Origin of the sequence: Bacillus sp. FSL H7-0578, from assembly GCF_038630855.1 — a bacterium.
Classification (GTDB): Bacteria; Bacillota; Bacilli; order Bacillales; family Bacillaceae; genus Bacillus; species Bacillus safensis.
In genome coordinates this window covers 3628579-3680812 of record NZ_CP152045.1, presented here as the reverse complement: position 1 = coordinate 3680812, position 52234 = coordinate 3628579, and the positions used below count along the sequence as shown (strand labels likewise).

General features: G+C 41.7%; 48 protein-coding genes. 30 read left to right on the top strand and 18 right to left on the bottom strand.

All coding sequences use genetic code 11. The features are described 5' to 3' along the window. The first annotated feature begins 620 nt into the window (after positions 1-620). The 11 genes from rpmH to MHB41_RS18840 all read left to right on the top strand — a co-directional run bounded on the left by rpmH (position 621) and on the right by MHB41_RS18840 (position 10951). Positions 621-755 carry a 50S ribosomal protein L34 gene (rpmH, locus tag MHB41_RS18890; protein WP_073208224.1) on the top strand — a complete coding sequence of 45 codons (135 nt, stop codon included), beginning with the start codon at positions 621-623 and terminating at the stop codon, positions 753-755. Positions 756-833: 78 nt separating this feature from the next. Next, on the top strand, positions 834-1193 hold the full coding sequence (gene rnpA, locus MHB41_RS18885) for a ribonuclease P protein component (protein ID WP_024427652.1): 360 nt from the start codon (positions 834-836) through the stop codon (positions 1191-1193). Between the two features lie 158 nt (positions 1194-1351). Continuing rightward, positions 1352-2134 (top strand): YidC family membrane integrase SpoIIIJ, encoded by a 783-nt coding sequence (spoIIIJ, locus tag MHB41_RS18880; protein WP_087976621.1) that lies wholly within the window; start codon positions 1352-1354, stop codon positions 2132-2134. Further along, positions 2131-2754: an RNA-binding cell elongation regulator Jag/EloR gene (gene jag / locus MHB41_RS18875; RefSeq protein WP_034283644.1), complete on the top strand. Its 624-nt coding sequence runs from the start codon at positions 2131-2133 to the stop codon at positions 2752-2754. Before spoIIIJ ends, jag begins: the two co-directional genes overlap by 4 nt. A gap of 400 nt (positions 2755-3154) precedes the next feature. Next, positions 3155-4534: a tRNA uridine-5-carboxymethylaminomethyl(34) synthesis GTPase MnmE gene (gene mnmE, locus MHB41_RS18870; protein WP_024424070.1), complete on the top strand. Its 1380-nt coding sequence runs from the start codon at positions 3155-3157 to the stop codon at positions 4532-4534. A 17-nt stretch (positions 4535-4551) separates the two neighbouring features. Further along, the gene (gene mnmG, locus MHB41_RS18865; protein WP_046312540.1) at positions 4552-6438 is read left to right on the top strand and encodes a tRNA uridine-5-carboxymethylaminomethyl(34) synthesis enzyme MnmG; all 1887 of its coding nucleotides are present in this window, start codon (positions 4552-4554) and stop codon (positions 6436-6438) included. Between the two features lie 13 nt (positions 6439-6451). Beyond that, positions 6452-7171 carry a 16S rRNA (guanine(527)-N(7))-methyltransferase RsmG gene (rsmG, locus tag MHB41_RS18860; protein WP_046312542.1) on the top strand — a complete coding sequence of 240 codons (720 nt, stop codon included), beginning with the start codon at positions 6452-6454 and terminating at the stop codon, positions 7169-7171. A 105-nt stretch (positions 7172-7276) separates the two neighbouring features. Beyond that, a complete protein-coding gene (noc, locus tag MHB41_RS18855) occupies positions 7277-8152 on the top strand; it encodes a nucleoid occlusion protein (protein WP_024424067.1) in 876 nt (291 codons plus the stop codon). A 129-nt stretch (positions 8153-8281) separates the two neighbouring features. Continuing rightward, positions 8282-9106 (top strand): orthopoxovirus pf05708 family protein, encoded by an 825-nt coding sequence (locus MHB41_RS18850; protein WP_070326264.1) that lies wholly within the window; start codon positions 8282-8284, stop codon positions 9104-9106. A 236-nt stretch (positions 9107-9342) separates the two neighbouring features. Continuing rightward, a complete protein-coding gene (soj, locus tag MHB41_RS18845; protein WP_008360890.1) occupies positions 9343-10104 on the top strand; it encodes a sporulation initiation inhibitor protein Soj in 762 nt (253 codons plus the stop codon). Next, the gene (locus MHB41_RS18840; RefSeq protein ID WP_046312548.1) at positions 10097-10951 is read left to right on the top strand and encodes a ParB/RepB/Spo0J family partition protein; all 855 of its coding nucleotides are present in this window, start codon (positions 10097-10099) and stop codon (positions 10949-10951) included. The genes soj and MHB41_RS18840 overlap by 8 nt, the downstream gene beginning before the upstream one ends. A gap of 25 nt (positions 10952-10976) precedes the next feature. Here the strand turns inward: MHB41_RS18840 and yyaC are convergent, their stop codons facing one another. Further along, positions 10977-11603, bottom strand: a complete 627-nt coding sequence (gene yyaC / locus MHB41_RS18835) for a spore protease YyaC (RefSeq protein WP_034283638.1) — start codon at positions 11601-11603, stop codon at positions 10977-10979. A gap of 72 nt (positions 11604-11675) precedes the next feature. Here yyaC and MHB41_RS18830 point away from each other — a divergent pair, with 72 nt between their 5' ends. Then, positions 11676-12731, top strand: coding sequence for a hypothetical protein (locus MHB41_RS18830; protein WP_076840623.1), 1056 nt, complete (start codon positions 11676-11678; stop codon positions 12729-12731). 25 nt (positions 12732-12756) lie between these two features. On the opposite strand, the gene MHB41_RS18825 is transcribed toward MHB41_RS18830, so the two are convergent. After that, on the bottom strand, positions 12757-13167 hold the full coding sequence (locus MHB41_RS18825; protein ID WP_061110353.1) for a hypothetical protein: 411 nt from the start codon (positions 13165-13167) through the stop codon (positions 12757-12759). A 15-nt stretch (positions 13168-13182) separates the two neighbouring features. Continuing rightward, on the bottom strand, positions 13183-14502 hold the full coding sequence (locus MHB41_RS18820) for a hypothetical protein (RefSeq protein ID WP_061110352.1): 1320 nt from the start codon (positions 14500-14502) through the stop codon (positions 13183-13185). Positions 14503-14797: 295 nt separating this feature from the next. Between MHB41_RS18820 and MHB41_RS18815 the strand changes: the two genes are divergently transcribed. The 10 genes from MHB41_RS18815 (at position 14798) to wrbA (ending at position 22710) form a co-directional block, all read left to right on the top strand. Then, positions 14798-15004: a DUF951 domain-containing protein gene (locus MHB41_RS18815; RefSeq protein ID WP_008347561.1), complete on the top strand. Its 207-nt coding sequence runs from the start codon at positions 14798-14800 to the stop codon at positions 15002-15004. A 216-nt stretch (positions 15005-15220) separates the two neighbouring features. Further along, positions 15221-16321 (top strand): redox-regulated ATPase YchF, encoded by a 1101-nt coding sequence (ychF, locus tag MHB41_RS18810; RefSeq protein ID WP_024424059.1) that lies wholly within the window; start codon positions 15221-15223, stop codon positions 16319-16321. 108 nt (positions 16322-16429) lie between these two features. Further along, positions 16430-16717, top strand: coding sequence for a 30S ribosomal protein S6 (gene rpsF / locus MHB41_RS18805; protein ID WP_024424058.1), 288 nt, complete (start codon positions 16430-16432; stop codon positions 16715-16717). A gap of 36 nt (positions 16718-16753) precedes the next feature. Further along, a complete protein-coding gene (gene ssbA, locus MHB41_RS18800; RefSeq protein WP_007497456.1) occupies positions 16754-17296 on the top strand; it encodes a single-stranded DNA-binding protein SsbA in 543 nt (180 codons plus the stop codon). Between the two features lie 40 nt (positions 17297-17336). Continuing rightward, positions 17337-17576, top strand: coding sequence for a 30S ribosomal protein S18 (gene rpsR / locus MHB41_RS18795; protein WP_008359105.1), 240 nt, complete (start codon positions 17337-17339; stop codon positions 17574-17576). Positions 17577-17779: 203 nt separating this feature from the next. Then, positions 17780-18745: an ABC transporter ATP-binding protein gene (locus tag MHB41_RS18790; protein WP_034283633.1), complete on the top strand. Its 966-nt coding sequence runs from the start codon at positions 17780-17782 to the stop codon at positions 18743-18745. Then, complete coding sequence (opuFB, locus tag MHB41_RS18785; RefSeq protein WP_061110351.1) at positions 18738-20255, top strand: osmoprotectant update ABC transporter permease/substrate-binding subunit OpuFB; 1518 nt, start codon at positions 18738-18740, stop codon at positions 20253-20255. Before MHB41_RS18790 ends, opuFB begins: the two co-directional genes overlap by 8 nt. Positions 20256-20446: 191 nt before the next feature. Further along, positions 20447-21418 (top strand): ring-cleaving dioxygenase, encoded by a 972-nt coding sequence (locus tag MHB41_RS18780; protein WP_034667828.1) that lies wholly within the window; start codon positions 20447-20449, stop codon positions 21416-21418. Continuing rightward, positions 21415-22023, top strand: coding sequence for an alpha/beta hydrolase (locus tag MHB41_RS18775; protein WP_034622294.1), 609 nt, complete (start codon positions 21415-21417; stop codon positions 22021-22023). Before MHB41_RS18780 ends, MHB41_RS18775 begins: the two co-directional genes overlap by 4 nt. Before the next feature lie 72 nt (positions 22024-22095). Next, the gene (gene wrbA, locus MHB41_RS18770) at positions 22096-22710 is read left to right on the top strand and encodes an NAD(P)H:quinone oxidoreductase (protein WP_034283654.1); all 615 of its coding nucleotides are present in this window, start codon (positions 22096-22098) and stop codon (positions 22708-22710) included. Positions 22711-22759: 49 nt separating this feature from the next. Here wrbA and katX read toward each other — a convergent pair whose 3' ends face one another. After that, on the bottom strand, positions 22760-24349 hold the full coding sequence (gene katX, locus MHB41_RS18765; protein WP_064498946.1) for a catalase KatX: 1590 nt from the start codon (positions 24347-24349) through the stop codon (positions 22760-22762). Positions 24350-24454: 105 nt separating this feature from the next. Here katX and MHB41_RS18760 point away from each other — a divergent pair, with 105 nt between their 5' ends. The 3 genes from MHB41_RS18760 (at position 24455) to MHB41_RS18750 (ending at position 26615) form a co-directional block, all read left to right on the top strand. After that, on the top strand, positions 24455-25114 hold the full coding sequence (locus MHB41_RS18760; RefSeq protein ID WP_340899583.1) for an aspartate/glutamate racemase family protein: 660 nt from the start codon (positions 24455-24457) through the stop codon (positions 25112-25114). 148 nt (positions 25115-25262) lie between these two features. Next, positions 25263-25757 (top strand): RNA polymerase sigma factor, encoded by a 495-nt coding sequence (locus tag MHB41_RS18755; RefSeq protein WP_034283625.1) that lies wholly within the window; start codon positions 25263-25265, stop codon positions 25755-25757. Beyond that, on the top strand, positions 25758-26615 hold the full coding sequence (locus MHB41_RS18750) for a DUF3298 and DUF4163 domain-containing protein (protein WP_034283623.1): 858 nt from the start codon (positions 25758-25760) through the stop codon (positions 26613-26615). Positions 26616-26669: 54 nt separating this feature from the next. Here the strand turns inward: MHB41_RS18750 and MHB41_RS18745 are convergent, their stop codons facing one another. Beyond that, on the bottom strand, positions 26670-27596 hold the full coding sequence (locus MHB41_RS18745; protein ID WP_061110349.1) for a manganese-dependent inorganic pyrophosphatase: 927 nt from the start codon (positions 27594-27596) through the stop codon (positions 26670-26672). 303 nt (positions 27597-27899) lie between these two features. On the opposite strand from MHB41_RS18745, the gene MHB41_RS18740 reads away from it, so the two are divergent. From MHB41_RS18740 to rplI, 3 genes are read left to right on the top strand one after another with little or no spacing between them, the layout of a single operon-like run. Further along, complete coding sequence (locus tag MHB41_RS18740; RefSeq protein WP_217008622.1) at positions 27900-28838, top strand: YybS family protein; 939 nt, start codon at positions 27900-27902, stop codon at positions 28836-28838. A 30-nt stretch (positions 28839-28868) separates the two neighbouring features. After that, positions 28869-30848, top strand: a complete 1980-nt coding sequence (locus MHB41_RS18735; RefSeq protein WP_041118447.1) for a DHH family phosphoesterase — start codon at positions 28869-28871, stop codon at positions 30846-30848. Beyond that, positions 30845-31294, top strand: coding sequence for a 50S ribosomal protein L9 (gene rplI / locus MHB41_RS18730; RefSeq protein WP_008359128.1), 450 nt, complete (start codon positions 30845-30847; stop codon positions 31292-31294). The genes MHB41_RS18735 and rplI overlap by 4 nt, the downstream gene beginning before the upstream one ends. 40 nt (positions 31295-31334) lie before the next feature. Here rplI and MHB41_RS18725 read toward each other — a convergent pair whose 3' ends face one another. The 12 genes from MHB41_RS18725 to MHB41_RS18670 form a co-directional block, all read right to left on the bottom strand. Then, on the bottom strand, positions 31335-32549 hold the full coding sequence (locus tag MHB41_RS18725; protein WP_034283619.1) for an MFS transporter: 1215 nt from the start codon (positions 32547-32549) through the stop codon (positions 31335-31337). Positions 32550-32571: 22 nt separating this feature from the next. Continuing rightward, positions 32572-32718 carry a YycC family protein gene (locus MHB41_RS18720; RefSeq protein WP_064498621.1) on the bottom strand — a complete coding sequence of 49 codons (147 nt, stop codon included), beginning with the start codon at positions 32716-32718 and terminating at the stop codon, positions 32572-32574. Between the two features lie 72 nt (positions 32719-32790). Continuing rightward, a complete protein-coding gene (locus MHB41_RS18715; RefSeq protein WP_034283617.1) occupies positions 32791-33525 on the bottom strand; it encodes an alpha/beta hydrolase-fold protein in 735 nt (244 codons plus the stop codon). Positions 33526-33619: 94 nt separating this feature from the next. Further along, positions 33620-34585: an iron-hydroxamate ABC transporter substrate-binding protein gene (locus MHB41_RS18710; protein WP_340899587.1), complete on the bottom strand. Its 966-nt coding sequence runs from the start codon at positions 34583-34585 to the stop codon at positions 33620-33622. Positions 34586-34683: 98 nt separating this feature from the next. Continuing rightward, complete coding sequence (locus tag MHB41_RS18705) at positions 34684-36309, bottom strand: helix-turn-helix domain-containing protein (protein WP_254001524.1); 1626 nt, start codon at positions 36307-36309, stop codon at positions 34684-34686. 123 nt (positions 36310-36432) lie between these two features. Beyond that, positions 36433-36660: an MbtH family protein gene (locus tag MHB41_RS18700; protein ID WP_025093680.1), complete on the bottom strand. Its 228-nt coding sequence runs from the start codon at positions 36658-36660 to the stop codon at positions 36433-36435. Positions 36661-36680: 20 nt separating this feature from the next. Then, positions 36681-43829 (bottom strand): non-ribosomal peptide synthetase, encoded by a 7149-nt coding sequence (locus MHB41_RS18695; protein ID WP_061110345.1) that lies wholly within the window; start codon positions 43827-43829, stop codon positions 36681-36683. 15 nt (positions 43830-43844) lie between these two features. Then, positions 43845-44753 carry an isochorismatase family protein gene (locus MHB41_RS18690; RefSeq protein WP_061110344.1) on the bottom strand — a complete coding sequence of 303 codons (909 nt, stop codon included), beginning with the start codon at positions 44751-44753 and terminating at the stop codon, positions 43845-43847. Positions 44754-44771: 18 nt separating this feature from the next. Beyond that, positions 44772-46391 (bottom strand): (2,3-dihydroxybenzoyl)adenylate synthase, encoded by a 1620-nt coding sequence (locus MHB41_RS18685; protein ID WP_217008624.1) that lies wholly within the window; start codon positions 46389-46391, stop codon positions 44772-44774. A gap of 27 nt (positions 46392-46418) precedes the next feature. Further along, entirely contained in the window at positions 46419-47597 is a 1179-nt protein-coding gene (gene dhbC, locus MHB41_RS18680; RefSeq protein WP_217008625.1) for an isochorismate synthase DhbC, read from the bottom strand. Between the two features lie 26 nt (positions 47598-47623). Continuing rightward, positions 47624-48409 (bottom strand): 2,3-dihydro-2,3-dihydroxybenzoate dehydrogenase, encoded by a 786-nt coding sequence (locus MHB41_RS18675; protein ID WP_217008626.1) that lies wholly within the window; start codon positions 48407-48409, stop codon positions 47624-47626. 4 nt (positions 48410-48413) lie between these two features. Next, on the bottom strand, positions 48414-49298 hold the full coding sequence (locus MHB41_RS18670; RefSeq protein ID WP_034283606.1) for an alpha/beta hydrolase-fold protein: 885 nt from the start codon (positions 49296-49298) through the stop codon (positions 48414-48416). Between the two features lie 534 nt (positions 49299-49832). Here MHB41_RS18670 and MHB41_RS18665 point away from each other — a divergent pair. Further along, entirely contained in the window at positions 49833-50051 is a 219-nt protein-coding gene (locus MHB41_RS18665; RefSeq protein ID WP_034283605.1) for a hypothetical protein, read from the top strand. Between the two features lie 161 nt (positions 50052-50212). On the opposite strand, the gene MHB41_RS18660 is transcribed toward MHB41_RS18665, so the two are convergent. Beyond that, a complete protein-coding gene (locus MHB41_RS18660) occupies positions 50213-51070 on the bottom strand; it encodes a hypothetical protein (protein ID WP_217008627.1) in 858 nt (285 codons plus the stop codon). Positions 51071-51179: 109 nt separating this feature from the next. Here MHB41_RS18660 and MHB41_RS18655 point away from each other — a divergent pair, with 109 nt between their 5' ends. After that, positions 51180-52133, top strand: a complete 954-nt coding sequence (locus MHB41_RS18655; RefSeq protein WP_217008628.1) for a DUF4885 family protein — start codon at positions 51180-51182, stop codon at positions 52131-52133. Positions 52134-52234: the final 101 nt, after the last annotated feature.

Sequence of the window (52234 nt, the reverse complement as noted above, 5' to 3'; positions counted from 1 at the left end):
AAGGCTTCTCCCCCCTCCTTTTCTTTTTAAAATGACCAGTATCAAACTGTTATAGAACACGAAAAAGAGCAAATGGTCATCACCATTCGTGCACATACATTGTTGAAAACAATTAATATAGTAGAAAAACGTCTTTTCGACAAATTACACAAGCTGTGGATAAACAATTCAACAGGCTGTGTAATAACTTTCCACAGGTTATCCACAAATTGTGGATAATATAAAAGGGCCAGATAAGTAATTAAGAGTTAAAACACAAATATAATATCAAAATAAACAAGATGGTGCAATGGGTGTCACAAACTTATCCACACACTTTACATCCTGTTGAAAAATAATTATCCACATCGGTTATTTGTGTGAAAAAAATGTCGATAATGGGTGTGGATAGTCTAAATATGCCGGAAAAATATCCACATTCTTGTTTTAAAGGTCTTTTAGGAGGAAAAAGAGAATAAAATGTTGGAAACTAAAAAAGAAGGTTTCTTCGTTTGATAATTTATGTTATGCTTATAAGGTTGATAATAAGAGTTTTATCATTGATATTGACAATCGATGGGTTACACAAATATAATGAGTTAGACTGTCTTAAACAGCTATTCCTCAGGGAGGTGTCATAAATGAAAAGAACGTTTCAACCAAATAACCGTAAGCGTAGTAAAGTTCATGGCTTCCGCAGCCGTATGAGTACTAAAAACGGACGTCTAGTTTTAAAGCGACGCCGCAGCAAAGGTAGAAAAAAATTATCAGCTTAGGCCACTGAATAATGTCAGTGGTCTTTTTTACATAAAATCGTAAATGAACTGTCAGTTTTTATCGGAGTGGAAGAAAACATGAAGAAGCGAAACAGGCTAAAAAAAAATGAAGAGTTTCAAAAGGTGTTCAAAAAAGGTCAATCAATGGCAAATCGCCAATTCGTTATTTACCAGCTGGATCAGCCAAATCAAGTTGAACTGCGTCTAGGATTGTCTGTCAGTAAGAAGATTGGTAATGCAGTGATTAGAAACCGAATTAAACGTCTGATCCGTCAGGTGTTTTTAGAGGAAGGCCATAAGTTAAAGCAAGAAAAAGACTACATTGTCATTGCACGAAAACCAGCGAGTGAATTGACCTTTGAAGAAACAAAGAAGTCTCTCCAACATTTATTTAGAAAATCCGCTGTTTATCAACAACAACCGAAAAAGTCTTCGTAATAGAAACTTTCGTTGAATCAATTTTTAAAAGCGCTTCCTTCATCTAGTGAATTAAAATGAAACCACCACTTTGCAAAGAAAAAATGTTACCATACTGATTAGGTGAGTCACTTTCTTAATCAATTCCAACTTAAATAAAGTTTGAAGTAATGGGAGGAATCTTGTTGAAAAGGCGATTATTACTAATATTTAGCTTGATTGGCGTATTGGTTTTATTGGCAGGATGTACACAGATCAATGAACCAATTACATCAGATAGTAAGGGATTCTGGAATTCTTATATTGTTTACCCGCTATCTCAATTAATCACGTACATGGCAAACTTAACTGGTGAAAACTATGGTGTAGCGATTATTATTGTAACACTGTTAATTCGCTTGCTTATTTTACCATTAATGATTAAACAGTTAAGAAGTACAAAAGCGATGCAAGCATTACAGCCTGAATTGAAAAAGCTTCGTGAAAAATATAGCTCTAAAGATCAAAAAACACAGCAGCAGCTTCAGCAGGAAACAATGGCCCTTTTTCAAAAAAATGGCGTCAATCCATTAGCAGGCTGTTTCCCAATTTTAATTCAAATGCCAATCCTTATAGGTTTCTATCATGCAATTATGAGAACAGCAGAAATTAAAAAGCATACATTCTTATGGTTTGACTTAGGCAGCCCAGATCCATTGTTCCTATTACCGATTATTGCGGGTGTAGCTACTTTCATTCAGCAAAAGCTGATGATGGCTGGAAATCCTTCGGACAACCCTCAAATGGCTATCATGCTATGGGTGATGCCAATTATGATCGTTGTGTTTGCAATTAGTTTCCCAGCAGCACTTTCATTGTACTGGGTTGTAGGTAACATTTTCATGATCATTCAAACATTGGTGATTAAAACACCTCAAGTAAAAGTTGATACAAAAGAAAAAGCTGGCGGGAATAAAAAATGAAGGAAATAACTGCTGTCGGTCGCACAATCGAAGAAGCAGTAGATTCCGGACTTAAACAAATTCAGCTACTACAAGAAGAAGTAGAAATCACAATAGTAGATGAAGGAAATAAAGGATTTTTAGGATTATTTGGTAAAAGACAAGCTGTGGTCAAGTTAGTAGAAAAGATAAATGCTTTTAAATTAGCTACACAGTATTTAGATAAAATTGTTAAGTCTATTGATCCTAAAGCAAAGATTATTTCCAAACAGGAACCGAAAAACATTTCTTACCACATTGATGGAGATAAAACGTCATTAATGATTGGAAAAAGAGGCCAGACATTGTACTCTTTAGAAACGTTGGTACAGCTAGTGTTTAATCGTTATTCTGATCAGTATCATCATATAACAATTGATATTGGCGATTATAGGAAGAAACGACAAGAAGCACTTGAACAATATGCAGTCAAAACAGCAAATCGGGTTTTAAAAACGAAGAGAAAGGTTCATTTAGAACCAATGCCTTCGAATGAACGAAAAATTGTTCATGATGCGATTGCTGCATTCTCTAAAGAACTTGCAACGGCATCTGAAGATACAGGCAGCAAACGTCATGTTGTGGTGCTGTATAAAAAATAGCAGAAAGGCTAAGATTCAGCAAAGCTGGATTTTAGTCTTTTTTTATTGAAAAATTGCTTTTTATAGAGGATTCATCCTTTATTTCTAAAAAATGAGTGTGTGATATGAGTGCAAAACGCCAATTTAACAAGTAAGTATAGGGGTCAGGGCGTTTAAATTTATTGGATTTAGGTGTAAGATGTGAAGACAAGTTTCAAACGTCGTTATTCACATGTGGATAAGTTAAGTGTTAAAATAGATAAGATGCAAAGCTGTGGATAATTAGATATGGGAACTTTCACTTCGCTTTCATTTATGATATCTTTAAATTTTGGATTAAGCGTTTTTGATATAGAGATGGACAATGTCCATTTAATAGATAACAGACTGTTTATTAAGTAGAGAAAGAGGTGAATGAGTGATGGATACAATTGCAGCAATTTCTACACCGATGGGTGAAGGAGCAATTGCGATTATTCGTTTAAGCGGGCCTGATGCGGTACAGATTGCTGATCGGATGTATAAAGGTCCTAAGGAGAAAAAACTTGTATCGGTGGATTCACATACGATTCATTATGGTCATATTGTGGATTCTAGCACTGAGCAAGTAATAGAAGAGGTCATGGTGTCAGTATTAAGAGCGCCAAAAACATTTACGAGAGAAGACGTTATTGAGATTAACTGCCATGGCGGGATTGTAACGGTCAATAAAGTACTGCAGCTTGCTTTAAGAGAAGGAGCGAGATTAGCGGAGCCAGGTGAGTTTACAAAACGAGCTTTCTTAAATGGAAGAATTGATCTTTCGCAGGCTGAAGCGGTAATGGATTTAATTCGCGCAAAGACAGATCGTGCGATGAATGTAGCGATTACTCAAATGGAGGGACGCCTCTCAGGTTTGATTAAACGACTTCGCGGCGAGATATTGGAAACACTGGCCCATGTTGAAGTCAATATTGACTATCCTGAGTATGACGATGTTGAAGAAATGACGCATCGGGTTTTAGTTGAAAAGGCAACATCAGTGAAAAAGGAAATTGAGTCACTGCTAACGACTTCTCAGCAGGGGAAAATACTTCGCGAGGGCTTATCCACTGTCATTATTGGAAGACCGAATGTTGGGAAGTCTTCCTTGTTGAATAGTCTTGTACAGGAAACAAAAGCGATTGTAACGGATATTCCTGGAACAACGAGAGATGTCATTGAGGAATATGTAAATGTTAGAGGTGTACCGCTTCGATTAGTCGATACTGCGGGTATACGTGAGACGGAGGACATTGTTGAGCGTATAGGGGTTGAACGATCTAGACAGGTCTTAAAAGAAGCTGACCTGATTTTACTTGTGCTCAATTATAGCGAGGAATTGTCAGAAGAGGATATCAAACTTTTTGAGGCCGTCTCAGGCATGGATATCATCGTAATCGTGAATAAGACAGATCTTGAGCCTAAGCTTGATATTGAAAAGGTCAAGCAGTTAGCGAAGGATCGTCCGGTGGTTACTACATCATTATTACAAGAAAAAGGGATTGATGAGCTTGAAATCGCGATTCAATCACTATTCTTCACGGGTTCAATTGAAAGTGGAGATTTAACGTATGTAAGTAATACAAGGCATATTGCTCTTCTTCAGGCAGCAAAACAATCCATTGAGGATGCTCTTGAAGGAATTGAAATGGACGTACCGATCGATATAGTTCAAATAGATTTAACACGCTGCTGGGAACAGTTAGGTGAAATTATTGGAGATGCTGTTCATGAAAGCTTGATTGATCAGTTATTCTCTCAATTCTGTTTAGGAAAGTAAAGGGAGGAACATAAGAAATGGGTTATGAAGCTGGCAATTATGACGTAATCGTCGTGGGTGCCGGTCATGCTGGAGTTGAGGCTGCTCTTGCTTCTGCAAGACAGGGCGCCAAAACACTTGTATTGACTATCAACCTCGATATGGTTGCTTTTATGCCATGTAATCCGTCCGTAGGCGGCCCCGCAAAAGGGATTGTCGTCAGAGAAATTGATGCTCTAGGCGGAGAAATGGCACGAAATATAGATAAGACGCATATTCAAATGCGCATGCTGAATACGGGGAAAGGACCTGCTGTCCGTGCGTTAAGAGCGCAAGCAGATAAGTTCCAATATCAGCATGAAATGAAAAAAACAATGGAAAATGAACCAAACCTGACAATGCTGCAAGGTATGGTAGATCATTTAATTGTAGAAGATGATGAATGTAAGGGTGTTGTTACTCAAACAGGGGCGAACTATCGTGCGAAGTCTGTTGTTTTAACGACAGGGACTTTCTTAAAAGGCCGCATCATTTTAGGAGACCTTTCGTATTCAAGCGGTCCAAATAACCAGCAGCCTTCTATTAAATTATCTGATCATTTAGCAGAACTAGGATTCGATTTGGTTCGCTTTAAAACAGGAACACCTCCTCGAGTGAATAGCCACTCGATTGATTATAGTAAAACAGAAATTCAACCAGGTGATGATGTCCCGCGGGCGTTCTCCTATGAAACGGTTGAATATATTACTGACCAGCTGCCATGCTGGTTAACGTACACGAGTTTAGAGACTCATCAAATTATTGATGAAAATCTACACCGTTCTCCAATGTATTCAGGTATGATTAAAGGAACTGGTCCTAGATACTGCCCGTCCATTGAAGATAAAGTGGTTCGTTTCAATGATAAACCGAGACATCAAATTTTCTTAGAGCCAGAAGGTCGTAATACGCAGGAAGTTTATGTTCAAGGATTGTCTACAAGTCTTCCGGAGGATGTACAGCAGCGCATGCTTTCAACTATCCCAGGACTCGAGAATGTTCAAATGATGAGAGCGGGTTATGCCATCGAGTATGATGCGATTGTGCCTACTCAGTTGTGGCCTACACTTGAGACGAAGAAAATTTCTGGATTATATACAGCCGGCCAAATTAATGGTACGTCTGGTTATGAGGAAGCAGCAGGTCAAGGGATTATGGCAGGTATTAATGCAGGAAGAAAAGCATTAGGTAAAGAAGAAGTCATTTTAAGCCGATCTGATGCATATATCGGTGTCCTCATCGATGACCTTGTCACAAAAGGAACAAATGAACCATACCGTCTCTTGACATCACGTGCTGAGTATCGTCTCCTTCTCCGTCATGACAATGCTGATTTAAGATTAACTGAACTTGGCTATCAAATTGGATTAATTTCTGAAGAAAGATTCCAAGCATTCCAGCAGAAAAAAGAAGCCATTGAAGCAGAGAAAAAACGTTTATATTCTGTGATCATTAAACCTACAGCAGAGACTCAAGAATTTATTCGTTCACTCGGTGGAAGTGAGTTGAAGGACGGCATTCGTGCAAGTGATTTGATGAAACGTCCAGAAATGAATTATGAAACTGTTGTGAAATTAGCTCCTGCGGAAACACAGCTTCCTTCTGATGTGTGTGAGCAGGTAGAGATTCAAATTAAATACGAAGGTTATATTGAAAAGTCACTCCAGCAAGTTGAAAAACTGAAAAAGATGGAGAACAAAAAGATTCCTGATCGTATTGATTATGATGCCATCAAAGGGATTGCAACTGAAGCGAAACAAAAGCTGAAAGAAGTCCGACCGCTTTCTGTTGCACAGGCTTCTCGTATTTCAGGCGTTAACCCTGCTGATATTTCTATCCTTTTAGTATATTTAGAGCAGGGGCGTATTGCGAAGATAGCAGAATAGAAAGGATGTCGGCATGAACATTAAACAATTTACAGCAGCACTAGAGGAGAAAGGGATCACTCTTTCTCCTGTGCAGCTTGAACAATTTGAAACCTACTTCCGCATGCTTGTAGAATGGAACGAGAAAATGAATTTAACGTCCATTACTGAAAAGGAAGAAGTGTATTTAAAGCATTTTTATGATTCAATATCAGCAGCATTTTTTATTGATTTTCACAAAGTGACGACGATTTGTGATATTGGAGCTGGTGCTGGTTTTCCAAGCATTCCTCTTAAGATTTGTTTCCCTCATCTACATGTGACCATTGTTGATTCTCTTCAGAAACGAATTACGTTTCTCAATGAGTTAGCAAAAGGATTAAACTTACAAGATACTACTTTTTATCATGATCGTGCGGAAACGTTTGGACAACGTAAGGAAAAGCGTGAAAGCTATGATCTTGTCACTGCTAGAGCAGTTGCACGTTTATCCGTCTTGAGCGAACTATGTCTGCCTCTAGTGAAAAAGGAAGGATTGTTTGTTGCCTTAAAAGCATCTGCCGCTGATGAAGAAATGCAAGCAGGGAAAAAAGCTGTCACAGTCCTCGGAGGAGAGGTTGTTGAAAAGCATTCCTTTGTTCTTCCTTTAGAAGAAAGCGAACGGAACATCATTGTCATTGAAAAGAAAAAGCAAACACCAAAAAAATATCCTAGAAAACCAGGAACACCTAATAAATCACCAATAGAAGGTTGATCATGTAAAAGGTCGGTTTTTCTTCAATATTTATGATTTTACAGAAGGAAAAAACATGAGAAAATAGAATTATAAAAAGGTAGTTTTTAAAGGTGGTGTAGGTTCATGAAGCATTCACTCTCACGCTTCTTCGGGCTTGGAGACAAAGAACATCCTGAGCGTGAAACCGAAATAGAGGCAGAGATTGCTGAGCATGATACATTAAAGGAAGAGATACAGGAGCTCCCGGTCGACACAATTATGCCAAACCGTTTTCAGCCACGCACCATTTTTTCAGAAGAAAAGATACAAGAGCTGGCCACGACGATTCATACCCATGGCATTATCCAACCGATTGTTGTTAGACCAACAGAAGAAGAAGGAAAATATGAACTGATCGCCGGCGAAAGACGTTGGAGAGCGGTACAGACTCTTCAATGGGAGAAAATCCCCGCTATTATAAAAGATTTTACTGATACGGAAACGGCATCTGTGGCATTGATTGAAAATTTGCAAAGAGAAGAGCTGTCTTCTATTGAAGAGGCTCATGCTTATGCACGTCTTTTAGAGCTTCATGATTTAACACAAGAGGCGCTTGCTCAGCGTTTAGGCAAGGGACAATCAACTGTTGCTAACAAATTAAGACTTTTAAAGTTGCCTGAAGAGGTACAACAAGCCATTTTAGAGAAAAAAATCTCTGAAAGGCATGCACGTTCACTTGTGCCCCTAAAGCTTCCAGAATTACAAATCGCGCTATTGCAGGAAATCATCGAAAAGCAGTTGAATGTGAAACAGACTGAAGAGCGTGTAGTGAAGATGCTTGAACAAAAAACGGATCGCAAACCGAAGCCAAAACGTAAGGCGTTTAGTCGTGATACACGAATTGCGATGAATACCATTCGTCAGTCTCTCCACATGGTAGAAGACAGCGGACTTAAAATAAATACCGAGGAAGAAGAGTTTGAGGAATATATCCAATTAACGATTCGAATTCCTAAATAGAAATAAGCTGATGAGCGCCACTCGTCAGCTTTTTTTGTTTGTCTTATTTCCTGCACACACCATATTTACATAATATTTATAAATTGGTAAAATATGATTTTCATAGTATAAAGGAGGTGACAACTACTGATGAAAATGAAGAAGACTATTTTCGCCATTATTTGCTATTTACTTATTTCTTTTTCTGTTTTTCCAAATGAAGCGACAATATACGCTGTGAAATCGCCAACGGCTCATGCGGATGAAGGCCTGATGACCAACAGAGAATTGAACGTTTTGAAGAAGCAAGGTGTTGTTTCTAAAGATGTGACTGTACAGCAATTTAATCAAGAGTATGCGTCTTCCGACGATTCGATCGACTTGATTACAGCTGACGATGATTTGAAGAACTATGGTTTACGACAAAATAAGCATGATGAGCTGGTGACGGATGAAAAGCCGCACACCCTCAAGCAACTTTTAGGAAAGCCGTATCCTGGTACCGATATTATCCCTAAAAAAGGAGATATCTTGGTGACAACCACTGATGCTGTGAAGGGTTTGGTTGGACATGCAGGTATCGTCATTAATGAGAAAAGCTATGCTTCTATTCCAGGGTTTCGAAAGCATCCTCAACTTGATTCCATTCATAACTGGTTTCGCTATAGTGCCAATACAAAGGTAATTCGGATTAATCAAGAGGAGAAGGCAGATTTAGCAGGGGAATGGGCACACGATTATGTGAAAGATCATCCGAAGGCTCGCTACTCCATCACCATGTCAATTCAATCATTGGACCCGACTTATTGTTCAAAGATCGTGTGGCAGGCCTATGGCAAAACAGGGGACGCTTTGGGACATGCGACTTTTACCATTAAGACACCCTATGGATTTTTAAAAAAGAAAAGCTATAAAACAGTAACTCCTAAGGTCATTGTCAGTGAAGGCCGTAAAATAGGTGAATTATACTTTTAATATGTGACCCTCACTTTTGATAGAAGTGAGGGTTTTGATGCATGTCTATTTCTTAAAAAAGATATATCAATATACTTTTTAGATGTGTTATCATTCGTTCTTTTATGTACGAAAAGGCACATTCACCGACGAATTTATAATAGGGAAACAAAAAAAGCAAACGTTTCATACTTTTTTTGATAGAATAGGAAGTATGAATGATTGAGAAACTTGTTAAGTTGAAAGTGGGTGACATCGTGGGGAAAATCATAGCGATTACCAACCAGAAGGGCGGCGTCGGGAAGACGACAACTTCTGTTAATTTGGGTGCGTGTTTAGCATACATAGGCAAACGAGTGTTGTTAGTTGATATTGATCCGCAGGGCAATGCCACGAGTGGTATTGGGATTGAGAAGGCCGACGTAGAGAAGTGTGTGTACGATATTTTAGTTGATGATGCAGATGTTCTTGATGTGATTAAGACGACAGAGGTCGAAAATCTTGATGTCATTCCTGCGACGATACAGCTTGCAGGGGCTGAAATAGAGCTTGTGCCTACAATCTCACGTGAAGTGAGGCTGAAGAGAGCACTTGAATCTGTTAAGCAGAATTATGATTATATGATTATTGACTGCCCGCCATCACTTGGACTGCTGACGATTAATGCGTTAACTGCATCCGATTCCGTTTTAATACCAGTTCAGTGCGAATATTATGCGCTTGAAGGATTGAGCCAATTGTTAAACACAGTTCGTCTCGTGCAGAAACATCTAAATACCGATCTTGCCATTGAAGGTGTCTTGCTGACAATGCTTGATGCCCGAACAAATCTTGGGATTCAGGTTATCGAAGAAGTGAAGAAGTACTTTAGAGATAAAGTCTATCAAACCGTCATTCCGAGAAATGTGAGGCTGAGTGAAGCGCCAAGTCATGGAAAGCCGATTATCTTGTATGATCCACGTTCAAGAGGTGCAGATGTCTATTTAGACTTAGCAAAGGAAGTGGATGCGAATGGCTAAAGGTCTTGGAAAGGGTATTAATGCACTATTTAACAACGTAGACTCAAATGAAGAAACGGTTGAAGAAATTAAATTAAAGGATTTGCGTCCGAATCCTTATCAGCCAAGGAAAACGTTTGATGATGATGCATTGTCTGATCTGAAAGAATCCATTCAGCAGCACGGTGTTTTACAGCCGATCATTGTTCGTAAATCGATTAAAGGATATGACATAGTAGCAGGAGAACGTCGTTTTCGCGCAGCACAACAAGCTGGTCTGACAACAATTCCTGCAATCGTTCGAGAGTTTTCAGAAACGCTGATGAGAGAAATTGCCCTTTTAGAAAACCTGCAGCGTGAGGATCTCTCTCCACTAGAGGAAGCGGAAGCGTATGCTTCCTTGCTGGATCATCTAAGTGTGACGCAAGAGGAATTAGCGAAGCGATTAGGGAAAAGCAGACCGCATATTGCGAACCATCTCCGTCTGTTGACTTTACCGGATGAGATCCAAAAGCTGATTGCAAATGGAACGTTATCAATGGGACATGGCCGGACATTGCTTAGCTTAAAGAACAAAAAGAAGCTGGCGCCTTTGGTAAAGAAAATCGTGGATGAGGGGTTAAACGTACGACAGGTTGAGAAACTTGTTCAGCAGTTAAACGAAAATGTTCCACGTGAAACAAAGAAAAAAGAAGCACCAAAGGATCGAGTGTTGAAAGAAAGAGAGTCTTTCTTACAAAACTACTTTGGTACTTCAGTGACGATCAAGAAACAGAAGAAAAAAGGTAAAATTGAGATTGAATTCCTCTCAAATGAAGATTTAGACAGAATCCTTGAATTGCTTTCTACGAGGGAATCATCAGAGTGACCATCTTGATATGAGATGGTCTTTTTTATATTCTTCCAGTGATATTTTGAATAGGGGTGAAGAGAGACCGGCTTTTTTCTCTCGTCCAATCCATTTGGTCAATGTGAGATAGACTTTCAGAAAGTGTATTGGCCATAGACATGACAAGATGAAGACGTGTGTTTTGGAGGACGAAGTATTCCATGAAACCACTCACATTGACGATCCCATTAATATGAATATCTCCTACCTCTGGAAGCTCTTTTTGCACACCAGCTCCAGGCTTTAACGGTCCATCTCCAATTTGGAAAGAACCGACACTTTTCACTCTTCCTAAACAGGCATCAACCGCTACAATAAACGGGTGTTTATGAGCTTGTTCAATTTCAGCGAGTTTTTCTTTTAAATTGACCGCATGCACTGGGTCAGAGAGTGTTCCATATACATGAAGCTTTTTCAAATCCAGACCTGAAAGCTTTGAACCAACAAGTGGACCTAGAGAGTCGCCAGTTGAGCGGTCTGTACCAATACAAACGATGGCAACGGGTCTTTTTCCTGCTTTCTGAAGATGCGAGAATAAAATACTTTTAAGCTGTTGAATGGCGTTTGTATCCGTATGGGACACGTATTCTTTTACCCTATTTCTAAAAAAAAGACCGTTCTTGCTATTCATAGGTCTCACTTCCTTGTCATAGTAGTTAGTAACAGTATACGGAAACAAGCTTAATTCTATACCTATGAGGTGATGATTGTGTGGAAGGCTGGTTCAAGGTGGACGCTTTTAATTTTAGGAAGCTTAATAGGTGCGGGATATGCTTCCGGCCAGGAAATTTGGCAGTTTTTTGGCATTGATAGCGGACTAGCCATTCTACTGTTTACATTGATGTTTATGCTGTCTACCTATGTGGTGTTAAAAATCAGTTATGAGGTGCGTGCCGATCACTTTGTGCCAGTGCTGGAACGGCTTGTCGGTCCATGGCTGGCTAAGGTGTATGACGTGTTAATTGTCCTTTATTTATTCACGACAACGACGGTCATGATTGCTGGCGGCGGGGTGACGCTTGAGATGTATCATGTGCCTTTTTGGGTTGGCATCGGCGCGTTCTGTTTGTTTTCATTTATGATTTTTTTCTGGGATGTGAAAGGGCTCTTATCTGTGAATGCTTTCATTATACCAATTTTGGTGGCGGGGCTCATCTATGCGTTTGTTTTTTATTATATGAACCATGATCATATGTGGAGGATTGATTTTGGGCAGCAGTACAATTGGCCTGCCAGCATTGTCTTTGCTTCTTTGAACATATTATCTGTTGTGGCAGTGCTGTCTTCGGTTGGGAAAGAAATGAAGGGGCTTGGGGAAGCCAAAGTGGCGAGTATATTAAGCGGTCTTATTTTTGGTGTCATCTCGTATGTGTATAACGAAATACTGGTTGATATTTCGGGAAGTCTTTCATCAGAGGGAATTCCTTTGTTTACAGTATTAGAAGGGGCGCCGACTTCTTTGTTTGTGTTTATGACCGTTGTCCTTTGTCTAGCAATTTATACGACGACGGCAGCAGGTTTATTTGGATTATCCAGCCGGATGCTTTCTTTTGTACGAATGCCCCGCTGGCTGGTTGTCTTGGTGATGCTTCTTTTGATGGCACCTTTAACATCTCTTGGATTTGCTGATTTGATTGCTTTCTTGTATCCAATTTATAGTTTGTTGAATCTGTATTTGCTCGTCTGTTTAATGCTGTATCCGATTTTAAGTAAAAAGATATTTTCTCGTTCTAAAAATTATATTGATAAAACAAAATAAGCACCTCTCTTTTTTAGAGCTGTGCTTATTTGATCTGAATTGAATCAATAGCTTCTTTGATATCATCATAGACAGGCATTTGCTTGAGACGCTGGAGGCGATCCTCTAATTCTGAAATGGCCTGTCCCTTTAAATGCTGGGAAATGTGTTGTTTGACAATGGTCGTCTGGTTTATCATGTCTTCTGTTTTAGCCAATTGATACTCCAAGTGCACGCGAGTATTTGCTAATTCGTCGTGCAGCCGCATTTTGAGCAGCCGTTTTAGATCCTTTCGCTGTCCTTCTCTTCGCATGGCCTGAATGGCGGCCATTTCTTCTGGAGACTGTGTTTGTGTATTTGGTGCCGATTGATTTTCGAATACAGACATGGAGCGGCGGGCACTCACATTTTGCAAGAAACGCTGGGCGTCACTAGGAGGCTTATTTTGATTGATCATGCGATGACTCCTTTCTTAATGAATACCCATTTGCATCGCAAGGCGTCTATCTGCCTTGGCGTAGTCATCACCCATTGTATACATATGTCTTGAAAGAGCAGAAAGCTCTTGTTCGTAATCCCTCAGGGTGTACAAGGCATTCAGCTGTTTTTCGTGTGAATAAAAGGAGGAATGCGACTGTTCCATCCTCACTTCGTCTACCAGTGCTTCCACATCACTATGACTTAATAAATCATAGTGGCCAAAGCCTACGAGTCCTTTAAGCTCTTGTTTTACATGATGGACGGCGTCTTTTACACTTTCATCAATTCCATCGATTTTTTCAAATACAGTGTGCACTTCATGTTCAATAATGCTTTGCAGATCATAGGATGAATTTTTTAGTAAATGGGATTTTATGATAATTTCAAGTCCGTTTTGTGCATATGCACGTCCAGAATGAATTTCTTGCAGCAGCATGGCTGTAAAACTTGTATTATGATCAAGCTGTTCATCTAAAATACGGGCGGATCCATTCGGATGGAATGAATATCCATTTGCTTTGAATTCTCCTGAAACGAGAGCTAAAAAAGCATTTGTATCAAAGGATTCGTTCCATTCTATATTCATAGATGCAAAAGCTGATTTTAAAAAGGTGTCAATTTCCCTTTTTTTGTATTTAACGGATTCTTGGACTGAGTCTTGCTGCCGTGGCGGTACGGTGTACTTGACTTGCCCAACTCCTTGATCATGGCGATTGAGTAAACCGACGTAATGACTAGGCTGAATATATTCAATCAACATGCGTGTATATTGACCTTGCTGCGCCTTTTGCTGAATCGAAGGCGACAGGCTGCTCCATATATTTGGGCTGTCAAAGGTGACGGCTTTTTTGACAGCTGGCTGTTCTGTTGCAACATAAGCACAAACAGCACCGGCAAGTGCTTGTCCAGTGAGATGGATACCTGCATTCGGATGCTTCTGACAGACTTTCTCTATGTATTCCTTCCCTTTAAAAAAGACATGGTCTTGATTGCCATCAAGGGACTTTCTTTCAATTGGATAGGCATAGTCTGTTTTGAGTAATGACTGTGCCGCGTTGTGTACATCTTGCTTAGATGTCACCGTCATTTGGTTTGGCAGTGGACAGTGAAAAGCGACGATGAATTCATCTGATTGTTCTGGCTGCATTGTTAAACCATATATTTTATGGTCGATCTTTAGAAAATCGTGGACAGTGAGTGTTTGCTGACCTATTTCTATCGTATGGTGCTGCTGGTAATTGTCGATATTTCCAGCATGATCGGATATGATTTTATATTCTTTATCAGTTAATCTATCCTTTCGATTGACCATCGTACCTGCTCCCTCACATAACATTTATGCAGATATCATAAATCAAAAAATATGGAAAAACCACCGCGTTCTACCAATAAAAACCTTTTGACCTACAGTGTTTGTGACAATATTGAAAAAAAACGGAGTTTAAGTAACTATTGGTCACAAATAAAATGATCTAAAAGAAGGGTTTTTTCTCTAAAAAAGAATAGGATGAACGATTGAAAGAGACTCTTTGTTTTGTGCATTGCCCTTCATCGCCGTTTTTTTGTACAATAGATTCAATGAAGTGAGCAAGGAGAGGTGAAGGCTGATGGCAGACAAAGCGTTTGGGTTACATGATGTTGTAGAAATGAAAAAGCCCCATCCATGTGGTGCCAATCGGTGGAAGGTCATTCGTTTGGGCATGGATATCCGTATTAAATGTGAAGGCTGCGGACACAGCGTGATGATCCCAAGAAGAGATTTTGAACGAAAAATGAAGAAAATTCTCGTCAAGCATGAGGAGCCAACTGCTTAAGTAGGCCTCATGCTTTTTTCATTAAATTTGTCTTTTCTACAGTAAAGCCAGGTGCAATTTCTCGTTTTGAAGCATTGATTTATTCTTTTTGACGATGTTTCTTCTATTGAAAATGCATGGTGGTTAGCTTGTCTTTTCATGTAAACCTACTTATAATTGCTCTAGGTTCATATTACGCAGTATAACGAGCACGTTTGATATAGAGGAGATGAAAGAATGGCTTTAACAGCTGGTATTGTTGGCTTACCTAACGTCGGGAAGTCAACGCTATTTAATGCAATTACACAGGCTGGAGCGGAGTCTGCTAACTATCCGTTTTGTACCATTGATCCAAACGTCGGAATTGTAGAAGTTCCTGACGAGCGTTTACAAAAGCTAACAGAATTGGTGCAGCCGAAAAAGACAGTTCCCACTGCTTTCGAATTCACTGATATTGCGGGTATTGTCAAAGGTGCATCTAAAGGTGAAGGTTTAGGGAATAAATTCCTTTCTCATATTCGTCAAGTAGATGCGATTTGTCACGTGGTCAGAGCTTTTGCAGACGATAACATTACACACGTAGCTGGTAAGGTTGATCCTGTAGCAGATATTGAAACGATTAATCTAGAATTAATTTTGGCTGATTTAGAAACAGTTGAAAAGCGTTTAGCTCGTGTGAGTAAGCTCGCAAAACAAAAGGACAAGGAAGCAGTAGCTGAATTTGAGATTTTGTCGAAGCTAATGAACGCATTTGAAGCTGGGAAATCGGCAAGATCTGTAGAATTTACAGATGAACAGCAAAAGCTTGTGAAACAGCTTCATTTACTCACATCTAAACCAGTTCTTTATGTAGCAAATGTGAGTGAGGATGAAGTAGCGGATCATGAGGGCAACGAATATGTGCAGCAAATCCGTGAGTTTGCTTCTGGTGAAAACGCTGAAGTCATCGTCGTTTGTGCAAAGATCGAGTCTGAAATTGCAGAGCTTGAAGGAGAAGAGAAGCAAATGTTCCTTGAAGAGCTTGGTATTAATGAGTCAGGGCTTGATCAGCTAATTAGAGCATCTTATTCACTTCTAGGATTAGCTACGTATTTCACAGCAGGTGAGCAAGAGGTACGTGCTTGGACATTTAAAAAAGGAATGAAAGCGCCAGAATGTGCTGGAATCATCCACACAGACTTTGAGCGTGGATTTATTCGTGCTGAAACGGTTGCGTATGAGGATTTACTAGCTGGCGGAAGCATGTCTGCTGCTAAAGAAGCAGGAAAAGTTCGTCTAGAAGGCAAAGAATATGTAGTGAAAGATGGAGACGTCATTCATTTCCGTTTTAATGTATAGGTTCTTGTCATAGGCCAAGTGATTTGTTATAATATACAATTGTGAGTAATATAATTTATTGCTCCTTGCCCGTTTAGGGCCGCTTAGACCAAAAGGAGGTGCAATCAGATGAGAAAGTACGAAGTTATGTACATCATCCGCCCAACAGTTGACGATGAGGCTAAAAAAGCAGTTATCGAGCGTTTCAATAACGTGTTAACTTCTAACGGTGCGGAGATCACTGGAACAAAGGATTGGGGTAAACGTCGTCTTGCATACGAAATCAATGATTTCCGTGACGGTTTCTACCAAATCGTAAACGTTCAATCTGACGCTGCAGCAGTTCAAGAATTTGACCGCTTAGCTAAGATCAGTGACGATATCATTCGACACATTGTTGTTAAAGAAGAAGTATAAATCATTGAAATATATATTTAAAGGTGGTCTTTCAATATGCTAAACCGTGTTGTATTGGTCGGAAGACTAACAAAAGACCCTGAGCTTCGCTACACGCCTAATGGTGCGGCTGTAGCCACGTTTACTCTAGCTGTGAATCGTACGTTTACGAATCAATCTGGAGAGCGTGAAGCCGATTTCATTAACTGTGTTACTTGGAGAAGACAAGCCGAGAACGTGGCTAATTTCTTGAAAAAAGGAAGTCTTGCCGGTGTAGACGGTCGTTTGCAGACAAGAAACTATGAAAATCAGCAAGGACAGCGTGTCTTCGTGACAGAGGTTCAAGCTGAAAGTGTTCAATTTCTTGAGCCTAAGAGCGGCGGTGCTGGTTCAGGTGGATACAGCGGCGGTGGCAATAGCGGAGGCCAGTATTATGGCGGTAGCCAAAACGATCAGAATCCATTTGGAAATGAACCAAGTCAAAATCCATATGGCAATCAAAACAACCAAAATCGTAATCAGGGAAATAGCTTTAATGATGACCCATTTGCGAACGATGGTAAACCGATTGACATCTCCGATGATGATTTGCCATTCTAATTGATCTGAAAAAATGACTAAAGGAAAGGTGTGAAAACAAATGGCAGGTGGACGCAGAGGCGGTCGTGCGAAACGTCGTAAAGTATGTTTCTTTACTTCTAACGGTATCACGCACATCGATTACAAAGATGTTGATCTTCTTAGAAAGTTTGTTTCTGAGCGTGGTAAAATTTTACCTCGTCGTGTAACAGGAACTAGCGCTAAGTATCAACGTAAATTGACTTTAGCGATCAAAAGATCACGTCAAATGGCATTACTTCCATACGTTACTGGTGAGTAAGTCGTTGACTTAAAAAGCGGAGAGCCCCGGGCTCTTCGCTTTTTTTATTTTCCTCACTGTGAATCCCATCTATTTTTGCTAGAGTTGTTTTTGACAGTCAACCTAGGGGAAGTATGTAAAAGTGACAGTTTATTCTATACAAATATGAGGTTGATCTGTCATATTGGTAGTCTAGAAAATAATTGCAGTCAGGGCGTGGGAAGATGATTGAATTTAATAAGGTATCGATGCAATTTTCTGATGAGCGCTATGCCGTTCAATCTGTTGATTTGGAGATTCAGCAAGGTGAGTTTTTTGTATTGATTGGACCTAGTGGCAGCGGAAAAACGACGACATTGAAAATGATCAATCGTCTCATTTCTTCTACAGAAGGTGAGATTTACATAAAGGGTCAAAAAATAAGTGATTTTGATATGTATGAGCTGCGCTGGGATATCGGTTATGTTCTGCAGCAAATTGCGCTTTTTCCTCATATGACCATAGAAGAAAATATTGCTGTGGTGCCAGAGCTTAAACAATGGAGCCGGAATGAGACCAATCAGCGTGTCCATGAACTCATGTTGATGGTCGGGCTTGATCCTGCTATGTATCGGCATCGAAAGCCAGCAGAGCTCTCTGGTGGACAGCAGCAGCGTGTCGGTGTGGCACGTGCACTTGCAGCTGATCCTGAGATTGTCCTGATGGATGAACCTTTTAGTGCGTTAGATCCACTAACGAGGGAGAAATTGCAGGATGATCTGCTTGATTTGCAGCGCCGCATACAAAAAACCATTGTTTTTGTGACGCATGATATGCAGGAAGCTATGAAGCTGGGTGATCGGATTTGTGTGATGAATGAAGGAAAAGTAGTGCAGATCGGACGTCCTGAGGAATTGGTTCAACATCCAGCCAATGCCTTTGTAAAGGAGTTTGTTTCAGGGGCTGCCCGCCATGTGGGACATCAAGCTTTCGAGCTGGAAACCTTGGCCCAACCGATGGCTCACGAAGCTCTTTTCCTCTATGAGGCGGTCTCAGCAGATGCCACACTGGATGAAGCCTTGTCTCTATTGGCAAAGCACGAGGAATTGGCTGTTGAAAAGAATGGAGAGCGGATTGGACTAGTGAATCGTCAAGCAGTGATTCAGTTTTTAGCTGATTCTTCTAAAGAGAGGGGCGAGTCACATGAATGATTGGACCCGTGTGTTTTGGGAACGCAAAGAACAATTGGGGCACGCCTTACTTGAGCATATTCAAATTTCTTTTATTGCTTTATTTTTAGCGATTTTGATTGCCATTCCATTAGGTATCTATTTAACGAGGGTTCCAAAGCTAGCGGAGTGGGTCATTGGGGTGACGGCTGTCTTGCAAACGATTCCGTCGCTTGCACTTCTTGGCTTGCTGATTCCTCTCGTGGGGATTGGGCAAGTGCCTGCGATTATTGCGCTTGTGGTCTATGCCTTACTCCCTATTTTAAGAAATACATATACAGGCATTCAGGAGGTCGATCCTTCCCTGAGAGAAGCAGCGCTTGCCATGGGGATGAATCATCGCAAACGGTTATTAAAGGTAGAGCTTCCACTTGCCATGCCAGTCATTATGGCGGGTATCCGAACCGGGATGGTACTCATTGTGGGGACCGCCACTCTGGCAGCACTGATCGGAGCTGGGGGATTAGGAAGCTTAATTCTGCTGGGAATTGATCGAAATGATATGTCGCTCATTGTCATTGGTGCGATACCAGCAGCCTTACTCGCACTTTTATTTGATGTGGTGCTGCGAACCTTTGAGAAAATTTCCTTTAAAAAGACTGTGATCGCTGTGACTGTTTTTGCTCTCATTGCAGGAGCAGTTGTCGCTGCCCCCTCGCTGTTTCAGCAAGAAAAGAAAGAAATCACCATTGGCGGGAAGTTAGGATCAGAGCCTGAGATTTTGATCTCGATGTATAAGCTTTTAATTGAACAGGATACAGATATTCAAGTGAATCTGAAGCCCGGTCTTGGTAAAACGTCCTTTGTTTTCCAGGCATTACGCTCTGGTGATATTGACATTTATCCCGAGTTTACGGGTACAGCGATTTCTGAATTCCTCAAAGAAACAGCAAAAAGCACAGATAAAAGAAAAGTGTATGAGCAAGCGCGGCGTGGATTGGAATCGTCCTTTCAGCTCCGTCTTCTTGAGCCCATGGCATACAACAATACGTATGCTTTAGCCGTGCCGCAGTCACTGGCTGATCAATATGAAGTGTCCAACATTTCAGATTTAGGTAAGATCAAAAACCGCATAAAAGCTGGATTCACCTTAGAGTTTTCTGATCGTCAGGATGGGTATCGAGGCATTCAAAAAGCTTATCAATTTTCCTTTGACGATGTTGTGACGATGGAGCCGAAGCTACGGTATCGTGCGATTCAAAAAGGAGATATCAATTTAGTCGATGCGTATTCGACAGACAGTGAATTGAGACAATACAAATTAAAGGTGCTTCATGATGATCAGCATGTTTTCCCGCCATATCAAGGAGCACCGCTGCTCAGGCAGGAGACATTAACTGAATTCCCTGAGATTGAGACCTCTCTCAATAAGCTTGCGGGTCAAATCACAGACGATGAGATGAGAGAAATGAATTATGAAGTCAATGTGAAGGGGAAGGATGCATTTCAGGTAGCGAAGGCCTATTTAAAAAAGAAAAAATTGTTGAAATAATCAAGGGAAAGCAGGGCTGTTTTATGCAAAACAGCTCTGCTTTTTTAAAAGAAAAACAAAAATCATTGACATTTACTTAAAAACATCATATCCTTAATTCGAGATAAATATATTTTTTTGATCTAATATCTCGAATTCGAGATAATATAAAGACGTCAGTAAAGACATAATGAATAGAGGCTTATTACTTCATGATTAGGAGGTCATTAGAAGTGAAAAAAACAGAAGGAATTCACCATATTACAGCTATTGTCGGTCATCCTCAGGAGAACGTTGATTTTTATGCAGGTGTTTTAGGACTTCGTCTCGTGAAGAAGACCGTGAATTTTGATGATCCGGGCACATACCATTTATATTTTGGAAATGAAGGCGGCTCTCCAGGGACCATTATTACGTTTTTCCCTTGGCCGGGGGCACAAAAAGGTCAAATTGGTGCAGGGCAAGTGGGCGTGACGACATATGTCGTACCGACAGGCGCTTTTTCTTTCTGGAAGGATCGTCTTGAGCAGTTTAATGTCTCTTATGAAATGGTTGAACGTTTTGGGGAAGCTTTTCTCTCATTTGAAGATCCACACGGCTTATTGATTGAGCTAGTAGAGCGTGCGGAAGGAAAGCAAAACGAGTGGACATTTAACGGTGTCACACCAGATGTAGCGATTAAAGGATTTGGCGGAGCTGTTTTATTAACTTCGCATCCGGAGCAAACAATGCAGCTGCTAGAGCAAACGATGGGACTTGAACGAGTCGGAGAAGAAGGAGACTATGTGAGATTCCGTTCGTTTGGTGAAATAGGCAATGTCATTGATGTGAACATCACACCTGTTCCACGAGGACGTATGGGTGTTGGAGTTGTGCACCATATTGCATGGAGAGCAACAGATGATCAGGATCAATTAGATTGGCAAAGACATATTGCACAAAGCGGGTATCAAGTGACACCTGTGCAAGATCGAAATTATTTTAATGCTATTTATTTTAGAGAGCTTGGCGGCATATTATTTGAGATTGCTACTGATCCTCCAGGGTTTGCACACGACGAATCAGTGGAAACAATGGGTGAAGCATTGAAACTGCCACCGCAATATGAGGCACAGCGCAGTCAGATTGAACAAATTGTACTGCCAATTGAAGTGAGAGAAGTTAAAGGGAAAGGAGATTCATGATGAAGCATCTTTTTCGAAAAGGAAAGAATGAACAAAGACCTGTCCTGTTATTACTGCATGGAACTGGCGGGACAGAAGAAGATTTATTGCCGCTTGCACAGATAGTAGATCCTGATGCATCTGTTCTTAGTGTGAGAGGGAATGTATTAGAAAACGGCATGCCGCGTTTTTTCAGACGTTTGGCAGAGGGTGTATTTGATGAGCAGGATTTGATTGAGCGTACAGAGGAACTATATACATTTATCGGCGAAGCAGCTGATGAATATGGGTTTGATCGTCACAATGTGGTGGCTATCGGATATTCCAATGGGGCAAACATTGCTGGAAGCTTGTTATTCCATTATGGGGATGCTTTAAAAGGAGCTATCCTGCATCATCCAATGGTTCCAAGACGCGGGGTTTCGTTGCCTTCATTAGCGGGGAAACAAGTCTTTATAGCAGCTGGTGAAAATGACCCAATGTGCCGTCCAGAGGAATCACAAGAGCTGGAGCAATTGCTCCAGGGTGCAGGCGCATCGGTTACACTTCATTGGGAAAATCGCGGACATCAGCTAACGAGAGAAGAAGTCGATGCTGCGGCTTTATGGTATCGTCGTCAATTTTAAATAAGGTGGGGAATACAGGTGGGATTTTTACAGAAGCTTTTTGGGCAAAACAAACAAAAGGAGCTGGAACAAATGGAAAACGTAAAATTAGCGATTATTTATTATAGTTCAACAGGTACAAACTATCAGATGGCGAAATGGGCTGAAGCTGGAGCAAAAGAAGCTGGTGCAGAGGTCAAAGTATTAAAGGTTGCTGAATTGGCACCAGAAGCAGTTGTCGCTTCAAATCCAGCATGGAAAGCACATTTAGACGAAACAAAGGATGTGCCAGAGGTTCAATTAAGTGATTTAGAGTGGGCAGATGCCATCATCTTTAGCATGCCGACACGTTTCGGTAACCTGCCAGCTCAAATGAAGCAGTTCTTAGATACAACAGGCGGCTTGTGGTTCCAAGGTAAATTGGCAAACAAAGCAGTCAGCGCGATGACTTCAGCTCAAAACGCAAATGGCGGACAGGAGCAGACGGTTCTCAGCCTATATACGACGATGTTCCACTGGGGAGCCATTATTGCCGCTCCTGGATACACAGATGATTCCTTATACGGTGCAGGGGGCAACCCTTATGGCGTAAGTGTCACTGTTGACCAAAATGGAAAAATCCAAGAGGATGCAGAAGCAGCTGTGAAACATCAGGCAAAACGTACAGTCAATGTGGCAGAATGGATCAAAAAAGGTCAAAACGCTTAATAGATGTATACAAAAAGAATGCAGCCTCGCCGCTGCATTCTTTTTTTCATTAATAAGGATCTGATGGTGTGCTGTTGTTGATGGCTTCGTCCACGGCTTGAGCAGCGCCTGTAGAGCCGATAGGTCCGCTTGGCTGCTCTTGTTTAAAGGCTTTTAAGCCGTCAGCGACACGTTTTCCGTAATCAGGGTCTGCTTTTGTAAAGTTTTCAATCATTTGGTCTTGAATGTCCTTTTGACATGTCGCAAGAGTATTGACTAAGTTCTTAATCAGTTCCTCACGCTCCCAATCATTAAAACGGCGATACGTTTCTCCCGCTTGTCCAAAGTTGTTTGGGCGGTCAATGGCTTCTCGTTTGACTTCACCTTCTACAAAAGGCGTATGATCCTTTCCATCCTGTTTGGCTTCTTTTAATCCTCCGAGGATCGACGGCTCATAATTCACATGAGGGTTTTGGCCTTTGCCTTGATCGACATGGTATTCCATTTGCCCGTCTCGCTGATTGGTGGCGACATGCTTTTTCGGTGCATTGATCGGCAGCTGTAAATAGTTTGGCCCTACACGATATCGCTGCGTGTCAGAGTAGGAGAAGGTACGGCCTTGAAGCAATTTATCATCTGAGAAATCTAAACCGTCTACGAGTACGCCAGTCCCAAAGGCAACCTGCTCGACTTCTGCGAAATAGTTTTCTGGATTTTTGTTTAATACCATCCGTCCGATTGGTTTCCATGGATAGTCATCCTTGTACCAAAGCTTTGTCGGGTCTAGCGGGTCAAAGTCGAGGTGAGGGTGGGCATCATCTTCCATGATCTGTGCATATACCTCCCATTCAGGATAATCTCCTTGCTCAATCGCTTCATATAAATCCTGTGTGGCATGGTTAAAATTTTCTCCCTGGATCGCTTGCGCCTGTTCTTGGGTCAGGTTGCGAATGCCTTGTTTCGGTTCAAAATGATATTTAACCAGCACCGCTTTTCCTTCATGGTTGACCCATTTGTACGCATGGACACCTGAGCCTTGCATGTGCCGGTATGTAGCTGGGATGCCCCATGGTGAAAAGAGAAATGTCACCATATGCGTCGCCTCAGGTGATTGTGAGACAAAATCAAAAATACGCTCGCCGTCCTGACGATTGGTGACAGGATCTGGCTTAAAGGCATGAACCAAATCAGGGAACTTTAAAGCATCTCGGATAAAGAAAATTTTCAGGTTGTTCCCTACGAGATCCCAGTTGCCTTCCTCTGTATAAAATTTAATCGCAAACCCTCTCGGATCACGTAATGTTTCTGGCGAATGACCGCCGTGAATCACAGAAGAAAAACGAACGAAAACAGGCGTCTTTTTCCCTTTTTCCTGAAATAATTTCGCTCTCGTATAGGTGGAGATGGGTTCATCACCAAATGTGCCGTAGGCTTCAAAATAACCGTGAGCTCCAGCACCGCGTGCATGAACGACACGTTCAGGGATGCGTTCACGATCAAAATGACTGATTTTCTCTAGGAAATCGTAGTTTTCAAGCGTAGTGGGTCCTCTATTCCCAACAGTTCTCATATTTTGATTGTCTGTTACGGGATGACCTTGCCGATTCGTTAACGTTTCTTCTGACTCTGAAGATGGTTTAGGCTGTTGATCTTCTTTCAATTCGAATCCCTCCTTCAATATCTCCCTAACAATATGGTCATGTTTCTCCCTATTTCATACAAGGATTGATATAATGATTGAAAACTTTCACGAGGAGCAAACCAGATGATTCGATTACACTGCCTTCACGCCCATCCGTCCAATCAGTCATATATAGAAGATGTTTTTGGTGATACAGATGTTGATTTGCATCACACAGTCGATTCATCATTTATAGAACGCGCCACTCAAGATCCTGCATTTGATCAATACAAGCAGCAAACGTATGCTATCAACAGATTAAAGCAAGAAAGTGAAGCCGATCTCATTCTGCTCACGTGTACACAATACATTGCTGCTCTAGGTGATCAGCAGCACCTTTTCAAACAACCGATTGTTCCGATCGATGAACCGTTATTTGAGATGATTTGTGAGAAACAAGGGCCTCTTCAACTGGTGTTTTCCAACCCAGATACAGTGGAAGGGACGATGCAGCGGCTTGAATCATATGCCACAGAGCGGGGCAAACAGGTTGAAGTGGAATTGGTTGTGATGGAGGATGCCTTTCATCTCTGTCTAAACGGTGATATGCAAGCCTATGATGAACAAATCAAGGAGCAGCTGAGAAGATGTATGAAGCAAAAAGGGAAAGACATTTGTGTGATGCAGCTTTCGATGGTTCATGCGGCACAGGAGATGGAGCAGGAGACAGGCGTTCCTATCATTCATCCGCTTTCTTCACTAAAACAGTTTGTTCATCAAACAATATCCGCTTGGAAAGAGTGAACCCCTCAGGTTCGCTCTTTTTGTATAGGAACGTAAATGTGATGACATGTTAAAAAATAATCGAGCGCAAACTATTTTCAAAAGGTGCGCGTCTATCCAATGTAAGAAATAACAGATGCGCATTTAAGATAAAGGAGCTCTTTGTAAAATGAAGAAACGAAAAATAGACGATCAATTTGCGGATTACGTCATGGAACATAAACACAGTTTTTATCGGTTGTCCTATAGTTATGTCAAAAACCCAGAAGATGCTATGGATGTTGTTCAAGAGGCCATTCATAAAGCACTCAAATCTGTTCACCGATTAGAGGATGCGAGCAAGATGCATAGCTGGTTTTATAAAATCGTGGTGAACGCTGCCCTAGACTTTTTACGAAAGAAGAAGCGGGTGCAGGTGACAGATGATGATACGCTTGAATTCTTATCCCAGGGCGAATCAGATGTATACGAGGATCAAGACGTCAAACGGGCTATAGAGGATTTGCCTGAGATGTATCGGGTCATCATTATTTTGAGATTCTTTGAAGATTTAAAACTAGAGGACATCGCCCAGATTCTCGATGAAAATGAAAACACCATTAAAACAAGACTATATAAGGCGCTGCGGCTTTTAAAAGTAGAATTATCACAGGAGGAAATATAAATGGATAAGTATTTGGAACATTTAAAGGATGAATATTTAGAAATCCCTATTCCACCGGAATATGATGCGATGGTTGAACGAACGTTAAAAAGAAAAAATAAAAAACCTCATTTTCAGCAATGGACAATAGGACTTGTTGCGGCGGCAGCTCTTTTTGTCACAACGGTTAATGTCAGTCCACAGGCAGCAAGAGCGATTTCAGAGGTGCCTGTCATTGGCGAGCTGGTGAAAGTCGTAACGTTTACAGAATTTAAAAAGAGCGATCAAGGAACGAATATTGATCTTAAAACACCACACGTTTCAGGACTTGGGGACGGAACATTACAAGACAGCCTGAATCAAAAATATTTAGCTGAAAACAAAAAGCTGTATCAAGATTTTGAAAAGGAAACAAAGGGGTATAAAAATGGTCATTTAAGTGTTGAGAGCGGTTATGAAGTGAGAACGAACAATGATCAAATCCTTTCACTAGGCCGATACAAGGTGACGACTCAGGCTTCTGCGGCAGAGGAAATGACATATGATACGGTTGATAAGAAAAACCATGTCCTGATTACATTACCAAGCCTGTTTAAAGATGACCGTTATATTGATGTAATTAGTGAAAATATTAAAGAACAAATGAAGAAACAGATGAAAGAGGATTCAAACAAAATGTATTGGATTGGCAAGCAAGATATGGCGGAACCATTTAAGAAAATTAAGCCGGATCAAAACTTCTATATCAATTCAAAAGGAAAGCTTGTGATTTCCTTTAATGAATATGATGTGGCACCTGGCTACATGGGTGTTGTTGAATTCACGATTCCAACAAGCGTGCTAAAGGATGTTCTCGTTAGTGATATGTATATTCATTAAAAAGAATATAGACAAAAAAGACTGCTGAATGATTCAGCAGTCTTGTCGTGTTGATTAAGAAAGTGCGTCTGTCAGCGCAGGTACGACTTGTTTCTTTCTTGATACAACACCTTTTAGTAAAGCTGTGTTGTTTTCAAGCGTGACGTTAAATGCTTTTTCTACTTTTGCTGCTTCAGCACCGAGTGCAAGAGCAAGGGAGTCATTTTCTAAAATGTCTGTGATGACTAAAACAAATAGATCAAGACCTTTTGCTGCAATGACTTCATTGATTTTCGCTTCAATGTCAGCCTGTCTTGCTGTCACTTCAGCAATATCTACTGTATTGACTTGTGCAATTTCGACTTTGCTTTTGCCTAGTGCGAATTCTTTTGCATCAAGTGTAATTAATTCTTGAACCGTTTTTTGGCTTAGATCAGCGCCTGCTTTGAGCATATCTAGGCCGTAAACTTCTGGATCTACCCCTGCGATTTTTGCAAGCTCATGTGCAGCATCAATATCTTGCTGTGTGCATGTTGGGGATTTGAATAATAAGGAATCAGAAATGATCGCAGATAAAAGCAAACCAGCGATTTCTTTTTCAATCTTCACTTGGTTTTCTTTATACATTTTGTTTAAGATCGTTGCTGTACAGCCTACAGGCTCTGCACGATAGTAAAGAGGTTCACTTGTTTCAAAGTTGGCAATACGGTGGTGGTCAATGACCTCAGTTACTTGTACTTGATCAATATCGCTTACACTTTGCTGGAATTCGTTATGATCGACAAGAATGACTTGCTTTGTTTCATTTGCAGCCGTTTCAATGAAACGAGGTGCTTCTTGTTTAAAGAAATCTAATGCGTATTGTGTTTCTCCATTGATTTCTCCAAGTCTGACGGCTTCTGCCTGAACGCCGATTTTGTTTTTCAGATCAGCGTAAGCAATAGCAGAACAAATCGTGTCTGTGTCAGGATTTTTGTGTCCGAATACGAGTGTTTTTCCCATGTGAATTCTCCTTCTTACATTTATTGATGATGTTTCTATTCTAACAGCTTTTGACCTTGAATTCAGGGTTTATAGCTAAGAATAATCTAAAAAATTGTAACATGCTGTTTGAAAACTTGCATGTTCGGTTCCCTATCGGTGTTCCACGTGAAACGCTCCCAGGACAGCCTGCATTTTACTTGAGATTTACCGCTATGGTAAAATAAAGGTTGGGGCAAGACATGATGGAGCTGACATCATACGTATACATAGAAGTACACATTGAGCAAGATATAGACAAAAGGATTGGATAGAGGTGAAGGTGTGAAACAAACAAAAGCGTTAGTAGAGGGCGCAATCATGATGAGTATTTTTGCGGTCATGATGCTGTTTTATTTGTATGTGCCGCTTTTATCTATTATTTTCTTTCTAGCTGCTCCGATTCCGATCATCCTCTATACAATCAGACACGGCTTGAAAAAAGGAATTGCTGCTGGCGCTATTGGCATAGTGATCAGCTTTTTAATTGGGTCTATGGCTGGACTCATGAGTGCACCTATCTTAATTGCCGTCGGATTGGGCATGGGTGTTTTCTACAGCAGAAGGCAGCCTGGGAATGCCATCATTACAGGTGCGCTGCTTTATTTATTCAGTATTCTCATCTCCTTTGTTGTCAGTGTCCAGCTCTTTCAAATCGATATTATGAATATTGCGAAAGAGTCGATTGAGCAAATGATGCCGATGGTAGAGAGTGTTTTAAAGCAATCCGGGGCTTCTGAAAAGGACATAGCTAAACAGCTCAAACAGTTTAAAGAGATGCAGGATACGGCATTAAGTGCTTTACCTGTAGCGTTATTGATTTTGGTGACGCTGATGGCTTTTGTGAATCACTGGTTCGTGCGGCCTTTGCTCAAACGGTTTGTTTCAGACATGCCGTCCTTGAAGAAATTTAAGGATATGCGGCTGCCAAAAAGCATGGTATGGTATTATTTACTCACATTGCTTTTGATGCTGATTCAGACGGAAAAAGGCAGCTTTTTATGGCTCGTTCAAACGAGTGCGTTTCAAATTTTATTTATACTGGTGCTTATTCAGGGATTTTTTTTTCTCTTCTATTATTGCCACGAAAAAAACATCTCAAAAGCGGTACCCATTTTCGCTGTCGTGTTAACGGTTTTCTTTCCGCCAATCGGTGTGATTGTGCGAATTATAGGGATTGCTGACATAGGCTTTGATTTAAGAGAAAAAGTAAAAAACAAATAATTCACTCTGAATGTTGAGGAGTTGATATCAGTGCCAAGCTTCTATAGAAAACCTGTCATCAAGTATCCGATCTTCGCGTTAATTGTTCTTGCGGTGGTCACAGTCCTCCTCAACCTTTATTTCAATTGGATCATAGGAGCAGTTGGTCTTATCGTCCTTGCAGGTGTGCTCTACTTCTTAAAGTGGGCAGATACGCAAGTGCAGAAAGAGATTGATTCATATATTTCAACATTATCCTATCGAGTCAAAAAGGTTGGAGAAGAAGCATTAATGGAGATGCCAATTGGTATTATGCTGTTTAATGACCAGTATTATATCGAATGGACCAATCCGTTTCTCGCTTCGTGCTTTCATGAGAGCACACTTGTCGGCAGATCCTTGTACGATACATTCGAGTCTATTGTGCCTCTTATTAAACAAGAGGTCGAGACCGAAAATGTGACGCTGAATGACCGGAAATTCAAAGTCATTATTAAACGGTCAGAGCGCCTTTTATATTTCTTTGATGTCACGGAACAGGTGCAGATTGAACGACAGTACGAAAATGAACGAACGGTGTTATCTTATATCTTTTTAGACAACTACGACGATGTCACGCAGGGCCTTGATGATCAAGTGCGCAGCGCGATTAATAGTGAAGTGACGTCTTTGCTCAACAATTGGGCACAAGAATACGGTATTTTCCTGAAGAGAATTTCGTCTGAACGATTTATGGCGGTTCTAAATGAGAGCATTTTAGCTGAGCTTGAAGCGTCAAAATTCTCCATTTTAGACGAGGTCCGTGAGAAAACAGGGGCACATAGTGCGACGCTTACTCTAAGTATCGGGATCGGTGCGTCCGTTCCTTCCTTGAAAGAGCTTGGAGCACTTGCGCAGTCGAGTCTTGACCTTGCCCTCGGACGAGGCGGGGATCAGGTCGCCATTAAACAGCCGAATGGAAAAGTGAAATTCTACGGTGGAAAAACGAATCCAATGGAGAAACGGACACGCGTACGCGCACGGGTCATTTCTCATGCTTTAAAAGAAATTGTATCTGAAAGCGGCAATGTCATGATCATGGGGCATAAGTTCCCAGACATGGACTCGATCGGTGCATCCATTGGGATTTTAAAGGTCGCCCAGGCCAATGGAAAAGAAGGCTATATTGTCATTGATGCCAATCAGATTGGCGACAGTGTTCAACGCTTAATTAGTGAAATTAAAAATTATGAAGAGCTTTGGTCACGTTTTATCACCCCAGAGGAAGCAATGGAGCTTGCAAAGGATGATACATTGCTTGTCGTCGTGGATACACATAAACCGTCTCTCGTTATGGAAGAACGGCTGCTGAATAAGATTGAAAATGTCGTGGTCATTGACCATCATAGACGCGGCGAGGAATTTATCCGTGATCCTTTACTTGTTTATATGGAGCCGTATGCTTCATCTACAGCAGAGCTTGTGACAGAGCTTTTAGAGTATCAGCCGAAGAAATTACGGATTAACATGATTGAGGCGACTGCGCTTCTGGCTGGGATCATCGTTGATACGAAGAGTTTCTCCCTGAGAACGGGGTCAAGAACGTTCGATGCAGCATCCTACCTTCGTGCAAAGGGAGCAGATCCTGTCCTTGTGCAAAAGTTCTTAAAAGAAACCGTCGATCATTACATCAAACGAGCAAAACTCATTCAGCATACAGAACTGTATCAAAATCAGGTGGCCATTGCTTCATTGCCATCTGACAGGTCGGAGTATTATGATCAAATTACGATTGCCCAGACAGCGGATTCCCTGTTGTCAATGAGTGAGGTAGAAGCGTCATTTGCTGTCGCTAGACGAGATGACGACACAGTATGCATTAGTGCCAGATCATTAGGGGAAATCAACGTTCAAATTATTATGGAAGCATTAGACGGCGGCGGTCATTTGACTAACGCTGCTACCCAGATTTATGGTATAACCATTGAAGAAGCGGTAGGGAAATTAAAGGCTGCCATAGACGAATATTTCGAAGGAGGGGTTCAAAGATGAAAGTCATCTTTCTAAAAGACGTAAAAGGCAAAGGGAAAAAAGGCGAAGTCAAGAATGTAGCTGACGGATACGCGCACAACTTTCTCATCAAACAAGGGTTAGCTGTTGAAGCAACTCCAACGAACCTAAGCGCATTGGAAGGGCAGAAAAACAAAGAGAAAAAGAATGCCATCCAAGAGCTTGAACAAGCAAAACAATTAAAAGAAACACTTGAGGCGTTAACAGTGGAACTCACTGCAAAATCAGGTGAAGGCGGCCGTTTGTTTGGCTCGATTACAAGCAAACAAATCGCTGATAAATTGCAAAAAGATCATCAAATTAAACTCGATAAGCGTAAAATCGAGCTGAATGACGCCATCCGTGCATTAGGTTACACAAATGTACCGGTGAAGCTTCATCCAGAGGTACAAGCAACGTTAAAGGTACATGTGACAGAGCAGGCATAAGTAGAAAAGAACCCGTCTCACGAGGAGGCGGGTTCTTTTTTTATGAAGGATCTGAAATATAGACACTGCGTCCAGCACGCATACCGGATAAAAACATGAAAAATAGGATGATGATAAAGATGATAATCGCTGGTGTCCATGTATGTGTGGAATCAAAAAGGATACCAATCATGAACGGCCCAACAGCAGCTAATAAATAACCGAGAGACTGCGCCATTCCAGAGAGGGCAGCTGCTTGTTCCATATTGGTTGTACGTAAACCGATAAATGTGAGGGCAAGACTGATACTGGCCCCTTGTCCAATGCCGATCAATAGAACAGAGATGACAAGGATAGGCGTCGATCCTCCGAGGAGAAGTCCAATCATGCCGAGTAAATACACAAGGACAAGGCCGGCGACAAGCGGTCTTTGCGTTTTTAATTTTTCTGCAAAAACGGGCGTTAAGAAGGTGGATGGCAGCCCAACAAACTGCATAATGGACAGCATCCAGCCAGCTGTCGACAGGTTCATTCCATGGGATGTTAAGATATCAGGAAACCATGCGATGCTGCTATAGAAAAGGAATGACTGCAACCCCATAAAAAAGGTCACCTGCCATGCAACACGTGAACGCCATATTGGCTGCTCTGTAAGAGAAATACTTTTGACGGCCGCTGTATTCTGATGAAGAAGCTGCGGCGCCCAAACCATCATGGCGAGAAGGGCAAGTCCAGCCCATACAAGGAATGATGTATTCCAGCCGCCAGGCATCGTATGACTGAGCGGAACACTGACACCTGATGCAAGTGCAGCGAAGACGGACATTGAAGTTGTATATACACTTGTCATCAAGCCTGCATGTGCAGGAAATTTATGCTTCACAAGCCCCGGTAAGAGCACATTACAAATCGCAATTCCAACGCCGACCAGCGCTGTTCCAATCATTAAGAAGGTGATGGAGCCAAACGAGCGAATCACAATCCCAAAGAGAAGGACGGCAAGTCCAAGCCAGAGGGTTCGTTCATTGCCAAGTCGTTTTCCGATTTTAGGTGCAATTGGAGAAAGCAATGCGAATGAGAGCAGTGGTAATGTCGTAAGAAAACCCGCCAGTCCATTTGAAAGCTGTAAATCGGAACGAATCGCGCCGATAACAGGGCCAACGGATGTAATGGCAGGCCGAAGATTAAATGCAATAAGCAAAATCCCAGCAATCAGCAGGATGGTTTGTCCTGTACTGCGAGGATGTAATGTTGATTTTTCTAGTTGTTGTTCCATGAATGTAAACTCCTTTATTTCTTTAAGAAGAACGATCTTTCTTCTGTTCAAGCTCCGCTAATTTAGCTAATAAGATATGCTGCGGCATATGCATGATTTGTTCTAACGGTACATTGAGTGATGCAGCAAGCTTTTGTGCGGTATCGGCTGAGATTTGTAAAGGTCTCATGCGCAAATCCCTCCTCTTTCAATCTATACGTTCCAATATATCATATTGGCTTTGTGCCATGCTGATAAAAAATTAGCGTTCTCTTTGATAAAACCACTTTAGGGCCGATAAGAAATTTTTTTGAAATTGTTTCAGATGATGGCCCTCCCCTTGTTCGATGTGATATTGCAGCTGCCTTTCTTGCATCCCTTTCTGTAATAAAAGGTCATGCAGTTGTTTGTTGAATAAAGGCATGTGCTGTTGAGCAGATGTTTTGCCTTTCCCTTCTTCACTGCCTACAGACAAATAAATAAAGTGATCCACACACTGAATGCTTTGTTGTTTAGCAAACGGTAGAAAATCTTGATACCAAAATGACCCGGAGATCGATGCGATGTTTTTAAAAAGATCAGGGTGCATGAATAAAGTATAAATAGCAAACAGCCCGCCTAATGAAGCACCTACGTGGCTATGTTCATGACAGGTCTCTTGAACTGGATATTCTCTTTTGATATATGGGAGTAAGTCATTCGCTAAAAATGACACATACGTCTGTGCCTCACCTTTAAAGTCAGGAAACCCAGATCGCAGTGATGACGCCTTCCATGGTGTATATTCGTCAAGTCGATTGAATGGGTGTATGCCGACAATGATGATTGGCGAGATGGTTTTGGTTTCGATCATTCTTTCGATCTCTAGCAGGTGTGTTCTAAACAAAGAAGAGCCATCTTGTACAAAGACAGCTGGAACATCAATAGAGGTGTCCTGTGGAAGGTAAATATCAAGCTGACGCCCATTAAACTCATCATATAGAAACGTTCCGTTCATGTGTATCCTCTCCTAAAGGTTTTCAACTGCGTTGAAAAGAAGACAAAGGGCTAAACAATTTAGCCCTTTGTCAAAAATCTGATTACGCATCTGTTTAGTTGTTTTGATCTAACCATTTGACAGCCTTATCAAGGAAGGTTGTTTTGCTTAGTGCTGTTCCTCCTTGAAGCATAGGATCAACGGCATTTTCATTGATGTGCCCATTTTTCACAGCTTTTAGGCTTGTCCAAATTTTATTTTTCTCTAAGTCCTTCAATGCATTTGGATTCGATGAGTTTTCCTCTTTAGAGAACTGAACAAAAATATAGTCAGGATTGAGTTCGCCTAGGCGCTCCAATGAAATCAATGCTTGTGCTTTGGCTTTTTTGATATCACTTGGTGCTGTAAATCCTAAGTCCCCATATAAGGTAGAGTTGAAGTATACGTCTTCAGGGTAAACGTACAGGTCGCCCTGTCTAATGCGCAAAATGACAGCTGTTTTGTTGCTGCTTTTGTCTTTCAGGGTTTCTTTCGCTTGTTTGAGATCTTTCTGATAATCAGAAATGATGTTTTTCGCTTCTTTACTTTTTCCAGTCAGTTCACCGAGTAATAATAGATTGCTTTCCCAGTCAGAAGAGACATGGGATACTGGGATCGTCGTTTGGACTTTATCCAATTTTTTAATTGTTGCAGGCGGGAACTTGGTTGATCCGAGTATCACATCTGGTTTTAGTTTTAGGATTTTTTCCAGGTTCGGTTCTGTTTTTTCACCGATACCTTCTGTTTTCGCTGTAATGTCTTTAAATAATTCAGGGAATGTGCCGCCTACAGTAGAAGCACCAATAGGCTCGATACCAAGTAATTTTGCATCTTCCATTGATTCAAGGCTTCCAGCAATGACAATTCGTTTCACTGGTGTTTTGAGTTTGTACGTTTGATCTAAGTAGTTGATATATGTTTCTGCTGTTTCAGCTGACTTGCTTTTGGTCGTGTTTGAAGCAGGTTTATTTTCTGCAGCACCACAGGCTGCTGCGGTGATCGTCATGATACAAAGGATAAGCAATGCGAACCATTTTTTCATTTGTTTTCTCCTTTAACTGATAATTGTTCTCAATTAAAGATTGTAGTAGTCTTTTGTCCTTTTATCCATAGACAATGATCTGTCAAATGATGGACTTTTTACGGAAAAAAAGATAAAAGGTCCTGAATGACTCGTTGATGACTGGCTGCTGTGTATTCACGCCAAGGGTCAGAAGTGAGCGGATAGACGGCTTGCTGCGTCACAGCCTTGAGATTTTGCCAAGACTCCTGCTGTTTTAATTTTTGATAAAAAGCAATGGTTTTTGGCTCCTTATGCAGGAAGAGGAAGATGGCGTCTGGATCTAGCTGTTGTATAGAGCGAATGCTGATTTTCTTTTCTATTAGCTGGCCGTCATTCTGAAAAGCTGGCAGAAGGCCAATATCTTGAAAAATTACTTCTGACATGGTGCGATTCACAGACAAATAGAGCTGATCTTGAAAGATACGAAGAGGCAGGACGGTTTTTGGTGGATGATCAAAAAGGCATGCCTTTTTCGCTTGAATGACGAGTTCCTCGTAATGAATCAGCCATTCTTCTGCTTCGTTCGCTTCATTTAGGAACGTAGCTGTTTGTTTGAATTGAGTGCGCCAATCTAATTGTGTGAATGGAACAAAGTGAACAGGACAGATGGTTTTTAACACTTGTTTTTCTTCCTCTGTCACATGATCATTGGCAATGATCAGCTCAGGTTTTGTTTCTTTTAATAGCTGTAAATTGGCTTCAGCGTGCTCGTTGATCCGATGTGCACTCAGGTGAATCGGAATTTCTTCTGCATGATGCTCAAAATCATGTGCTGTCCACTTAGGGTGAAGAGGGGCAGCATATGGGATGATATGAATGGGTGTGAGCTGGCCGAGTATGGAATGGCCATAGGCTGCAATTTTCCGCTGACGGCTTTTCATATAAGTTGAAGGGGTTATGCCCGTTTTTTTCTTAAAGATGCGGCTGAAGTAATACGGATCTTGATAGCCGATTTCCAGTGCAATGTCTTTGAGCTTTGCGTTGCCTTTTGCCATTAATTGTTTGGCTCTAGCCATCCTTTTTTTGGTGATATAATCAGTGACACTCACATCAAAATGCTTTTTAAATAGCTCGCTGTAATGATTGGCGCTGATGCCAGCCATATGAGATAGACTTGTCAGGCTGAGGGGTTCTTCGGAATGTTGATCGATATATTGTTTTGTTTTGAAAAGGGCATGTGCCGTGTCACAAATATCTTCTTTATGCAGTGTGAAAAGCTGCATAATGAGCTGCTGAAAAAGAGTTTGGCTTCTAAAAAAGCTAATGGATTCAGGTCTTTGCCATTCCTCTGTCATATCGGATAATAAAGAATGAATATGTTCAATCGAGCTAATATCGATAAATTGCCATTTATTCAGTAAAGAACGGGCATGTTCCGTTGATACTTCTCCTATGTTTTGATTTTGCAGCGTGTAGAGCTGAAAGCGAAACAGATAGAGCTCGTGTTTTTGATAAGGCTCTGTTTTTAACATAAATGTTTCCCCAGGCATGATTGTATAGAGTGTCAGATGTTTCAATCGCCATTTTTGATCGTTCAATGTGAGTAAACCGCTGCCGCTTATGCTGAAGAGGAGGCAGAATGTATCTGATAGCTGCTGCTCTGTATGTGGAAGCTCTGCATTATTTATTTTTTCAGTATATGTTAATCGGTAGATGAATTGTTCGGCATTTGCCAATGTACGTAATTGATTGTTGTTTCCCATAAAACCACCTGATCTCTTATTGATTGATAAACATTCTCAATTAAATTGTAGCAGAAAGAGCTGAAAGATAGTGATGTTTATTCTGTCAAAAAAGCACCCTGATGGAGATCAGGGTGCGGTGATTTATTCCGTTTTTCCATGTGCTAGCGCAGGTTCTTTTGTTAAGCTTAATGGCCGCAAGTCCTGCCAGTGTGTCTGGATATAATCGATGCAGGCATTTCTAGTGTCTTCACCAAAGACCTTTTCCCATCCATCTGGCACTGGTGCAAATGATGGCCAAAGTGAATGCTGTCCTTGTTCATTGACCAGCACAAGAAATACACCGTCTTCACGATCAAAGGGATTTGTCATTTGTCATCTCTCCTTTATTCTTAGTGCTTTTGTTTAACTCGATGCAGTGCGTTGTCTAAGATGACACCAATTTCTGCTAGGGGTTTAGGCTGGCACATGTCTTTGTGCCGGCAATGAATGTCGTGCTGTTCAATAGTTCCGTTGATATAAGGTGCCCATGCTTCGGGATCAATTGGTGTAAACCAATCTGGGATAATGGTAGATCTAAAGAATAATATGTCCCCCTGATAAGTTTTTGGCTGATATTCTCCGAGCAATCGAACTGAATTCACATAGGTTTCTTTTAGATTTCTAATGGCATCTTCATTTAAGCTAGCTAGTGCACTGCCATCTTTTTTCAAGATGTCGATGGCACTTTTCATTGTGAGCGGTTCACCTGTTAAGGTATCTGGATCATAACCGCCAAGCGCAAGAAGAGCGATTAGTGCTTCTTCTTCATCAGGTGCTGCTTTAATCGGTAAGAAATGGTTCGGATAGGCATCCAGCATCGCAACGAGTGCGATTTCTTCACCTTGCTGCTGGAGCTGTGTAGCCATAGCCTGAACAACGTTTCCGCCTAGTGACCAGCCAAGAAGATGATAAGGGCCTTTTGGCTGAATCGTTTGGATGTGCTTGATGTAATCCGCAGCCATATCATCTAGTGTGTGCGGGTAGTCATCTTTTCTTGCGATTCCTCGAGCCTGTAATCCATAAATAGGGATGTCTTTTTCTAATGTATTCAAGAGACCTGCATAGCACCAGCTAAGACCACCTGCTGGGTGAACACAGAAAAGAGGATATCTTTCTCCATTTGTTCGCAGCGGCAGCAAGATGTCTAGTGCATTTTCATCGCTTCCTGTTTCTAGTTTCTCTGCCAAACTTGCCACATTTGGTGCTTCAAACAATGTTCCAATGCTTAGTTTGACACCAAGTGCATCACGAATGCGGCTGATTAAACGAACTGCAAGCAGTGAGTGTCCGCCAATGTCAAAAAAGCGATCGTCTATGCTGATTTTAGGCAAATCAAGCACCTCTTCAAAGAGATGACATAGGATTTCCTCTTTCGGATTTCTAGGGCCGCGGCCATCTGCTTGCTGCATATGCAATTGAGGTGCTGGCAGTGATTTTTGATCAAGCTTCCCGTTTGCTGTAAGCGGCATGGCGTCAATCTGTACATATGCCGCGGGCACCATGTAATCAGGAAGACTGGCTGCTGCAAAATGACGAAGGGTCTCTGTATCGAAACGGTTTTCTTCAGTTGGGACGATATAGGCGACTAGGCGTTTGTCGCCAGGCTGATCCTCTCGCATCATGACGGCAACTTGTGCAACTGCATCGTGGCGTGCCAGAACGGCTTCGATTTCTCCAAGTTCAATGCGGAAGCCGCGTATTTTAATTTGATGATCAGCTCTGCCAATGTAATCAAGAGCCCCTTCTTCTGTCAAGCGCGCAAGGTCGCCTGTGCGATACATCCTTGTGCCAGGTGCGCCATAAGGATCGGCAGGGAATCGATCTGATGTCAGGTCAGGTCTGCCTAGATAACCTCTTGCAAGGCCAGCTCCAGCTACATACATTTCACCTGTCGTTCCAGGGGGAACAGGCTGCAAGTATTCATCTAGTACGTACACGTGTAAATCAGGAATCGGTTCGCCTATTAAACTGCTGGAGTTCTTTGTGATCATGTCTTGATTGAGTTCATTGTACGTAACGTGTACGGTGGTTTCTGTAATGCCGTACATGTTAATGAGCTTTGGCTTACAGTCTAAGTGACGGCTGTACCAATCTTCTAATCTGCTAAGCTCTAATGCCTCACCGCCAAAGATGACATAGCGGAGTGATAATGCTTGGCCTAATGTTTGTTGTTCCTTGTCTATCTGCATGAGCTGATAGAAGGCCGAAGGTGTTTGATTAAGTACAGTCACGCCTTCCTCAACTAGAAGCTGCAGCATCTCTTCTGGGGAGCGAGAGATGGTATGAGGTACAATGACAAGCCGGCCGCCATATAAAAGTGGTCCCCATATTTCCCATACTGAAAAATCAAAGGCATATGAATGGAACATTGTCCAAACATCTTCTTCATCAAATTGGAACCAATGTTCAGTAGATGTCAGAAGACGGATGACATTTTGGTGTGGGATGACCACTCCTTTTGGTTTCCCTGTAGAACCGGATGTATAAATAATATAGGCCGGATGCAGAGAAGATAGCGGCTTAATTCTGTCTATATCAGCCGGATTGTGATTTGGCGTAGTCAGCAATTGATCGCTCGTTTCCTTTTCGTCTAACAAAATCAAATCGCAATCAGCAGGGAGGTGCATTGCATCTGCTTTTGTTGTGATGCTGCAAACGGGTTTGGCATCTTGTATCATGTATGCCAGCCTGTCTGCTGGATAATCAGGATCAAGCGGAACATAGGCTGCACCTGCTTTATGAACGGCTAATAAGCTTATGAGCATATCGATTGATCTAGGCAGGGCAAGTGCAACGAACTGTTCTGGTCCAACGCCTTTTTTTATTAATAAATGAGCAAGACGATTGGCTTTGTTATTTAACTCTTCATAGGTAAGCTGCCTCTTGCCATCCGTTACTGCGACTCGATCAGGGGATTGCTGCGCCGTTTTTTCAAATAAGGCCGGGAGACTATGTGCTTGGTCTAACTGAGCAAATGTCTTTTTGTCAGGGAGAAATGTTTGCCGCTCTTTATCTGATAAAATGTTCACTTGACCAATCGGCAGATGCGGGCGCTCAGCTACCTCTGTTAAAAAGCGCTTCATTCTGTCAGCGATTGCTCGAATGGTGCTTTGTTTAAATACATCTGTGCTGAATTCAAACAATCCTGTTAATCCCGCTGCTGACCCAGTTTCCGTTCTTTGTTCTGCCAATTCGATGGTCAGATCAAATTTAGCTGACCCTACTGGTTTCACGTAAAGATCTGAGTCAAGTTGTGTCAGCTTCATTTCCGCCTTCGGTGTATTTTGGAAGGCTAGCATGACCTGGAACAATGGATTTCGTGATCTGGACCTGGTTGGATTTAGAATTTCGACTAGTCTTTCAAATGGCAGATCCTGATGCTCATAGGCTGCTAAGTCAACGTCTCTCACTCGCTTCAAAAGCTCACTAAAGGTTGGATTACCAGCTGTATTTGTGCGTAATACTAGTGTGTTCACAAATAATCCCACAATATCGTCAAGAGCATCGTCATTCCGTCCAGCAATTGGACTGCCGATTGGGATATCTGTACCGGCCCCAAGGCGTGTCAGTAATGCTGCAAGTGATGCTTGAAGCACCATGAACAAACTCACTTGATGCTGCTTTGCAAGCTCAAGGAGGTTCTGATGTAAAGCGGGTTCAATCGTAAAGTCTATCGTCGCACCGTTGAAGCTTCCTTCCTGTGGACGCGGGAAGTCATAAGGCAGTTCAAGTTCTTCAGGCAGGTCATGTAAGGCACCTTTCCAATAGCTGAGCTGCTTGGCAAATAGACTATCCGCCTTTTCTTCACTGCCCAACAGCTTCTGCTGCCAAATAGCATAGTCAGCATATTGAACAGGTTCTGCTGGCAAGGAGATGGATTTTCCTTGTATACGGGCTTCGTAAGCAGCAGCTAAGTCTCGTGTCAATGGTGCAAGTGACCAGCCGTCACCAGCGATGTGATGCAGCAATAGAAGCAGTACGGAACGCTTTGCATCAAGCGTGAATAATTCAGCTCGAAGTGCAGGTTCTTCTTCAATCTGAAAGCTATAGCGAATGGCTTCGTTTAACTGATTCTCAATTTGTTGATCGCTTGAAGCTGTGACATGGAGTTCAGGCTGAACACTTTTGGGGTGTAAAATGACCTGTCTTGGCATGCCGTTCTTATCTGGAAAAATGGTTCTAAGGGTTTCATGTTTTTCAGTGATATCTGCCAAAGCACCAATGAGAGCTGTTTGATCTAGTGTACCTGTCAGCTGAATGACAAGTGGAATATTGTAAGTTGGACTTGGCCCTTCAAGGCAATGAAGGAACCAGAGCCGTTTCTGGGCAAAGGATAATGGAATTTCATCTGGTTTGTCTTCAACCTGAAGCGGCGGCCGAATGTCCTTCGCTTTGTCAATGTGCTGCGCAAGCTCAGCAACTCGAGGTGATTCAAAAATGGTACTCATACTTAGGTCTGCACCAAGTGTATCGCGTATACGTCGAAGCAGGCGAGCGGCGAGTAAGGAATGTCCTCCTAAGTCAAAGAAACTATCATCTATGCCAATTTGAGATAGGCCAAGGGTTTCTGCAAATAAACTACATAACATGTCTTCTTGTGGTGTTCTAGGTGTACGCTCAGAACTAACTAAAGACATATTTGGTGCTGGTAATGCTTTGCGGTCGATTTTGCCGTTTGGTGTAAGTGGAAGTTCTGGCAAAACGACAACAGCAGAGGGCACCATGTAGTCAGGAAGTAATGCAGCCGCAAACTGCCTGAGCTCTGAAGGGTGCAGAGAAGACCCGTCTGTCAGCACAACATACGCACAAAGCAGCTGCTGCCCAGGTTGATCCTCACGAACGATAACAGATGTATGCTTTATGGCTTGATGCTGCATCATCACTGTTTCAATTTCACCTAGTTCAATACGGAAGCCGCGGATTTTAATTTGATGATCGGCACGGCTGATATAATCAATTGAACCATCTTCACGCCATCTGGCTAAATCACCAGTACGATACATTCTCGTGCCTTTTGTGCCGAATGGATCAGCGACAAAGCGTTCAGCCGTTAAATCATATCGCCCAAGATATCCTCTGGATACTCCTTCACCTGCAATATAAAGCTCACCGATTGATCCTGCTGGGACTGGGTTTAGTCCTTCATCTAAAATGTAAATGCTCGTATTCCAAATGGGTTTACCAATTGCCGGTCCACTATTTTCTCGATGTGCTGTGACATTTTCCATCGTAGACCAGATGGTCGTTTCTGTAGGTCCGTACAAATTAGTAATGTCACATTGAAGAGATTGCAATGTGTGCAAAAGGGAGGCAGGGAGTGCTTCACCTCCAACAAGAACACGCATACCTGTGATCACATCAGGGTATTCATCTGCCAACGCATGCCACAACGTTGGCGTTGCCTGCATGATTGTGACATGATGAGAACGAATCATGTCTGAAAGCTTTGCTGGTTCTTGTATGGTTTCTTTCTTTGCCAATAAAATAGCAGCCCCATGTAAAAGCGGGAGGAACATTTCCAGCCCGGAAATATCAAAGGCAATGGTCGTTACCGCTAAAAGCTGGTCTTCTTGATTTAATAAGAATGAATCTTGCATAGACAATATAAAGTTGATCACATTTCGTTTTGTTACAACAACACCCTTTGGTTTGCCTGTCGATCCTGACGTGTAGAGGATGTAAGCTGGGTGATGTGGAGAGCCCTCGCTCCAAGCCGGATTGATGTGCGGACTGTCTGCTATCTCCTGATGAACAGTTGAATCATCCAACTGAACGATGTGCGGATGGTCCAAACCGTCTGCTGTCTCTTTGACTGTGAGCAAGCACGCTGGTTTGGCATCTTCTAGCATATAGGCGACACGATCGTTAGGATAATCAGGGTCTAGTGGCAGATATGCGGCTCCCGTTTTGACGACGGCTAATAGACTTACGACCATATTGATGGACCGAGGCAGAGCAATTGCGACAAATTGTTCTGGTCCAATGTCATGTTTTTTCAAATAATGAGCTAATTGATTAGCCCGCTTATTCAACTCCTCATAGGTCAAAGTAATTCCTTCAAACTGTAATGCTTTTGCTTGTGGTGTTTTGCTCTCTTGTTTTTCAAATAGTTCCCGTAAAGATTCCTTTGGTAATTCTCGTTTTGTATCATTCCAGTGCTTGAGGATGTTCTCTTTCTCTTCAGACAAAAGAAGGTTGAATTGACTGATCGTTTGATCTTGCTCTAGTCCGGTTATTTCCTCCAGCAATTGAAGAAAACGCTGCTGATGAGCGTCAACTGTTTGCTCTTTGTAAACGGCAGGGTTTGCATCAAAGTCGATTTGAAATCCGTTCCCATCCGCGCGGTCGTATATGTTGATCGATATATCATCCACGGGTCCTGCTGAGAGGTTATGTGCTTGACCCATGCTCTGATCGAACATGAGATCATAATCAAATGGCATGATATTGATCTGTGGGCCAAATAATCGCTGATTTCTTCCGATGAGTTTAAAGTCTCTCCGCATGTCCTCGTGACGATATCTTTGATGAGGGCGAATGGCTTTTAGTTCCTCAGATACTTGGCGAACAAGTGCTGATAGCGTCATTTCTGGTTTGCATGTTAAACGAAGCGGTACCAGGTTCATGACCATTCCGGGTGTTTGTAAGGCGCACGATCCAAGGCGCATCATCACAGGTAATCCTAAAACAATATCATGTGCACCAGTCATACGATGCATATATAAAGCGGATGCAGCAAGGATCATTTCATGCCACGTACCACCGAAGGCTTGAGCATTTCTTTTCATTTTGCTTACCTTTTCGGCAACGAAGCCAGCCGTTTTTCGAATAAAATGATCCGACGTTCTTGGTGCAAGCTCAGCAAGGCTGACAACTTCAGGTTGATCAGCAAAGCGATTTTTCCAAAACGCTCGATCAGCTTCATATCGATTGGACTGTCGATAAGTGGACTCCTCTTGAACTACGTCATGTAAGGCTCCAAATGTTTGAGGAGGCACAGGTGTCCCTTGCGATAAGGCTGAATAGACCTCAGCAACACGACGCGCAATGAGCGAAAAGGCGAATCCATCAATGGCAATGTGATGAATGCGCTGATACCAGATAAATCGGTCGTCAGCAAGCTGAAAAAGTACTTCACGGAATAATACATCTTTCTCTAAAGAGACTGGTGTTGAAAGATCTGCCTTCATCCATGCTTTAGCCGCATCAATCGGCTGTTTTTCATTTTGTAAATTGACATATTGAAATGGGATTTCTTTCTTAGATGTCATCCATTGCTTTGGACCGTCAGTATCTTCAATGAAGCGCATATACAAGGAATCTGCTTCTAAGACAGTCTTTCTAATGGCGGCTTCAAAATGTATGGGATCAATAGGACCTTTAATCTCTATATACTCAGCTGTATTGAAAATAGGATTAGCTGGATCAAGCTGCTGCGCGTACCAAATGCCTGATTGGGCACCGGTTAGCGGGAATGAATCGACTGACTGGATCGACAAGGGTCTATTCCTCCTTTACAAGTAATCGATATTTGGGATAGATGGCTGTTTTTCTGGGAAAAGAAGAGTCCGCCAATGAGCGAGCGTTGGATTTGCGGCAAGCTCAACGAAATTGACTGTCGATCCTTGCTGCCTCCACTTTTCCGCTAGGCTCATCATTCTAATAGAATCAAGCCCAAGGTAGACGAGATTCTCATCAAGTGGTATTTCATTTGGCTCGATTTGGAGATACTCAGCTACTTGGTGAACGATGGCCTCAAAGGATAAATCATCACTGTTTGTTTCTTGTCCTGTTAAACGACTGATGATTTGGTTTGTCGTTGTGGTGACTGCACAGCGTTCAGCTGCATAGGTCATGGCCATTTTGTGATGTTTCAGTGAAAAGTCAGCGACGGCATCGGCGACAAAAAAGGTTTCAATATCGAGCATGAATGCTTCTGCGGCTGTCAGCATACAGCCAATATGTGCATATACGCCAGTAATGATTAGTTGATCACGCCCGCCTTCTTGAAGGATATCCAAAAAATTAGATTTCTTGAATGCGCTATAACGCCATTTTGTCAGCATTGTATCTGCCTCAGATGGAGCAAGCTGATCAATGATTTTTGTCAATGCTTCATCATCACCAAGTCCAGGTCCCCAAAAATCTGTTAATAAGGCACGATCCTTCGGGTCTTGGTCACCAGGTTGCGCTGTATAGACGACGGGGATTCCAAGTTCATTGCATGTATCACGTAATTGTTGAATATGCTGCACTAACTCTGTAATCGGTGATGTATCTTGTTGAAATGCATTTAAAAAATATTGCTGCATGTCATGTATCAGCAGAACAGCACGTTTCGGATCTGGTATCCAGTTCACTTTATTTTCGGGTAAATCTTGTGTGCTTGGCATTGGATATGCAGGAATAGTAGGGATTGCCATGGTTTTCACTCCTCTTTTTTATACGTTGGCAGTATGGGTTGCAGCTAATTCTCTTAATGCCTTTTTACTGACTTTGCCTACACCTGTTTGTGGGAACGCATCGATCCATTCAATGCGGTCGGGAATTTTAAAGGCTGCGAGCCCGCGTTCTCTTAGAAATGATTTTAAGATGTGCGGTGTTGGTTTGTTGTTTCCTTTCGCGATAACAAAGGCACATGAGCGTTCGCCAAGAAATGGATCTGGCATAGACACCATGGCGGCATCATGAATGTCAGGATGCGCAAGTAAATGGTTTTCAACTTCTTCAGCGGCAACTTTTTCGCCGCCACGATTGATTTGATCCTTGTCTCTGCCTTCTACAACAACATTGCCTTCTTTGGTTAATCGCACGATGTCACCTGTTCTGTAAAAGCCATCGGGTGTAAATGCTTTTTTGTTTTGTTCATCGGCTTTATAGTAGCCGCGAATCGTATAAGGTCCTCTTGTTAAAAGATGTCCAGCCACTTCATGCGGGACGGGCTTGTCCTCATCATCTACCACTAGTACCTCATCATATTCAGACATTGGGCGTCCTTGTGTATGAATAATGACATGTTCAGGATCATCTAATCTGGTATAGTTGACCAGACCTTCTGCCATGCCAAAAACTTGCTGTAACTTACATCCAAGTGTAGGCATCACTCGTTTTGCTGCCTCAGCACTGAATTTAGCACCACCGACTTGTAAGACTTCAAGACTCGATAAGTCATCTGACCGATGAGGAGCGGCCTCTAGCCAAATCAATGCGATAGGTGGAACGACAGCGGTAATGGTCGCCCGTTCTTTTTCAATGAGTGGAAAGACGACATCAGGGCTTGATCCAGGTGCAAGAACGACTCTTCCGCCTGCGTATAACGTCCCAAGGACGCCAGGCGAGCTTAATGGATAGTTGTGCGCAACCGGAAGTGCAGCTAGATACACACTATCTTGTGTGAGCTCGCACACTTCATTGCTTTTCCAAAGACTATAAATATAGTCATCATGTGTACGAGGAATCAGCTTAGAAAGGCCTGTGCTGCCTCCAGATAACTGAAGAAACGCAATATCGCTTGCCTCTACATGAATTTGAGGATCGAGTGCTGGGTCCTTGCGCAGATCATCCAAGTCAAGGAATTCCTCAGCTTCCCCTGCAACAATGACATGAGGTAATGAGGGAAGCTTTTCTTTCACTTGACGTGCGAGTGATCGATAATCAAAGCCGCCATCGATATCTGGTATGACATATGCGTCTGCTTCGGCAAACTCAATAAAATAAGTGATTTCACTGCTTCTATGAGATGGCAGCGAGAAGACGGGTAAAGCACCGATTCGAAATAAAGCGAAAATGACTTCAAAAAAAGCAGGAATGTTAGGAAGCTGTACGACAACTCGACTTCCTTTCTGAATTCCAAGCTGATGAAAACCGGCAGCAAGACTGCTGACGCGCTGATCAAGTTCTTGGTAGCTTATGTGCGTATCAGCGTATGTAATGGCTGTTTTATTTCCTAGCGATGCGGCGCGTTCACGAAGCATACCGCCAAAGGTTTCCCCACGCCAACAGCCGTTTTCACGGTAGCGTTTTGCAAATTCTTCTGGCCATGTAGGTGGTTGAACAAACATGTTTTTGTCATCTCCTATGTATTTTTATCACTGATGGATGCCCATTGCATGAAGCATCGTGTTGAATTTTGCAGATGTTTCAGCTAGCTCTTCTTCTGCCTTTGATCCTTTGACCACTCCTGCACCAGCAAAGAGACGTAGGGAGTGACCCTCAGCTTCTGCACAACGAATGGTGACAATCCAATCACCATCACCATTTGTATCTGCCCAACCGATCATTCCTGTGAAAAATCCTCGATCGAAGGGTTCAATCGCTTGAATGGCTTCACGTGCATCTGCTGTAGGTGTGCCGCATACTGCGGGTGTTGGATGAAGGCTAAGTGCCAAATCAATTGAGGACACACTGGAATCTATTAAGTCACCTTTGACCACAGTAGATAAATGCCACATCGTTTCTGTTTGAATGACGGATGGTGATGCAGGCACATCTAGTGTATGACAGTATGGAGTAAGCGCTTTAGTGACAGCTTCAACAACCACTGCGTGCTCGTGTAAATCCTTCGCTGAGGTAAGGAGTTCATCGCGGCGGCGCTGGTCTTCTACTGGATCTGAACTGCGCGGCCGGGAACCAGCGAGTGGATTGGAAATCACAGATGAACCGGTTTTAGAAAGGAGCAGCTCAGGGCTTGCCCCAAGAAGTGTGCGCTTTTGGGAAGCCTTCGGATCAGCTACATTTGCAGCAAACGTATAGCCAGTCGTATTATGACGAGCCAGTCGTTCGAGTATTGTTTTCGTAGGAATGTCTTGATTTGATTTGAGATGGAGAGATCGAGAAATGACGATTTTGCTAAGCTCTCCTTTTTCAATTTTAGCTAACCCTTCGTTCACACCATTCATGTAGACTTCAGGAGAAGGGACAGGTGTCACCTCATAGGATGGCGATGCCGCTTCTGACTCCTCATCACCTTGTTGAAATTCGAGTGGATCACTAAACTGTACATGGACTGGTACATTTAAACGAACGGGCTGCGCCGGATCAAATGGGACAGCACCAGCCACAATCGGTGTTTGAATTCCAGCTTGTTTGGCATCTTCAAATACGTGCGCTACCCTTGTGGATAGTTCATTTAGCTGATTGGTTTCAATATGCTGGAAAATCCCTTCGGCAAGTATCGTGCGTTTAGGTGAAGCAAGAAAAAAAGCGCCTGGCTGATAGTCTTGAAGCAATTGTACTTTTTCTTCGGACGACAATAATGAATGTTTCATGAAAAGGCCTCCTTTTAAATGAAATGCTAGATTCCGAGTGTTGCGCCGCCATCGATCGTGAGATTCTGCATCGTAATATGACTGGATTGCTCAGATGCAAAGAAAATGACTGCATCAGCGATATTTTGAGGATCAGCGATTTTTTGTAAAGGAATACCGGTTTTATACGTCTCTAGTGAACCTTTAATCACCTGATTTTCTCCTTGTTTATCAGGCCATAAAGCCCATTGCATAGGTGTTGCGGTAGACCCAGGAGAGACGACGTTGCACCTGATTCCATAGGCAGCCAGTTCTAATCCAAGCGTTTTTGTAAATGAAGTGGCTGCTGCTTTTGAAGCGGCATAGGCAGCCATATTCATTCTAGGAATGGCACCTGCGTTAGAGCTGACGGTCACAATGACTCCTTCTGATCTTTTCATCATGTATTTGGAGACAGCTTGAGATACGTAAAAGACACCATGTGTGTTGACTGCGAAAGTTTGTTGCCAGTCATCTGCACTAAGCTGGTCAATAGAACCCATTCGAAGAATGCCTGCTACATTGACCAGTAAATAAATGGGGCCAAGCTGCTTTTCAATTTGATCGACAATGTGCTGAACAGATGCTTGATCGGTAATGTTACCTGGATAGGCAAAGGCACGTATGCCCTCATCCTTCATTTGCTGGACGGTGCTTTGCAGCTGATCTTCTTTTACGTCAACTGCTGCAATAATCGCACCTTCTTCGGCTAGTCTTTTTGCGACTGCTTGTCCAATACCCTGTCCTGCGCCTGTGATAAGGACAACTTTTTGAGATAGACCACTGTGTTTCATGTGTTCACTGCCTTTCCTTCATGTCTGTGGTTGTGAAAGGATCATCATGATAGAGTGCAAATCGAAAAGCGTCATTCATCAGCACCGGTAAAACGGACGTATGTCCTTCTTTAGGGAATTCGTGATAGGCTGTATGCAAGCCATATGGGGATAAGGGCAGCATACGATTTGCTAGTGAATTTGCATGATCATTCATTTGACACGGATGATGTTTTTCTAACTCACCTACACCTACAAGCAGCCTGACATCCATAGGCATCTGACGTATATGGCTGGTAAATTGGTGTTCTTTTTCTAGAAATAATTTTTTGTTCCAGTGGATAGAAGGACTGCCTGCAATATATGTTTGATAAGCATCAGGGTGCTCAAATAGTGTGTGTAATACAAAAAGACCGCCAAGAGAGTGCCCAAATAGTGTTTGACGACTCTGGTTGATCGGAAAGCGCTGCTCGATATAAGGCTTTACAATCTTTTCTAAAAAAGAAAAGAACGCAGAGGCGCCGCCATATGTATGGGTGGAGAAATCCTTTCTTTTGCCACCAATGGAAGCGTCAGGGCCGGTTAGAGTGAGATCATAATGCCTGAGCGGATGATAGGGCGCTTCTGTCTGATAGCCAATTCCAACAATGATGGCAGGTACAACACCTGTTTTTTCGGGTCTTCTTGACTGTAAACGAATGGCTTCGACCATTGTGCCAAAAAGTGAATTCCCATCAAGCACGTACATGACTGGAAAACCAGCCGCTGGAGGAGTAGTAGTCGGTTTAAATATAAAAAGTCTGTATGGGTGTGCTGTGATATCCAGTTGCTCCGTCCCAGGTATAAAAAAAGGACGGCTTTCTCCGAAAAGAGAATCCTCAGTACCCATTCCTTCAGGGCGTTTGGACATGTGTAAAAAATCCCCTTCCTCAAATTGACTCTCATATGCTGATAAAAGCAGGCTTGCGGATATAGGATGAGTGTAGAGATTGAAGAATGGTCCCTTCAAATGAAAATGATTCTCAATTATCACGCAAGCAAATCAAATGATAATGGTTATCAATTATGAAGTCAAATGTTCATTAAGTGGTGTAATTGATAATTTGATCTAAATTTTCGGAAAATAAAGGACTAAATAACTACCAAATGAATGGAAATAGGGAATGCCGGACTGAGTCATTTAAAAAGAGGAGAAATGCCAAAAGACCTTGACCGTCACGGGATATTTACCATTTTCTTCTGTTTGATTCAGGAATATATATAGGTTTTTCTTCTTGAAATCATTTTGAGGAAAAATAAGTCTATAGACCTTCTTGTATTTTTAGGAAAAAAGAGGAGAATTTTTCGAAAAGCTGGTGAGCATATCTCACAACTTATTCAATCTCATGCGTAAATTCATATACAATTTTCTAAGGAAGACAAGATCGAAGGGAATGTAGGCAGAATGAAAACTCCATTAGGAAAGCTAAGGCTAAAACTGCTTGAACATCAGTTCAAACTGAAAAATACGTTTACAGTGGAAGAATATCATGAAATGAAGCAATCATTACATGATATACGGATGACATTTGCGGCCTATGAACAATGGGATTTATACCAGCGGGCCACCGATATGATCACCATCCTCCTCTTTCAACACGCCCTCAAGCAAAACCACCATTAACACTTTCACTTTTTAAGAGCAGCGTATTTCTTATGAAAGGACGGTGCTGTTTTAAAGTTGGCCAAATATCATATAGCATCAAAAATGCGGAAATGAAAAAAGTAAGGGATGTCCCCTTACTTTTTGATCAATTGGTGTACATGTCTGTAAACACCATTCAATTAGAATCCATCTGTGACATCATATTCGTAACGAATATCGGCTTTGACATTGCTCATAGTAGATCTCGCAGTAGCCTTTGCGTTGTACTTAAAGCTCCATTTTTGAGCCACTCTTAATTGATCTTCCAGAGAAATACGGTAAGAACCACTTGTTGCAGATGAAAAAACGGATTCGTTCCAAATCTTGTTTTCATCAGCCATCAGTTTGTGTGTGACATTTCCTTGGTTAGGCGATTGGGTACTAGTTGTTGAAATCGATTTAACGACAGCACGTTTAGGAACTGTGGAATTATTAGTTAAATCCATTGTAATGACTGAAGAATCAACTCCTAAAAAATTTAAAGAAGAATTCCCCAAGTTAGTAGCAGTCCCCGTAAAATTGAATGTCCCATTCCCAGATTTGATACGATCTTGGATGGAGACAGTAAAATACATATTTCCCGTATATGTACCACGGGTCACTTTCACAAAATAAGTTTCTGAAGTTGAAGTAACTTCACCAGTGTTGGCAAAAATAAATGGCGTTATTGAATCAGGATTAATAACTTCGGACCCTGTCCTAGAGTTTTTCGAATTATACACTTCGATTTTCATCCCTGTATATTGCTTATTATACGAACTTCTTACATAAACCCTTTCACCTTTATTGATCGTGAACTGATAATACGCTTCATTTTCACCTTCAGGTAAGATTGTTGTATCTGAACGACTATTTTTCCAATATCCCATTGAGCTGGCTGTGTTAGGACTGTTATTCCCCGTGATAGCCGCTTCCGCTGAATGAGGTGCAAAAAAACTAGTAACAAGCACGAATGCCAATGCAGGTAATAAAAAACGTTTGAAGATAGTATTTGTCATATTTTAACCCTCCTTGTAATAATTACTATATCGGATCAAAACTAACAAATTTTAACTGAAATGCCGATATATTTAATAATCACTAATTTTTTAAAAAAGGAGAATCAAAATGAATATTAATACGTCATACACGGCAGCTTCAAACAATCAGAACCGAATAGGCTCTAAAGACCAATCAACTATTAAAAGTACAAATGAGGTGATGACCGAATCTGATAGACGGATGAAAATATTAGATGAAAAATACGAAAAAATAAATGAACAAAATAAACGTTTCAATGATCCTCAAGACCATATATATAATAAGTATAGAAACCCTTACTCTTCTTATTTCAGAAGTGATCTAACAAAACCGGAAAGAGAAGCTGCTTACATTATGGAAATGAGTTGGGCAAGGAATAATAAAGGTGGACAATATGACTTCAATGATGCCATCTTCCGTAATGAAAAACGGTACGATCCAACCCAAGAAAGCGTAGAGAAAAAAATATTCAATCGTCAAAAGGTCAACGAACAATTACAAGATTTATTCTCTAAAAACGGGATATCCCTTCCTAAAAACACAAATCTCACTTTTACCATTGACCCGAACAATTTTAAATTGGTGGTAAGTGGTTCAAAAGACGAAACGCTGATGAAACAAATAGAAGACTTATTAAATACAACCAACAATACTAGAGAATTATTTTTCCATATCATGAAAAGCAGAAATGATGATTCTACTCAATTCACACCGGATTCTCTGGCCAAGTTCCATCTTGTTAATCAAATCAAAACGGTCACAGGCTACAATTTAAAGGATTTAAGCATTGTAAATGGTCAATTTGTAACGGATAACGGAACGAATATTTTTGATCTATACAAAGAAGAACTTCTTAAAAATCCATATACAGCAGAAAATGCGCGCATTGCCGCTTCACATTACGGAGCACAGCTATTTGATCTAGCGAAAAACGGGTTTGATTCCATTCCAGATTTGGTGTTATCTATTGGTTATCAAAACGATTCTTTACAAGACATTGGGCAAAAAGTGAATTATGGGGTTAAGAAAACGATAGATTAACAAAAATTGAACGATGACGGATACAAAATCATTAGCGATAACGAAAGACTCTATAACAATTGATGTTACAGAGTCTTTTCTATTGAAATGCGCTGGTTTGC

Bases quoted from the DNA above. Each gene is read 5' to 3' on its own strand.
- MHB41_RS18790 (WP_034283633.1), top strand. From the start codon at position 17,780: ATGATTGAATTTAATAAGGTATCGATGCAATTTTCTGATGAGCGCTAT.
- MHB41_RS18840 (WP_046312548.1), top strand. From the start codon at position 10,097: ATGGCTAAAGGTCTTGGAAAGGGTATTAATGCACTATTTAACAACGTA.
- ssbA (WP_007497456.1), top strand. From the start codon at position 16,754: ATGCTAAACCGTGTTGTATTGGTCGGAAGACTAACAAAAGACCCTGAG.
- MHB41_RS18825 (WP_061110353.1), bottom strand. From the start codon at position 13,167: ATGATCAATCAAAATAAGCCTCCTAGTGACGCCCAGCGTTTCTTGCAA.
- MHB41_RS18700 (WP_025093680.1), bottom strand. From the start codon at position 36,660: ATGACAAATCCCTTTGATCGTGAAGACGGTGTATTTCTTGTGCTGGTC.
- MHB41_RS18750 (WP_034283623.1), top strand. From the start codon at position 25,758: ATGGATAAGTATTTGGAACATTTAAAGGATGAATATTTAGAAATCCCT.
- MHB41_RS18660 (WP_217008627.1), bottom strand. From the start codon at position 51,070: ATGACAAATACTATCTTCAAACGTTTTTTATTACCTGCATTGGCATTC.
- rplI (WP_008359128.1), top strand. From the start codon at position 30,845: ATGAAAGTCATCTTTCTAAAAGACGTAAAAGGCAAAGGGAAAAAAGGC.
- rpsR (WP_008359105.1), top strand. From the start codon at position 17,337: ATGGCAGGTGGACGCAGAGGCGGTCGTGCGAAACGTCGTAAAGTATGT.
- MHB41_RS18685 (WP_217008624.1), bottom strand. From the start codon at position 46,391: ATGTTTGTTCAACCACCTACATGGCCAGAAGAATTTGCAAAACGCTAC.
- MHB41_RS18655 (WP_217008628.1), top strand. From the start codon at position 51,180: ATGAATATTAATACGTCATACACGGCAGCTTCAAACAATCAGAACCGA.
- MHB41_RS18675 (WP_217008626.1), bottom strand. From the start codon at position 48,409: ATGAAACACAGTGGTCTATCTCAAAAAGTTGTCCTTATCACAGGCGCA.
- MHB41_RS18725 (WP_034283619.1), bottom strand. From the start codon at position 32,549: ATGGAACAACAACTAGAAAAATCAACATTACATCCTCGCAGTACAGGA.
- MHB41_RS18705 (WP_254001524.1), bottom strand. From the start codon at position 36,309: ATGGGAAACAACAATCAATTACGTACATTGGCAAATGCCGAACAATTC.
- MHB41_RS18830 (WP_076840623.1), top strand. From the start codon at position 11,676: ATGATTGTGTGGAAGGCTGGTTCAAGGTGGACGCTTTTAATTTTAGGA.
- ychF (WP_024424059.1), top strand. From the start codon at position 15,221: ATGGCTTTAACAGCTGGTATTGTTGGCTTACCTAACGTCGGGAAGTCA.
- MHB41_RS18780 (WP_034667828.1), top strand. From the start codon at position 20,447: ATGATTAGGAGGTCATTAGAAGTGAAAAAAACAGAAGGAATTCACCAT.
- MHB41_RS18815 (WP_008347561.1), top strand. From the start codon at position 14,798: ATGGCAGACAAAGCGTTTGGGTTACATGATGTTGTAGAAATGAAAAAG.
- dhbC (WP_217008625.1), bottom strand. From the start codon at position 47,597: ATGAAACATTCATTATTGTCGTCCGAAGAAAAAGTACAATTGCTTCAA.
- MHB41_RS18670 (WP_034283606.1), bottom strand. From the start codon at position 49,298: ATGTCCAAACGCCCTGAAGGAATGGGTACTGAGGATTCTCTTTTCGGA.
- MHB41_RS18710 (WP_340899587.1), bottom strand. From the start codon at position 34,585: ATGAAAAAATGGTTCGCATTGCTTATCCTTTGTATCATGACGATCACC.
- yyaC (WP_034283638.1), bottom strand. From the start codon at position 11,603: ATGAATAGCAAGAACGGTCTTTTTTTTAGAAATAGGGTAAAAGAATAC.
- rsmG (WP_046312542.1), top strand. From the start codon at position 6,452: ATGAACATTAAACAATTTACAGCAGCACTAGAGGAGAAAGGGATCACT.
- MHB41_RS18720 (WP_064498621.1), bottom strand. From the start codon at position 32,718: ATGAGACCTTTACAAATCTCAGCCGATACCGCACAAAAGCTTGCTGCA.
- MHB41_RS18775 (WP_034622294.1), top strand. From the start codon at position 21,415: ATGATGAAGCATCTTTTTCGAAAAGGAAAGAATGAACAAAGACCTGTC.
- rpmH (WP_073208224.1), top strand. From the start codon at position 621: ATGAAAAGAACGTTTCAACCAAATAACCGTAAGCGTAGTAAAGTTCAT.
- MHB41_RS18745 (WP_061110349.1), bottom strand. From the start codon at position 27,596: ATGGGAAAAACACTCGTATTCGGACACAAAAATCCTGACACAGACACG.
- rnpA (WP_024427652.1), top strand. From the start codon at position 834: ATGAAGAAGCGAAACAGGCTAAAAAAAAATGAAGAGTTTCAAAAGGTG.
- MHB41_RS18665 (WP_034283605.1), top strand. From the start codon at position 49,833: ATGAAAACTCCATTAGGAAAGCTAAGGCTAAAACTGCTTGAACATCAG.
- mnmG (WP_046312540.1), top strand. From the start codon at position 4,552: ATGGGTTATGAAGCTGGCAATTATGACGTAATCGTCGTGGGTGCCGGT.
- MHB41_RS18760 (WP_340899583.1), top strand. From the start codon at position 24,455: ATGATTCGATTACACTGCCTTCACGCCCATCCGTCCAATCAGTCATAT.
- rpsF (WP_024424058.1), top strand. From the start codon at position 16,430: ATGAGAAAGTACGAAGTTATGTACATCATCCGCCCAACAGTTGACGAT.
- MHB41_RS18755 (WP_034283625.1), top strand. From the start codon at position 25,263: ATGAAGAAACGAAAAATAGACGATCAATTTGCGGATTACGTCATGGAA.
- MHB41_RS18820 (WP_061110352.1), bottom strand. From the start codon at position 14,502: ATGGTCAATCGAAAGGATAGATTAACTGATAAAGAATATAAAATCATA.
- jag (WP_034283644.1), top strand. From the start codon at position 2,131: ATGAAGGAAATAACTGCTGTCGGTCGCACAATCGAAGAAGCAGTAGAT.
- MHB41_RS18850 (WP_070326264.1), top strand. From the start codon at position 8,282: ATGAAAATGAAGAAGACTATTTTCGCCATTATTTGCTATTTACTTATT.
- noc (WP_024424067.1), top strand. From the start codon at position 7,277: ATGAAGCATTCACTCTCACGCTTCTTCGGGCTTGGAGACAAAGAACAT.
- wrbA (WP_034283654.1), top strand. From the start codon at position 22,096: ATGGAAAACGTAAAATTAGCGATTATTTATTATAGTTCAACAGGTACA.
- opuFB (WP_061110351.1), top strand. From the start codon at position 18,738: ATGAATGATTGGACCCGTGTGTTTTGGGAACGCAAAGAACAATTGGGG.
- MHB41_RS18690 (WP_061110344.1), bottom strand. From the start codon at position 44,753: ATGGCAATCCCTACTATTCCTGCATATCCAATGCCAAGCACACAAGAT.
- MHB41_RS18715 (WP_034283617.1), bottom strand. From the start codon at position 33,525: ATGAACGGAACGTTTCTATATGATGAGTTTAATGGGCGTCAGCTTGAT.
- mnmE (WP_024424070.1), top strand. From the start codon at position 3,155: ATGGATACAATTGCAGCAATTTCTACACCGATGGGTGAAGGAGCAATT.